General features: G+C 61.1%; 57 protein-coding genes, 1 rRNA gene and 1 pseudogene (2 of these 59 cut by a window edge). 41 read left to right on the top strand and 18 right to left on the bottom strand.

The genetic code is table 11. The features are described from left to right. The 6 genes from ACKPCU_RS04165 to urtA all read right to left on the bottom strand — a co-directional run. A 16S ribosomal RNA gene (locus ACKPCU_RS04165) occupies window positions 1-191 on the bottom strand (it extends 1346 nt beyond the left edge of the window). Window positions 192-804: 613 nt separating this feature from the next. After that, the gene (gene urtE, locus ACKPCU_RS04160) at window positions 805-1494 is read right to left on the bottom strand and encodes an urea ABC transporter ATP-binding subunit UrtE (protein WP_321350134.1); all 690 of its coding nucleotides are present in this window, start codon (window positions 1492-1494) and stop codon (window positions 805-807) included. A gap of 18 nt (window positions 1495-1512) precedes the next feature. Beyond that, window positions 1513-2253, bottom strand: a complete 741-nt coding sequence (gene urtD / locus ACKPCU_RS04155) for an urea ABC transporter ATP-binding protein UrtD (protein WP_321350132.1) — start codon at window positions 2251-2253, stop codon at window positions 1513-1515. Further along, entirely contained in the window at window positions 2250-3392 is a 1143-nt protein-coding gene (gene urtC, locus ACKPCU_RS04150) for an urea ABC transporter permease subunit UrtC (RefSeq protein WP_321350130.1), read from the bottom strand. The genes urtD and urtC overlap by 4 nt, the downstream gene beginning before the upstream one ends. 27 nt (window positions 3393-3419) lie before the next feature. Further along, window positions 3420-4343 (bottom strand): urea ABC transporter permease subunit UrtB, encoded by a 924-nt coding sequence (urtB, locus tag ACKPCU_RS04145; RefSeq protein WP_104736436.1) that lies wholly within the window; start codon window positions 4341-4343, stop codon window positions 3420-3422. Between the two features lie 66 nt (window positions 4344-4409). Further along, window positions 4410-5570, bottom strand: a complete 1161-nt coding sequence (gene urtA / locus ACKPCU_RS04140) for an urea ABC transporter substrate-binding protein (RefSeq protein WP_321351734.1) — start codon at window positions 5568-5570, stop codon at window positions 4410-4412. 533 nt (window positions 5571-6103) lie between these two features. On the opposite strand from urtA, the gene fmdA reads away from it, so the two are divergent. The 5 genes from fmdA to ACKPCU_RS04115 all read left to right on the top strand — a co-directional run bounded on the left by fmdA (window position 6104) and on the right by ACKPCU_RS04115 (window position 11629). Continuing rightward, window positions 6104-7333, top strand: a complete 1230-nt coding sequence (gene fmdA / locus ACKPCU_RS04135; RefSeq protein ID WP_104736438.1) for a formamidase — start codon at window positions 6104-6106, stop codon at window positions 7331-7333. A gap of 70 nt (window positions 7334-7403) precedes the next feature. Next, window positions 7404-7727, top strand: coding sequence for an FmdB family zinc ribbon protein (locus ACKPCU_RS04130; protein ID WP_104736439.1), 324 nt, complete (start codon window positions 7404-7406; stop codon window positions 7725-7727). A gap of 122 nt (window positions 7728-7849) precedes the next feature. After that, window positions 7850-9445: a sigma-54-dependent Fis family transcriptional regulator gene (locus ACKPCU_RS04125; RefSeq protein ID WP_104736440.1), complete on the top strand. Its 1596-nt coding sequence runs from the start codon at window positions 7850-7852 to the stop codon at window positions 9443-9445. Between the two features lie 31 nt (window positions 9446-9476). Then, complete coding sequence (locus ACKPCU_RS04120) at window positions 9477-10523, top strand: aliphatic amidase (protein ID WP_321350124.1); 1047 nt, start codon at window positions 9477-9479, stop codon at window positions 10521-10523. Window positions 10524-10576: 53 nt separating this feature from the next. Beyond that, complete coding sequence (locus ACKPCU_RS04115) at window positions 10577-11629, top strand: AAA family ATPase (RefSeq protein WP_321350121.1); 1053 nt, start codon at window positions 10577-10579, stop codon at window positions 11627-11629. A 62-nt stretch (window positions 11630-11691) separates the two neighbouring features. Here ACKPCU_RS04115 and ACKPCU_RS04110 read toward each other — a convergent pair whose 3' ends face one another. From ACKPCU_RS04110 to rpmE, 3 genes are all read right to left on the bottom strand, one after another. Continuing rightward, window positions 11692-12954 (bottom strand): malic enzyme-like NAD(P)-binding protein, encoded by a 1263-nt coding sequence (locus tag ACKPCU_RS04110; protein WP_321350119.1) that lies wholly within the window; start codon window positions 12952-12954, stop codon window positions 11692-11694. A 130-nt stretch (window positions 12955-13084) separates the two neighbouring features. After that, a complete protein-coding gene (locus ACKPCU_RS04105) occupies window positions 13085-13762 on the bottom strand; it encodes a thermonuclease family protein (protein ID WP_321350117.1) in 678 nt (225 codons plus the stop codon). Between the two features lie 148 nt (window positions 13763-13910). After that, the gene (rpmE, locus tag ACKPCU_RS04100) at window positions 13911-14123 is read right to left on the bottom strand and encodes a 50S ribosomal protein L31 (RefSeq protein WP_088276158.1); all 213 of its coding nucleotides are present in this window, start codon (window positions 14121-14123) and stop codon (window positions 13911-13913) included. Between the two features lie 221 nt (window positions 14124-14344). Here rpmE and ACKPCU_RS04095 point away from each other — a divergent pair, with 221 nt between their 5' ends. The 10 genes from ACKPCU_RS04095 (at window position 14345) to ACKPCU_RS04050 (ending at window position 26985) form a co-directional block, all read left to right on the top strand. Then, window positions 14345-16561, top strand: a complete 2217-nt coding sequence (locus ACKPCU_RS04095; protein ID WP_321350115.1) for a primosomal protein N' — start codon at window positions 14345-14347, stop codon at window positions 16559-16561. 527 nt (window positions 16562-17088) lie between these two features. Beyond that, complete coding sequence (gene argS, locus ACKPCU_RS04090) at window positions 17089-18834, top strand: arginine--tRNA ligase (RefSeq protein ID WP_321350113.1); 1746 nt, start codon at window positions 17089-17091, stop codon at window positions 18832-18834. Window positions 18835-18838: 4 nt separating this feature from the next. Beyond that, the gene (locus ACKPCU_RS04085) at window positions 18839-19417 is read left to right on the top strand and encodes an SPOR domain-containing protein (RefSeq protein WP_104736447.1); all 579 of its coding nucleotides are present in this window, start codon (window positions 18839-18841) and stop codon (window positions 19415-19417) included. Window positions 19418-19542: 125 nt separating this feature from the next. Continuing rightward, window positions 19543-20073, top strand: a complete 531-nt coding sequence (gene hslV, locus ACKPCU_RS04080; protein ID WP_088276135.1) for an ATP-dependent protease subunit HslV — start codon at window positions 19543-19545, stop codon at window positions 20071-20073. Between the two features lie 19 nt (window positions 20074-20092). Then, window positions 20093-21433, top strand: coding sequence for an ATP-dependent protease ATPase subunit HslU (gene hslU / locus ACKPCU_RS04075; RefSeq protein ID WP_321350109.1), 1341 nt, complete (start codon window positions 20093-20095; stop codon window positions 21431-21433). Window positions 21434-21527: 94 nt separating this feature from the next. Beyond that, on the top strand, window positions 21528-21908 hold the full coding sequence (locus ACKPCU_RS04070) for a gamma-butyrobetaine hydroxylase family protein (RefSeq protein ID WP_321350107.1): 381 nt from the start codon (window positions 21528-21530) through the stop codon (window positions 21906-21908). A 185-nt stretch (window positions 21909-22093) separates the two neighbouring features. After that, complete coding sequence (gene phaC, locus ACKPCU_RS04065; protein WP_321350105.1) at window positions 22094-23776, top strand: class II poly(R)-hydroxyalkanoic acid synthase; 1683 nt, start codon at window positions 22094-22096, stop codon at window positions 23774-23776. A gap of 24 nt (window positions 23777-23800) precedes the next feature. Next, entirely contained in the window at window positions 23801-24667 is an 867-nt protein-coding gene (gene phaZ, locus ACKPCU_RS04060) for a poly(3-hydroxyalkanoate) depolymerase (RefSeq protein WP_104736808.1), read from the top strand. 70 nt (window positions 24668-24737) lie between these two features. Next, window positions 24738-26363, top strand: a complete 1626-nt coding sequence (locus tag ACKPCU_RS04055; RefSeq protein ID WP_321350103.1) for a PHA/PHB synthase family protein — start codon at window positions 24738-24740, stop codon at window positions 26361-26363. Between the two features lie 7 nt (window positions 26364-26370). Then, on the top strand, window positions 26371-26985 hold the full coding sequence (locus ACKPCU_RS04050; RefSeq protein ID WP_104736452.1) for a TetR/AcrR family transcriptional regulator: 615 nt from the start codon (window positions 26371-26373) through the stop codon (window positions 26983-26985). Window positions 26986-27352: 367 nt separating this feature from the next. Here the strand turns inward: ACKPCU_RS04050 and ACKPCU_RS04045 are convergent. The 3 genes and pseudogenes from ACKPCU_RS04045 to ACKPCU_RS04035 form a co-directional block, all read right to left on the bottom strand. Beyond that, window positions 27353-28051: pseudogene (locus tag ACKPCU_RS04045) on the bottom strand (phasin family protein); the annotation flags it as partial. A gap of 20 nt (window positions 28052-28071) precedes the next feature. Continuing rightward, the gene (locus ACKPCU_RS04040; RefSeq protein WP_104736454.1) at window positions 28072-28482 is read right to left on the bottom strand and encodes a phasin family protein; all 411 of its coding nucleotides are present in this window, start codon (window positions 28480-28482) and stop codon (window positions 28072-28074) included. A gap of 195 nt (window positions 28483-28677) precedes the next feature. Continuing rightward, entirely contained in the window at window positions 28678-28953 is a 276-nt protein-coding gene (locus tag ACKPCU_RS04035) for a polyhydroxyalkanoic acid system family protein (protein WP_104736455.1), read from the bottom strand. 185 nt (window positions 28954-29138) lie between these two features. Here ACKPCU_RS04035 and ubiE point away from each other — a divergent pair, with 185 nt between their 5' ends. From ubiE to ACKPCU_RS03980, 11 genes are all read left to right on the top strand, one after another. After that, window positions 29139-29900 (top strand): bifunctional demethylmenaquinone methyltransferase/2-methoxy-6-polyprenyl-1,4-benzoquinol methylase UbiE, encoded by a 762-nt coding sequence (ubiE, locus tag ACKPCU_RS04030; protein ID WP_104736456.1) that lies wholly within the window; start codon window positions 29139-29141, stop codon window positions 29898-29900. After that, entirely contained in the window at window positions 29900-30523 is a 624-nt protein-coding gene (locus ACKPCU_RS04025; protein ID WP_104736457.1) for a ubiquinone biosynthesis accessory factor UbiJ, read from the top strand. The genes ubiE and ACKPCU_RS04025 overlap by 1 nt, the downstream gene beginning before the upstream one ends. Continuing rightward, a complete protein-coding gene (gene ubiB, locus ACKPCU_RS04020) occupies window positions 30520-32118 on the top strand; it encodes a ubiquinone biosynthesis regulatory protein kinase UbiB (protein WP_321350097.1) in 1599 nt (532 codons plus the stop codon). Before ACKPCU_RS04025 ends, ubiB begins: the two co-directional genes overlap by 4 nt. A gap of 54 nt (window positions 32119-32172) precedes the next feature. Then, window positions 32173-32589, top strand: coding sequence for a phosphoribosyl-AMP cyclohydrolase (hisI, locus tag ACKPCU_RS04015; RefSeq protein WP_104736459.1), 417 nt, complete (start codon window positions 32173-32175; stop codon window positions 32587-32589). Continuing rightward, window positions 32582-32911: a phosphoribosyl-ATP diphosphatase gene (locus ACKPCU_RS04010; RefSeq protein WP_118131922.1), complete on the top strand. Its 330-nt coding sequence runs from the start codon at window positions 32582-32584 to the stop codon at window positions 32909-32911. Before hisI ends, ACKPCU_RS04010 begins: the two co-directional genes overlap by 8 nt. A gap of 27 nt (window positions 32912-32938) precedes the next feature. Continuing rightward, window positions 32939-33169, top strand: a complete 231-nt coding sequence (gene tatA / locus ACKPCU_RS04005) for a Sec-independent protein translocase subunit TatA (protein WP_104736461.1) — start codon at window positions 32939-32941, stop codon at window positions 33167-33169. A gap of 21 nt (window positions 33170-33190) precedes the next feature. Next, window positions 33191-33565, top strand: a complete 375-nt coding sequence (tatB, locus tag ACKPCU_RS04000) for a Sec-independent protein translocase protein TatB (RefSeq protein ID WP_104736462.1) — start codon at window positions 33191-33193, stop codon at window positions 33563-33565. Next, on the top strand, window positions 33552-34328 hold the full coding sequence (tatC, locus tag ACKPCU_RS03995) for a twin-arginine translocase subunit TatC (RefSeq protein ID WP_195826126.1): 777 nt from the start codon (window positions 33552-33554) through the stop codon (window positions 34326-34328). The genes tatB and tatC overlap by 14 nt, the downstream gene beginning before the upstream one ends. Further along, a complete protein-coding gene (locus tag ACKPCU_RS03990; RefSeq protein WP_321350094.1) occupies window positions 34325-35032 on the top strand; it encodes a 16S rRNA (uracil(1498)-N(3))-methyltransferase in 708 nt (235 codons plus the stop codon). The genes tatC and ACKPCU_RS03990 overlap by 4 nt, the downstream gene beginning before the upstream one ends. Window positions 35033-35073: 41 nt before the next feature. Continuing rightward, window positions 35074-35253 carry a hypothetical protein gene (locus ACKPCU_RS03985; protein WP_321350092.1) on the top strand — a complete coding sequence of 60 codons (180 nt, stop codon included), beginning with the start codon at window positions 35074-35076 and terminating at the stop codon, window positions 35251-35253. 587 nt (window positions 35254-35840) lie between these two features. Then, window positions 35841-36359 (top strand): hypothetical protein, encoded by a 519-nt coding sequence (locus tag ACKPCU_RS03980; protein WP_321350090.1) that lies wholly within the window; start codon window positions 35841-35843, stop codon window positions 36357-36359. A 530-nt stretch (window positions 36360-36889) separates the two neighbouring features. Here the strand turns inward: ACKPCU_RS03980 and ACKPCU_RS03975 are convergent. After that, window positions 36890-38044 carry a helix-turn-helix transcriptional regulator gene (locus ACKPCU_RS03975; RefSeq protein WP_321350089.1) on the bottom strand — a complete coding sequence of 385 codons (1155 nt, stop codon included), beginning with the start codon at window positions 38042-38044 and terminating at the stop codon, window positions 36890-36892. 38 nt (window positions 38045-38082) lie between these two features. Further along, entirely contained in the window at window positions 38083-38430 is a 348-nt protein-coding gene (locus ACKPCU_RS03970) for a hypothetical protein (protein ID WP_321350088.1), read from the bottom strand. Window positions 38431-38659: 229 nt separating this feature from the next. Between ACKPCU_RS03970 and ACKPCU_RS03965 the strand changes: the two genes are divergently transcribed. The 10 genes from ACKPCU_RS03965 to ACKPCU_RS03920 all read left to right on the top strand — a co-directional run bounded on the left by ACKPCU_RS03965 (window position 38660) and on the right by ACKPCU_RS03920 (window position 44640). Continuing rightward, on the top strand, window positions 38660-39583 hold the full coding sequence (locus ACKPCU_RS03965) for a hypothetical protein (protein WP_321350086.1): 924 nt from the start codon (window positions 38660-38662) through the stop codon (window positions 39581-39583). A gap of 105 nt (window positions 39584-39688) precedes the next feature. Further along, window positions 39689-39991: a DUF2845 domain-containing protein gene (locus ACKPCU_RS03960; protein WP_321350084.1), complete on the top strand. Its 303-nt coding sequence runs from the start codon at window positions 39689-39691 to the stop codon at window positions 39989-39991. 76 nt (window positions 39992-40067) lie between these two features. After that, window positions 40068-40697 (top strand): SDR family oxidoreductase, encoded by a 630-nt coding sequence (locus ACKPCU_RS03955; protein WP_321350082.1) that lies wholly within the window; start codon window positions 40068-40070, stop codon window positions 40695-40697. Between the two features lie 175 nt (window positions 40698-40872). Then, complete coding sequence (locus tag ACKPCU_RS03950; RefSeq protein ID WP_104736470.1) at window positions 40873-41235, top strand: hypothetical protein; 363 nt, start codon at window positions 40873-40875, stop codon at window positions 41233-41235. Further along, window positions 41232-42362, top strand: a complete 1131-nt coding sequence (locus ACKPCU_RS03945) for a saccharopine dehydrogenase family protein (protein WP_321350080.1) — start codon at window positions 41232-41234, stop codon at window positions 42360-42362. Before ACKPCU_RS03950 ends, ACKPCU_RS03945 begins: the two co-directional genes overlap by 4 nt. Continuing rightward, window positions 42355-42828 carry a DUF2269 family protein gene (locus ACKPCU_RS03940; RefSeq protein WP_104736472.1) on the top strand — a complete coding sequence of 158 codons (474 nt, stop codon included), beginning with the start codon at window positions 42355-42357 and terminating at the stop codon, window positions 42826-42828. The genes ACKPCU_RS03945 and ACKPCU_RS03940 overlap by 8 nt, the downstream gene beginning before the upstream one ends. 4 nt (window positions 42829-42832) lie before the next feature. Then, entirely contained in the window at window positions 42833-43216 is a 384-nt protein-coding gene (locus ACKPCU_RS03935; protein ID WP_321350077.1) for a DoxX-like family protein, read from the top strand. A gap of 33 nt (window positions 43217-43249) precedes the next feature. Then, window positions 43250-43672 (top strand): GFA family protein, encoded by a 423-nt coding sequence (locus ACKPCU_RS03930; RefSeq protein WP_321350075.1) that lies wholly within the window; start codon window positions 43250-43252, stop codon window positions 43670-43672. A 122-nt stretch (window positions 43673-43794) separates the two neighbouring features. Further along, window positions 43795-44175 carry a VOC family protein gene (locus tag ACKPCU_RS03925; RefSeq protein ID WP_321350073.1) on the top strand — a complete coding sequence of 127 codons (381 nt, stop codon included), beginning with the start codon at window positions 43795-43797 and terminating at the stop codon, window positions 44173-44175. 132 nt (window positions 44176-44307) lie between these two features. Next, on the top strand, window positions 44308-44640 hold the full coding sequence (locus tag ACKPCU_RS03920; RefSeq protein WP_321350070.1) for a DMT family transporter: 333 nt from the start codon (window positions 44308-44310) through the stop codon (window positions 44638-44640). A 10-nt stretch (window positions 44641-44650) separates the two neighbouring features. On the opposite strand, the gene ACKPCU_RS03915 is transcribed toward ACKPCU_RS03920, so the two are convergent. Beyond that, window positions 44651-45130 (bottom strand): winged helix-turn-helix transcriptional regulator, encoded by a 480-nt coding sequence (locus tag ACKPCU_RS03915; protein ID WP_321350068.1) that lies wholly within the window; start codon window positions 45128-45130, stop codon window positions 44651-44653. Window positions 45131-45237: 107 nt separating this feature from the next. Between ACKPCU_RS03915 and ACKPCU_RS03910 the strand changes: the two genes are divergently transcribed. The 3 genes from ACKPCU_RS03910 to ACKPCU_RS03900 all read left to right on the top strand — a co-directional run bounded on the left by ACKPCU_RS03910 (window position 45238) and on the right by ACKPCU_RS03900 (window position 47098). Beyond that, window positions 45238-45969: an SDR family oxidoreductase gene (locus tag ACKPCU_RS03910; protein WP_104736478.1), complete on the top strand. Its 732-nt coding sequence runs from the start codon at window positions 45238-45240 to the stop codon at window positions 45967-45969. A 19-nt stretch (window positions 45970-45988) separates the two neighbouring features. Beyond that, window positions 45989-46576, top strand: coding sequence for a 2-hydroxychromene-2-carboxylate isomerase (locus tag ACKPCU_RS03905; protein ID WP_321350066.1), 588 nt, complete (start codon window positions 45989-45991; stop codon window positions 46574-46576). A gap of 177 nt (window positions 46577-46753) precedes the next feature. After that, complete coding sequence (locus ACKPCU_RS03900) at window positions 46754-47098, top strand: GlpM family protein (RefSeq protein WP_211287046.1); 345 nt, start codon at window positions 46754-46756, stop codon at window positions 47096-47098. Between the two features lie 10 nt (window positions 47099-47108). Here the strand turns inward: ACKPCU_RS03900 and dtd are convergent, their stop codons facing one another. Beyond that, window positions 47109-47546, bottom strand: coding sequence for a D-aminoacyl-tRNA deacylase (gene dtd, locus ACKPCU_RS03895; RefSeq protein ID WP_321350064.1), 438 nt, complete (start codon window positions 47544-47546; stop codon window positions 47109-47111). 1 nt (window position 47547) lies between these two features. Further along, window positions 47548-48519 (bottom strand): prolyl aminopeptidase, encoded by a 972-nt coding sequence (gene pip / locus ACKPCU_RS03890; RefSeq protein WP_321350062.1) that lies wholly within the window; start codon window positions 48517-48519, stop codon window positions 47548-47550. Window positions 48520-48604: 85 nt separating this feature from the next. Here pip and ACKPCU_RS03885 point away from each other — a divergent pair, with 85 nt between their 5' ends. Together ACKPCU_RS03885 and ACKPCU_RS03880 are read left to right on the top strand one after the other, a co-directional pair. Then, on the top strand, window positions 48605-49033 hold the full coding sequence (locus ACKPCU_RS03885) for a hypothetical protein (protein ID WP_321350060.1): 429 nt from the start codon (window positions 48605-48607) through the stop codon (window positions 49031-49033). 1 nt (window position 49034) lies between these two features. Beyond that, entirely contained in the window at window positions 49035-50027 is a 993-nt protein-coding gene (locus ACKPCU_RS03880; protein ID WP_321350058.1) for a DUF2891 domain-containing protein, read from the top strand. A gap of 9 nt (window positions 50028-50036) precedes the next feature. Here the strand turns inward: ACKPCU_RS03880 and ACKPCU_RS03875 are convergent, their stop codons facing one another. Then, window positions 50037-50564 carry the final stretch of an FMN-binding glutamate synthase family protein gene (locus ACKPCU_RS03875; protein ID WP_104736485.1) on the bottom strand. 1119 nt of this gene lie beyond the right edge of the window, so only the last 528 of its 1647 coding nucleotides appear in the window; the start codon falls outside the window, past its right edge; the stop codon is at window positions 50037-50039.

Genomic DNA, 50564 nt, shown 5'->3' with positions numbered 1-50564 from the left:
TTTCTCCCGTAGGACGTATGCGGTATTAGCGACCCTTTCGAGTCGTTGTCCCCCACTACCAGGCAGATTCCTAGGCTTTACTCACCCGTCCGCCGCTAACTCCAGGAGCAAGCTCCCTTCATCCGCTCGACTTGCATGTGTTAGGCCTGCCGCCAGCGTTCAATCTGAGCCATGATCAAACTCTTCAGTTAAATACTGATTGGGTTTTGAGAAAACCCTAAACTTGGCTCAGCTTTACAAAAAACTCTAGAATTCACAGAGTAACTTGCTTGGCTGATAATCTTTCTGATCATCGAGCACATTCAGCAAGCACCCACACGAATTACTTGATTCAAATTGTTAAAGAGCGATTCGGTCAGCGTTTCCGCCTAACCAAGGCCGCGCATTCTACGCTAACCTCATGTTCTGTCAAGCTTTTATTTGAAGTTTTTAACCGCCTCAAAACCCGCTTGAACAACCCAAAACAGCTTCCGCTTTCCGGGTCAGGGAGGCGCATTCTACAGGATCAAACCCCGCTGTCAACACCTTCCAAACAACCTGATGAGAACTTCTCATCGCACTCGAATTGGCGTCTTTCGAACACCCCTTCCGAGGCGGCGCATTCTACGCCATCTCGCCGAACTGTCAAGCTTCATTTTCAAGCTAACTCATTGATTAATAAGCGCTTTAGGCGAAGCATCCTGCCCGACGAGGAGGCGAATTATAGGCCCGTCAGATTTTCCGTCAAGCCCTATTTTCGCGCAGGCATGAAAAAACCCGGCTCCCTTACGGAAAGCCGGGTTTTGCCCTGCGAGACGCAGGTGTTCAGACCGACAGATAACGACTGATATGGTCCTTGTCGATTTGCTCACCTACCGCCTCATGGACAATCTTGCCCTTGTCGATCACCAGCATCCGGTCTGCTACTGCCAGCGCGAAGCTCAGCACCTGCTCCGACACGACGATGCTGATCTTGCGCAACTGCTTGATCTCGTTAAGCGTGGTTGCCAATTGCTTGATGATCGATGGCTGAATCCCCTCGGTTGGCTCATCCAGCAGCAGAATCTTGGGGTCGGCCGCCAGTGCTCGACCGATCGCCAGCTGCTGCTGCTGACCACCTGACAAGTTGCCGGCCTTGCGATGGCGCATTTCCAGCAATACCGGAAACAACTCATAGATGTCATCCGGCACCTTGCGCCGCCCGGTAACTTCCAGCCCGGCCATGATGTTTTCCTCTACAGTCAGGGTCGGAAACACCATCCGGCCTTGAGGAACATACGCTACACCGCTGGCCACCCGCTGGTAAGACTGCAGCCTGGACAGCTCCTTGCTATTAAAAGTGATCTCCCCGCCGCTGCAGGGAATCATGCCGATCAGCGACTTGAACAGCGTGGTCTTGCCCATGCCGTTGCGGCCCATGATCGCTACCGTCTCATTCTCACCCACGTCCAGGTCGATGCCGTGGATGACCTCACTCATGCCATAACTGACCCGCAGATCACGTACGTTCAGCATGCTCATGCTCCTTTGCAGTTAGTGGCCGAGGTAAACCTCGATGACCTTTTCGTTCGCCTGCACTTCGTCCATCTTGCCTTCAGCCAGCAACTTGCCCTGATGGAGAACGGTCACCCGGTGGGCGATGTCCTTGACGAAGTCCATGTCGTGCTCGATCACAATCACCGAGCGGTTTTTGCTGATCCGCCCGAGCAGTTCGGCGGTCGCCTCGCGCTCGGACACACTCATCCCGGCGACCGGCTCATCCAGCATCAACAGCTCCGGGTCCTGAATCAGCAGCATACCAATCTCCAGCCACTGCTTTTGGCCGTGGCTGAGCAGGCCGGCGCTGGTATCCAGGCGGTCGCTGAGAAATATCTCTCCGGCGACCTCCATAACCCGTGCATTGACCTGTTCGGTGACTTTGAAAAACAAGCTGCCGAACACGTTGCGCCCCTTCGGATACGACAACTCCAGATTTTCCCGCACCGTGAGGTTTTCGTAGATCGACGGGGTCTGAAACTTGCGCCCTACCCCGGCCTTGACGATGTCGTGTTCGACCAGTTTGGTCAGCTCGGTGTCTTTGAATTTGATCGAGCCCGCCGAAGCTTTGGTCTTACCGCAGATCAAATCCAGCAGCGTGGTCTTGCCGGCGCCATTCGGCCCGATCACCACCCGCACTTCGTTGCGCTCAACGTATAGGTTCAAACCGTCGACCGCCTTGAAGCCATCAAAGGACACGGTCAGATCTTCGATGGCCAGCAGAATGGGAGAACTCATGAGCGCGCCTCCTGGGCAACCGACTTGTCTTCTTGACTCACCGCCGCCCGCTTGCGCGAGAACAGCTTGGCGACCTGCGGACGCACGTAGTCTTCATAGATACCGGCCAGCCCCTGCGGGAACAGCAGCACGACTCCGATGAACAGCGCACCCATGAACACGATCCACAGTTGCGGAAAGCTCTCCGACAGCAGGGTCTTGGCCAGATTCACCAGCAGCGCCCCATACACCGCACCGATCAGCGACAGGCGCCCGCCGACCGCACAGAAGATCACCATTTCAATCGAGGCCACGGTGCCGACGAACGACGGCGACATAAAGCCAACCTGCAGTGCGAACATCGCTCCACCCAACGCCGAGAACACGCCGGCCAGGGCAAACACGAAGATCTTGATATTGGCGACGTCGTACCCGGAGAAACGCACCCGGTCTTCCTGGTCGCGCATGGCGATCAGCAATTTGCCGTAGCGACTGTTGAGTACAAACTGGCCAACCAGCAAGCAGGCGATCAACAGAATGCAGCAGAGGAAATAGAGCAGATACTTAGCACTGTCTGGGCGGATGTCCCACCCCAGCATGGTGCGCAGGTCGGTAATGCCGTTGATGCCACCGGTATAGCCCTGCTGACCGATGATCAGAATGGTGGCGATGGAGGCAATCGCCTGGGTAATGATCGCGAAGTACACCCCGCCGACCCGGCGCTTGAACATGGCCGCACCAATCAGAAAGGCAACCAGCGCCGGCACCGTCAGGATCAGCAGCACAGTCAGCGTCAGGCTGTGAAACGGCATCCACCCCAACGGCAGCTCAGTGATCTGGTTCCAGTCCATAAAGTCCGGAATACCCGGGGTACTTTGAATCGCGGTGTTTTCCGGGCTGGATGCTTCCAGCTTGAGGAACATCGCCATGCAATAACCGCCAATACCGAAGAACACCCCCTGCCCGAGACTGAGAATCCCGCCGTAACCCCAGCAGAGCACCAGCCCTACGGCGACAAACGCATAGGTCAGGTACTTACCGACCAGATTCAGACGGAAGATGTCCAGCGTCAGCGGCAGGATCACCATCAGCAGGACGGCCAGCGCAAGCAACTGCAGCAAGCGTTGCCGCCCCCCGAATGCTGCTATCCATTTATCCATTTCAATAACCTCCAGCGCAGGCGTCGCTTAGCGACGCACCTTGCTTGCAAAGAGCCCCTGGGGACGGAACATCAGAATCGCGACCACAGTCAGCAAGGTGATCACCTTGGCCATGGAGCCACTGAGGAAGAATTCGAGAATCGACTGCGACTGGGCGATGCCGAAGGCCGACACCACAGTGCCGAACAGGCTGGCAGCACCACCGAACACCACCACGAGGAAGGTGTCGACGATATACAGGGAGCCGGTTGTCGGGCCGGTCGAAGCGATGGTGGTAAAGGCCGCCCCCGCCACCCCGGCGATACCGCAGCCAAGCGCGAAGGTGAAGCGGTCTACCCGTTGGGTATTGATACCCGCAGCGTTGGCCATCATCCGATTCTGGGTCGTCGCACGCACCTTGATGCCCCAGCGCGAGCGGTACAGCAGAATCACCACCAGCACCGTCATCAGCGCGGTGATACCCATGACGAACAGGCCGTTGAGCGGGATATCGATAATGTCGGTCGGCGCCCAGGAGCCCATCAGCCAGTCCGGCATAACGACGCTGACTTCACGCGGACCAAAGGTCGAACGGTAAATCTGCTGCAGGATCAGCCCCAGCCCCCAGGTCGCCAGCAGCGTATCGAGCGGACGGGCATACAGCCGCCGGATCAATAACATTTCGACCAGATAGCCAAGTATGAAGGTACCGAGAAATGCCAGCACTACGGCCAGCGGGAAGTAAAACTGCTGCATCCAGGGCCAGGTTTCGGTGGCCAGCTTGGATACCATCCAGGTGATGTAGGCGCCCAGCGTAAGAAATTCACCATGGGCCATGTTGATGACGCCCATCTGCCCGAAGATGATCGCCAGCCCGAGGGCCATCAGCAGAAAGACGCAGAACAGACTCAGGCCACTGAATCCTTGCATCACAAAAATGGCCACGAGTTCCTGACTTGAATATCCGCCCATAATTACTCTCCTAGACGGGTGCGGCCACCTGGACCGCACCCTGTTGCATCACTTCAAACGGACGTCTTACTGGTAGCCTTCCGGGAAGGGATTCGGTTCGATCAGGTCGGACTCGTAAACTACGGTGGCCTGACCGTCAGCACCCCATTGACCAACCCGCAGCTTGCTCCACAGGTGGTGGTTCGGGTGAACGCGGACGTAGCCTTCAGGCGCGGTAGTCAGCTCAATATCAGCGGAGGCTGCAGCCACAGCATCAACGTCAAAGCTGCCGGCCTTCTCAACCGCCGCTTTCCACAGCCAAGGGCCGAGGTAGGCGGCTTGAGTTACGTCGCCGATCACGCTGTCTTCACCCCAGCGTGCCTTGAACGCGTCGACGAAGGCCTGGTTGTTTTCGTTGTCCAGCGACTGGAAGTACTTCATCGCGGAGTAGAAACCTTCCATGTTCTCACCACCGATACCCAGTACTTCATCCTCGGTTACCGAAATGGTCATGATGGTTTGACGGTCAGACGTGATACCGGCGGCCTTGAGCTGCTTCCACCAGGCGACGTTGGAACCGCCAACGATGCTGGAATAAACAACATCAGGTTTCTTCAGGCGGATCTTGTTGATCAGCGAGCCGAAGTTGGTATTGCCCAGCGGGTAATACTCCTCGCCAACCACTTCGCCACCCAGCACGTCTTCGATGTGCTTGCGGGCAATCTTGTTGGAGGTGCGCGGCCAGATGTAGTCGGAGCCGACCAGGTAGAAGGTCTTGGCGTCCTTCTCTTCGGCGATCCAGTCAAGACCAGCGATGATCTGCTGAGTGGCTTCCTGGCCGGTGTAAATCACGTTCTTGGATTGCTCCAGCCCCTCATAGAAGGTCGGGTAGTAGAGCATGCCGTTCTCGTTCTCGAAGACCGGTAATACCGCCTTGCGAGAGGCGGAGGTCCAGCAGCCGAAAACCGAGGCAACGCGGTCCTGAACCAGCAGCTTGCGGGCCTTCTCGGCAAAGGTCGGCCAGTCACTGGCGCCGTCTTCCTGGATGATTTCGATCTGGCGACCCAGCACACCGCCCATGGCGTTGATCTGCTCGATGGCCAGCATTTCTGCCTCAACCGAACCGGTTTCGCTGATCGCCATGGTGCCGGTAATGGAGTGGAGAATACCGACTTTGACGGTGTCGTCGGTCACGGCCAGCCCAGTGGTATTGACCTCAGCCGTCGGCATATCTGCCGCACCCGCCATGCTGGCCAGGCCCAGACCTGTGCCCAGCGCCAGACCGATCAGGCCACGCTTCCAGGCTGGCTTGCTGCGTTTTGAGTCTTGCATAGGGTGAATCTCCTTGATGTGGGTAGAACCGGCTGGCAGACCTCTCTCCCCGGCCTGCCTTGCCTGTCATCAAGGCCTACAGCAACCACTGTGCCAGCGCGCCAGAGTGCGCACTGTCAAACCACCATGACGGCCAAAAATCCTTTGCAGATCAATTGACTGCATAGCTGTATCAAAATCTTCCAGGCGCTCGACTGCGGCCAATGTCAAGCAACGGCCAGGGGAAATGACAATCTGCACCTGACATTGTCATGACAATGTCCAAAATCGCTTAGTGACATTGTTAAGCCCGCCCGTCTCAGCGCCTGACAATGCGCTGAACAATTCATTTAAGGCACTGATATATAAGAAATAATAAAAACAAAACAAAGCTGGCACGGCTTCTGCTCAGGGAAAAGCACGGTCCATACACGGGCCCGACTCATCACCCAAGCAGAGGATTCGCTGTCATGGCAGAAACACTGATCAAGATCGATCTGAGCAAGAGCCCTCAGGAGCACGACAACATTCACAACCGCTGGCACCCGGACGTCCCGATGGTCGCCACGGTCAAGCCCGGCTCTGACTTCATCGTCGAATGCATGGATTGGACTGGCGGCCAGATCGGCAACAACGACAGTGCCGAAGACGTGCGCGACGTCGACCTGAGCAAGGTGCACTACCTCAGCGGCCCGATTGCAGTCGAGGGCGCCGAGCCGGGCGACCTGCTGGTCGTCGACATTCTCGACATCGGAGCCTTTGCCGATCAGATGTGGGGGTTCAACGGCGTGTTCGCCAAAGAGAACGGCGGCGGCTTCCTGACCGAACACTACCCGGAAGCGCGCAAGACCATCTGGGACTTTAACGGCATCTATACCAAGTCTCGCCATATTCCGGGCGTGGAATTCATCGGCCTGATGCACCCCGGCCTGATCGGCTGTCTGCCGTCGCAGGACCTACTGGATGAATGGAACAGCCGCGAGCAGGCGCTGATTGATACCGACCCGGATCGCGTTCCAGCTCTGGCCAACCCGCCCTACGCCCCGACCGCGCATGTCGGCCGTGCCACCGGTGACGCTGCCGCCAAGGTCGCTGCCGAAGGTGCGCGCACCGTGCCGCCGCGCGAACACGGTGGTAACTGTGACATCAAGGATCTGACCAAGGGCTCACGGGTGTTCTTCCCGGTATATGTGAAGGGCGGCGGCCTGTCGATGGGCGACCTGCACTTCTCCCAGGGCGACGGCGAAATTACCTTCTGCGGCGCCATCGAGATGGCTGGCTGGATTCATATTCGCGTCAACGTCATCAAGGATGGCTGCAAGAAGTACGGCGTGAAGAACCCGATCTTCCAGCCCAGCGATATGGCGCCAAGCTACAAGAAACACCTGATTTTCGAAGGCATCTCGGTCGACGAGAGCGGCAAGCAGCACTATCTGGATGCGCACGTTGCCTACCGTCAGGCCTGCCTGAATGCCATCGAATACCTGAAGAAATTCGGCTACAGCGGCGCCCAGGCGTACTCGCTACTCGGCACAGCACCGGTGCAGGGTCACATCAGCGGTATCGTCGACGTGCCGAACGTCTGCGCCACCATCTGGATTCCAACCGAGATATTCGACTTCGACATCATGCCGAACGCCGAAGGCCCGACCATCGCGGTAAGCAGTCCGGAAGTGCCAACAGCCCTCTGGAAAGGCTGATAGCACAGCAGTGGCCCGCACCAGCATGGGCGGGCCACATCTTCCAAGTCGCACGTTTGCGGAGCAGATAATGCCTTTATACGATTTTGAATGTACCGACTGCGGCCCCTTCGAAGCGCTGCTGCCGAGCAGTGAGCGGAACCTGCCACGGGCCTGCCCAATCTGCTCGCAGCCCATGCAGCGCCGCATCAGCGCACCGCGCCTGCAGACCCTCAGCGCCCATCAGCGCAAGGCACACGAGACCAACGAGCGCAGCGCTCACGCCCCCAAGGTCAGCCACGGGCACAGTTGTTGCAGCTCCGGTAGTTGCCAGCACACCAAGCGCAAGGAGGGAGAACCTCCTGCCCTCAAACAACAGTCTGGACCACGACGACCCTGGATGATCAGTCACTAGATCAGACGCGGTGCAGACCGCTTACCCAGTCAGCAGTGCAGGGATGACAGGTCGCGTGGATATCAGCCAACGCGGAGGATCTGTTCATCTTGAATGCCATACAGAAACGGACAGCCCAACAGATGATGAAGCGCGAACTCGTCGTCATTCTGGAGATGGCCAAGCTCCTCGAGAAACCACTGGATGCCCCACGCACCATTCAGGGCATCCTGCGTTTGCTGTCTCAGCTCTATGGACTGAACTGTGGACGCGTCAGCCTGCCGGAAGCGAACTCCCAGTCGCTACAGGTGAAGTACTCCTACGGCTTGTCAGTTGATGATCTCAAGGCCGGCCGCTTCAACGTCGACATCAATCAGGGCGTGACCGGCTATGTGATGCGCACCGGATCGATCGGTCTGGTGCCGGACGTCAACGACGAGCCACTGTTTGTGCGCCGCATTACCGAACTGTCGCACCACAGCGGCGGCCGCATGGCTTTTATCGCTGTGCCGATTCTCGAATCCGGCACCCCGATTGGCGTGCTCTCGGTGCAGCGCGAAGGCATGCACGAACGCCCCTTCGACGAAGACATCAGCCTGCTGCGCGTGGCCGCCGCGATGATCGGACAGGTGCTGCGCATCCACCAGTTTGTGGTGGACCAGACCGAGCATCTGGTCAAGGAAAACCAGAGCCTGCGCCACAGCATCGCGGTCGAAGGCATGCTCAAGCAAAGCCTCGCCCACGGTATCCTCGGCAGCAGCCCGGCCTTGATGGACGCGGTGCGCTCGACCATTCAGGTCGCCCACAGCGATGCCCCGGTGATGCTGCTCGGCGAGTCCGGCACCGGCAAGGAAAAATTTGCGCGGATGATCCACCAGCAGAGCGACCGCCGCGAGAAGCCGTTCATCTGCATCAACTGTGCGGCGATTCCGGCAGACCTGCTTGAATCCGAACTGTTCGGCCACACCAAGGGCGCCTTCACCGGCGCGTCACAGAACAAGCAAGGCAAGATCGTCCAGGCCGACGGCGGCACGCTGTTTCTCGACGAAATCGGCGACATGCCGCTGTCACTGCAGGCCAAGCTGCTGCGCGTACTGCAGGAGAAGAAGGTCGACCCGATCGGCAGTCACGACTCCGTCGCCGTGGACTTTCGGGTGATTACCGCCACCCACGTCAACCTGCAGGCCTCGGTCAACCAGGGCGCCTTCCGCCTTGACCTGTTCTATCGCCTGCACGTGGTGCCGGTACACCTGCCGCCGCTACGCGAGCGCCAGGAAGACATCCGTCAGCTGGCCCTGCACTTTCTCAACGAACTCAACCACCACTACGAACGCAACTGGAGCCTGGCAGCCGACGCCTTTGCGGTACTCGAAGGCTTCGACTGGCCCGGCAATATCCGGCAGTTGCAGAACGTACTGGAGCGGGCCTCACTGACCAGCGATCAGGAGCTGATTGATGCCGACAAGCTGCGTCAGGCACTGGCCTCGGAAAGCTCGATAGCAATCCCCGGCAACCGCCAGCCACAGGCCACCGCCGAGGTCGCCGCCCCTGGACCCAGCGACAACGCACCCCGCCAGTACGGGCGCTCCTACAACTGGGTGCAGGAAGACGAGGCCGACCGTATCCGCGCGATGCTCTCGCAAACCAATAACAACCAGTCTGAAGCCGCACGCCGCCTGAACATCAGCCTGCGGCAACTGCGCTATCGGGTCGACAAACTCGGCATCGGGCGCAACTGACTGCAACTCAACCGCAACGAAGGAGTTACCCATGCGTCACGGAGATATTTCCAGCAGTCCTGATACCGTTGGCGTGGCTGTCGTCAACTACAAGATGCCGCGCCTGCACACCCGCGAAGAGGTACTCGACAACGCGCGCAAGATCGCCGATATGATCATCGGCATGAAACAAGGTCTGCCGGGCATGGACCTGGTGGTGTTTCCGGAATACAGCACCATGGGCATCATGTACGACGGCGACGAGATGATGGCGACCGCCACCACGGTACCCGGCGACGAAACCCGGATCTTCAGCGAGGCCTGCAAGCAGGCCAACACCTGGGGCATCTTCTCGCTCACCGGCGAGCGTCACGAAGAACACCCGCACAAGGCGCCCTACAACACTCTGGTACTGATCAACGATCAGGGCGAAATCGTACAGAAGTACCGCAAGTGCATTCCCTGGTGCCCCATCGAAGGCTGGTACCCGGGCGATCGCACCTACGTATCCGAAGGCCCCAAGGGCATGAAGATCAGCCTGATCATCTGCGACGACGGTAACTACCCGGAAATCTGGCGCGATTGCGCGATGAAGGGCGCCGAGCTGATCGTCCGCTGCCAGGGTTACATGTACCCGGCCAAGGACCAGCAGGTGATGATGGCCAAGACCATGGCCTGGGCCAACAACTGCTACGTTGCCGTCGCCAACGCCACCGGCTTTGACGGCGTCTACAGCTACTTCGGTCATTCCGCGATCATCGGCTTCGACGGCCGTACGCTGGGCGAATGTGGCGAAGAGGACATGGGCGTGCAGTACGCGCAACTGTCAGTGTCGCAGATTCGTGATGCGCGTGCCAACGACCAGTCGCAGAACCACCTGTTCAAGCTGCTGCATCGTGGCTACACCGGCATGTACAACTCCGGCGACGGTGACCGAGGCGTGGCAGACTGCCCATTCGAGTTTTATCGCACCTGGGTCATGGACGCGGAGAAGGCGCGCGACAATGTCGAGGCCATGACCCGCAAAACCATCGGCGTCGCCGACTGCCCGGTCGGCGAGCTGCCCCACTCCGGCAAGGAACGCGAAGCCGGACTCTGACCACACCGGGGCGCCCGCACGGCGCCCCGCCCGGAGCGATACGGCCCAACACCATGCCCTTTATCAACGACCTGCTGGCCGAGAACCAGCAACACAACGAGCAGCAAGCGCCGCGCACCCGCGCCCACGCCAGCCGCTTCCTGTTTGAGCCCTTGCGCGTCATGCAGCTGCTGCAGCAGCGCATCATCGGTCAGGACGATGCCCTCGCAGAAATCAGCGACAGCCTGGCGGTGGTCAAGGCCGAGCTGGGCGATCCACGCAAACCACTCGGCGTGTTCCTTTTGCTCGGCCCTACCGGCGTCGGCAAAACCGAAACCGTGCGACTGCTGGCCGAGGCGATTCACGGTCGGGCCGATGCCCTGTGCCGGATCGACATGAACACCCTGGCACAGGAGCACTACGCTGCCTCCCTGACTGGCGCACCACCCGGCTACGTCGGCAGCAAGGAAGGCACCACCCTGTTCGACCGCGAGGCCATCGAAGGCAGCTTCGGCAGACCCGGCCTCGTGCTGTTTGACGAGCTGGAGAAAGCTAGCGACCCGGTCATTCGCGCGCTGATGAATATCTTCGACAACGGCCAACTGCGCCTCAGCGCCGGCAACAGCACATTGGACTTTCGCAACAGCCTGATTTTTTTGACCAGCAACCTCGGCGCCAGCAGCGTGCAACAACTGGAGCAGGGCTGGGCGCGACTGTTGCCACCCCGCTGGCGCAGCAGCCTACAGCAACGGGTACAGCGGCGTGCACTGCAACAGCGTTTTGATCCCGAGTTTCTCAACCGACTGGATCACCGCATTCGCTACCGCTCACTGCACAGCAGCCAGTTGCAGCATCTGGTCGAACTGGCGTTGGCACAGCTCAATCAACGACTGGCCCGGCATCAGGTTCAGCTCGCGCTGGATGCCGAGCTGCGTGACTGGCTTGCAGCCCGCGGCCACGACCACCGCTTCGGCGCGCGCGCCATGGCCCGCAGCTTTCGCCATCACCTTGAACCCGTGGTTGCCAGAGCCTTGCTTAACGCCGAGGTGCCCCCTGTGGGCAGCCTGCTGCGCGCCAGCCTGAACGCGGGGGAGGTGCAGGTCCGGATTGAACCACCACCAGTCTGACAGCAAACAACAGGCACAAAAAAACCCGCCGAGGCGGGTTTTTTCGTTCAACGCAATGCCGTTCAGATGCAGTCTTCAACCGACTTGAGCGGGTAGTGCGCCGGATAGGGCAGCGTGGCAACGCCAGAATCGATGGCAGCCTGGGCAACAGCGGCCGGCACCTTCTCGATCAGACGGACGTCCATCGGCTTCGGAATGATGTACTCACGACCGAACTCCAGGTCGACCCCACCGTAGGCCTGGGAAACGTATTCCGGTACCGGCTCCTTAGCCAGTTCGCGGATGGCGTGAACCGCAGCGATCTTCATTTCTTCGTTGATGCGGGTCGCACGAACGTCCAGCGCACCACGGAAGATGAAGGGGAAGCCCAGAACGTTGTTGACCTGGTTCGGGTAGTCGGAACGACCGGTAGCCATGATCACGTCAGGACGCGAAGCGTGGGCCAGCGCGGGGTCGATTTCCGGATCCGGGTTCGAGCAGGCGAACACAATCGGGTTCTCGGCCATCAGTTTCAGCTCAGCCGGTTGCAGCAGGTTCGGACCGGACAGACCAACGAACACGTCAGCACCTTTCATGGCATCAGCCAGGGTGCGCTTGTCGGTCTCGGTGGCGAAGATGGCCTTGTATTCGTTCAGGTCATCGCGGCCAGCGTGGATCACGCCCTTGCGGTCGAGCATGTAGATGTTTTCGGTCTTGGCGCCCAGGCTGACCAGCAGCTTCATGCAGGCGATGGCAGCCGCACCGGCACCCAGGCAGACGATTTTGGCGTTTTCGATGGTCTTGTCGGCCAGCTCCAGCGCGTTGATCATCGCCGCAGCGGTAACGATAGCGGTGCCGTGTTGGTCATCGTGGAATACCGGGATGTCGCACTGCTCGATCAGAGCGCGCTCGATCTCAAAGCACTCGGGGGCTTTGATGTCTTCCAGGTTGATACCACCAAAGGTGCAGGAGATACGCTTGACGGTATCGATGAAGGCCTGCGGGCTCTCGGCTTCAACTTCGATGTCGAAAACATCAACGCCAGCGAAGCGCTTGAACAGGACACCCTTACCTTCCATGACCGGCTTGCTCGCCAGCGGGCCGAGGTTACCCAGGCCCAGAATGGCGGTGCCGTCAGAGATAACGGCAACCAGGTTACCCTTACCGGTGTATTTGTAGGCGTTTTCCAGATCCTTGGCGATTTCACGCACCGGCTCTGCTACACCCGGGCTGTACGCCAGAGCCAGATCGCGGGCAGTCGCGGTCGGCTTGGTCAGTTCAACGCTCAGTTTGCCTGGACGCGGTTCGGCGTGATAGGCGAGTGCATCAGTTCTCAAATCAGACATGGTCACTATTTTCCGGTCAGGTTGCTCATGCGGACGACGGAGAGTACATAAAACGACACCCCCTCGCAAGGTTATTCACGAGATCAATGTCAAGGACATTCTCTTACAACTTTGAGTCATCTTGACGTTGTCAGTGAGTACTGACCGGGTGTATCTGGGCCGGGTGGCGCAGGCTGGTCATAAAGCGCCGAAAGCCATTCTGCTGTTCGCCGCGATCAACTACCCAGCCGCGCACTTCCAGCTCACGACCAACCCAGCTGCTATCCGGCAGCGCCGTAAAGTGTGCCTGATCCCGGCGCTCCAGCCTGAGCGTCAGCGGGCCGTCCAGATCAATCCAGAGCGCCGGACGCGTCTGGGTAACAGCAACCACCCGGCCGCGCAGCAGTTGAAAACCGCCGTTCTGGAGCCGCCCCACCGACTGCACCGGATCAGACTGCCAGAGCCCTCGCCGGGACTGACGCGCGTCGGCCTCAGCCGCCAGATAGCACTCGGCCAGCGCATCATTGGGCGGAATGACGATCGCATAACCGAGACCGGCCTGCAGCAGCTGCGCCTCAACGCTACGGCCGTGGCTGTCGAACAGATAGCCCAACGTACGGCCGTAATGATCGCGCGGATCAGCCCCGACCTTGAGCTGTAACGGCTCATCGTCGACCAGCGCCAGCAGCTCCCGCCGAGCCGCCTGCGCCCAGGGCTCCGACGCCTTGCCGTCACGCCCGATCTCGGGGGTATTGATACCCGCCAGCCGCAGCCGGCGGCCGTCTGCCAGACGCAGGGTATCGCCGTCGGTGACACTTCGGCTGTACACCGTTTCAACCCCTGCAGGCACTGCACAGGATGCTACCGGCGGCTCAGCCTGAACGCAGCCAGCCAGTAAACTGCAGACAAGAAAAAAGGCGCCCACGAGGGACGCCTTCTTTTCGTTCGCCAGAGCCACAAGGGCCTGCATGACGAACTTACTTGCTGCTGACCGCGCCAAAGCGAGCCTTGAAGCGCTCGATACGGCCGCCGGTGTCCAGAACCTTCTGCTTACCGGTGTAGAACGGGTGGCACTCGGAGCAGACGTCCAGGTGGATCGGAGCGCACAGGGTGGAACGGGTCTTGATCACCGCGCCGCAACTGCAGGTCGCTTCGATTTCTTCGTACTTCGGATGCAAATCAGCTTTCATGGTATGTCCTCGGTTGGTTTGTGCCGCCACCGGATCAACCTGATCGGGCACCGCACTCTGAATCTGTTCTACCAGCCAAGTGACTGTATGCCACAAGCGGCGCATACAGAGTGACCGGAAAATAGGCCGGCGATGATAACAGAATCCGTCCCCGACGCAAGCACCATTGTTTTCCGCCCGTCGGTGGTACCATCTGCTGCACGCCCCATGGAGTGATCTGCGTGACCGGACCCATCTTGCAAGTTGCCCTGCCCTCACCGCTGAGACGCCTGTTCGACTACCGCGCGCCGCGGGGAGTCAGTGCAGCCGATCTGCAGGTGGGCCAGCGGGTGCGGGTGCCGTTCGGCAATCGCGCCATGGTTGGCATGATTGCCGGCATCAGTGACCACACCGAGGTGCCGGCCAATCGACTCAAGCCCGCCGAGGCGCTGCTCGATCTGACGCCAGTGCTGCCCAACAGCCTCTGGCGCCTGTGTCTGTGGACCGCACGTTACTATCAGCACGGCCTCGGCGATACTCTCAGCGTCGCCCTGCCGGTCCTGCTGCGCCAGGGCGAACCGGCGCTGGCCCGCCAGGACCAGCTCTGGCAGCTGCAGCCCGGCGCCTACCCCGAGCACCCGGCGGTGCAACGTGCGCCAAAGCAAAAGCAGGCGGTACAAATCCTCGCCCAGCATCCGCATGGCCTGTCCCACGCGCTGATCGGCCAATGGGGGCTGAGCCGCGACACGCTGGTCACCCTTGAGGGCAAGGGCCTAGTCCAGCGCATCGAGCGCTCACCGCACCATGTCGCCGAACCGCTGCCTTTATTAAGGGAGGCGCACCTCACCGCCAACGCCGAACAGCAGGCGGCACTGGACGCGATTCTCGGTGCCGAGGGTTTTCATACCTGGCTGCTGGAAGGCGTAACCGGCAGCGGCAAAACCGAGGTTTACCTGCAAGCGATTGAGCGCTGCCTGCTCAGCGGCCACCAGGCGCTGGTACTGATCCCGGAGATCGGCCTGACCCCTCAGACCCTGAGCCGCTTTCAGCAGCGCTTCAGCGCACCGGTGGTGATTCTCCATTCCGGCTTGAATGACCGCGAACGGCTGGATGCCTGGATCGCTGCCCGCGACGGCGACGCATCCATTGTTATTGGTACCCGCTCGGCGATCTTCACCCCGCTGGCGCGGCCCGGCCTGATCATCGTCGATGAGGAGCACGACCTCTCCTATAAACAGCAGGACGGTCTGCGCTACAACGCGCGCGATCTGGCGGTCTACCGTGGCCACCTGGAACAGGTGCCGGTGATCCTCGGCTCGGCGACGCCGTCGTTCGAGAGCCTGCACAACGTGCAACAGGGCCGCTACCGGCACCTGCGCCTGACCCTTCGCGCCGGCAACGCCAAGGCACCGACCTTCCAGTGCCTGGACATTCGCAGTCGACCGCTGGAAGGCGGCCTCTCCCGCCCGTTGACCGAGCTGGTCGGCGAGCACCTCAAGCGTGGCAATCAGGTACTGGTATTCATCAACCGCCGCGGCTTTGCCCCGACCCTGATGTGCCACGACTGCGGCTGGATTGCCGAGTGCCGGCGCTGCGATGCACGCATGACCGTGCACCAGTCGCCGCCGCACCTGCATTGCCATCACTGCAACAGCCAGCGCCCGCTCGATCGCCACTGCCCCAAATGCCAGAGCGAAGACCTGCGCCCGCTGGGTGCCGGCACCGAGCGCACCGAGGAGTTTCTCAAGGAACGCTTTCCGCACACCGACGTACTGCGCATCGACCGCGAGAGCATGAGCCGCAAGCGCGCCATGCAGGACATGATGGAGACCATCCAGAGCGCCAAGCCGTGCATTCTGGTCGGCACCCAGATGCTCGCCAAGGGACACCACTTCCCCAACGTCACCCTGGTCGCCATTCTGGACGCCGACGGCGGGCTGTTCTCCGCCGACTTCCGCGGCCCCGAGCGCATGGCACAGATGATTACCCAGGTCGCCGGACGCGCCGGACGCGCCGAAAAACCGGGGCAGGTCATCATTCAGACCCACATGGCCGAGCACCCGTTGCTGATCGAACTGACCGAGCGCGGCTACCCGGCGATTGCCGAGCGCGAACTGGCCGAGCGCGAAATAGCTCAGCTGCCGCCCTATCGATTCATGGCGCTGCTGCGCGCCGAAGCCAATCAGGCCAGCGCCGCCGAGGACTTTCTCGATGCCGCGCTGGAGCAGGCCGAGGTACTGATCGGTCAGCACAACCTGGCGGACATCGACCTGCTCGGCCCGGTACCCTCACCAATGGAACGTCGCGCCGGCCGCCACCGCGCCCAACTGCTGCTGCAAGCCGCCCAGCGCTCGGCCCTGCATCAGCTGGTGCACATGCTGCTGCCTTTGCTGGAACAGCACCCGCAGGCGCGCAAGGTGCGCTGGTCGATTGATATTGATCCGCTGGATATGTTTTAGCCGTACAGTAATGGCTTCCACGCTCCACCAGACCGGACGCAACGCGTCCTTGCAGGCATTCCACGCAGAGCGAGGGACGATCAGCGAAAAACCAGCGCCCAGTATCGGCATCGCGCAGCGGTTAAGTCAGCCTTTCGCCTTTTACGGCGAGCCAAGGGGGGCTGCTTGCCCAGCCCCCCTTAGCAATCCCCCGGGGCACCCGGCTACGCGGCCCTTCGGGTTCGCTGCGTTGCTCGATTTATCGGGGAAGCCTCGCCGGCCGCGCGAAAACTCGTCGCTACGCTCCTCAGACAGCCTACGCTTCTTTTCCCGATAAATCTGCGCTACTCGCCCGCGTAAACGGGACGAACCCGGGTGCACACTCCACTATCCGAGCTTTCTGTAAACAACCTTAGATGGCTCCCACGCTCCACGTGGGAGCCATCAGCCCGCGCAAACCACCACAACCGACCACAGGGTTTGGCAAGCCGCCCCATAAAACGGATAATGTCAGGTTTTCACTGGGCACCTGCCGGATACTCCATTAAATGAAGAACCTGATCAGCCAACTGCTTGCCGACGCTGTAGACCGCCTCAAGGCCGACGGCGTGCTGCCGACCGACCTTTCGCCCTCCATTCAGGTCGAGAATGCCCGCGACAAGGCGCACGGCGACTTCGCCAGCAACCTGGCGATGATGCTGGCCAAGCCGGCCGGCATGAAGCCGCGCGATCTGGCCGAGAAGCTGATTGCCGCCCTGCCCGCCCACCAGGCCGTTGCGTCGGTCAACATCGCCGGCCCCGGTTTCATCAACTTCTTCCAGGATGCCGGCTGGCTGGCCGGTCAGCTTGAAACCGCACTGACCGACCCGCAGCTGAGCGTGCGCGCCGAGATTCCAGCCCAGCGCGTGGTGGTCGATTACTCCTCGCCGAACCTAGCCAAGGAAATGCACGTTGGCCACCTGCGCTCCTCGATCATCGGTGACGCCGTTGCCCGCATCCTCGAATTCCTCGGCCACACCGTGATCCGCCAGAACCACGTGGGCGACTGGGGCACCCAGTTCGGCATGCTGCTGGCCTACATGGAAGAACACAGCGTCGACGCCGAAGCCAAGCTGGGCGACCTGGAGAATTTCTACCGCCAGGCCAAGAAGCGCTTCGACGAAAGCGAAGACTTCGCCGCCCGCGCCCGCCAGCGCGTGGTCGACCTGCAGGCTGGCGAACCGTCCTGCCTGGCCCTGTGGGAACGCTTCAACAGCATCTCCCTCGGTCACTGCCAGGCCGTCTACGACCGCCTTGGCGTCAGCCTGACGCCGGCTGACGTACGCGGCGAAAGCGCCTACAACGCCGATCTGCCGGGCATCGTTGCCGATCTGCGCAGCGCCGGCCTGCTGACCGAAAGCGAAGGTGCCCAGTGTGTTTTTCTTGAGCAGTTCAAGAACGCCGACGGCAACCCGCTGCCGGTGATCGTACAAAAGGCCGGCGGCGGCTACCTGTATGCCACCACCGACCTGGCCGCCATGCGCTACCGCCATGCCGAGCTGCACGCCAATCGCGTGCTGTACTTTGTTGACCAGCGTCAGGCGCTGCACTTCCAGCAGGTATTTGCCGTGGCCCGGGCAGCAGGCTTTGTTCCCGCCGACATGCAACTTGAACACATGGGCTTCGGCACCATGAATGGCGCCGACGGCAAGCCGTTCAAGACCCGCGACGGCGGCACCGTCAAGCTGGTCGATCTACTCGACGAGGCAGAGCAGCGTGCTCTGCGCCTGGTCAAAGAGAAAAACCCGGAGCTGCCGGCCGACGAGCTGCGCGCCATCGGCGCCGCCGTGGGGATTGGCGCGGTCAAGTACGCCGACCTCTCCAAGCACCGCAGTAGCGACTACAGCTTCAACTTCGACCTGATGCTGAGCTTCGAGGGCAACACCGCGCCCTACATGATGTATGCCTACACCCGTGTTGCCAGCGTATTCCGTAGGCTGGAGCGCAGCATGGACTCGGTCGCCAATCTGGCACCTCTGGCGCTGATCGAGCCGGCCGAAACCGAACTGGGTGCGCATCTGGCGCAGTTCAACGCCACGCTGAATTACGTTGCTCGTGAAGGTACCCCACACGTACTCTGCACCTATCTGTACGAGCTGGCCGGTCGCTTCTCCAGCTTCTATGAACAGTGTCCGATCCTCGCAGCGGACAGTGAGACCCAGCGCGACAGCCGTCTGCGCCTGGCAGCACTGACCGGCCGCACTCTCAAGCAGGGTTTGAACCTGCTGGGCATCAACACTCTGGAGCGTATGTAAGGGCATGGCAAAAGGACGCAAAGCCCCCCGCCGCGGCGCCAGCCGCGCGCAATCTGCGCCAAAGCGCAAAGGCATTCCCGGCTGGTTGTGGCTGGTCAGCGGACTGGTTATTGGTGTGTTCGTTACTTTCCTGCTGCAACTCGAGCCAGGGCGTGAGGAGGTAAGGCGCGCCCCCGAGCCGCCCAAGCCTGCCAACACCCCAGCGGCACAGCCCAGCACGCCAAAGCCGCAATACGACTTTTACACCCTGCTGCCGGAGTCGGACGTCAATGTCCCCCAGCAGCCTGCCCAGCCTGCTCCGGCGCCGACACCTGTACCTGCGCCCGAGGCCAGCAAGCCGGCCGCCAATGGCCCGTCCTACTATCTGCAGGCCGGTTCCTTTCGTCAGCGCTCCGACGCGGATCAACTGAGGGCGCAGATCCTGCTGCTTGGCCTGGACGTCAAGCTGGAGAACGCCACCATCAACGGAAATCAGTGGTACCGCGTTCAAGTTGGCCCATTCAGCAACAAAGACAGCATGACCCAAGCCCAGCGTACTCTCGGTGGTAACGGCTTCAGCAACCTCCTGCCACAGCAGCGTTGAGCCTTGCGCGCCCGTTTCTCGGGCGCGCTCTTCCTTTGCCTTGAAATCCTGATCAGCGCCCCCAGATCAGGAAGCAAGGCAGCGATCCTGCCGCTTTTTCCCCCACAGCCAACCAGGAGTTGCGCGTGACTACAATCGTATCCGTACGCCGCCACGGCAAGGTCGTGATCGGAGGTGACGGCCAGGTATCCCTCGGCAACACCGTCATGAAGGGCAATGCCCGCAAGGTACGCCGCCTCTACAAGGATCAGGTCATTGCCGGGTTTGCCGGTGGCACCGCCGATGCCTTTACCCTGTTCGAACGCTTTGAAGCCCAACTGGAAAAACACCAGGGCAACCTCGTCCGCGCCGCCGTCGAGCTGGCCAAGGACTGGCGCACCGACCGCGCCCTGCGCAAGCTGGAAGCCCTGCTTGCCGTCGCCAACAAGGACGCCTCGCTGATCATCACCGGCAACGGCGATGTCATCGAGCCTGAAGAAGGGTTGATCGCCATCGGTTCCGGTGGCCCCTACGCGCAATCCGCCGCGCGCGCCCTGCTGATGCACACCGAGCTGTCTGCTCGTGAGATCGTCGAAACCAGCCTCAACATTGCCGGCGACATCTGCATCTATACCAACCGCAACCTGACTATCGAGGAGCTGGACGCCAACACCTGAGGCGACCGGATTCAACCCCATGTCCATGACACCCCGTGAGATCGTGCACGAGCTGGACCGACACATCATCGGTCAGCAGGATGCCAAACGCGCCGTCGCCATCGCCCTGCGCAACCGCTGGCGCCGCCAGCAGTTGCCCGAGGCACTGCGCAACGAAGTCACTCCGAAGAACATCCTGATGATCGGCCCGACCGGTGTCGGCAAGACCGAGATCGCTCGTCGTCTGGCCAAATTGGCCCAGGCACCGTTCATCAAGGTCGAAGCCACCAAGTTCACCGAGGTGGGTTACGTCGGTCGCGACGTCGAATCCATCATCCGTGATCTGGTCGATGCCGCCATCAAGCTGCTGCGCGAACAGGAGATGACCAAGGTTCGCTACCGCGCCGAAGACGCTGCCGAAGAGCGCATCCTCGACGCCCTGCTGCCAGGCGCCCGCCCTGCCACTGGCGACCAGCCGGAGCGCAGCGACAGCAGCACCCGACAGCTGTTCCGCAAGCGCCTGCGCGAAGGCGAACTGGACGACAAGGACATCGATATCGAGGTTGCAGACGCACCTGCCGGCATCGAAATCATGACCCCGCCGGGCATGGAAGAGATGACCAACCAGTTGCGCGACATGTTCTCCAACCTGGGCAAGGGCAAGAAGAAAACCCGCACCCTCAAGGTCCGCGACGCGCTCAAGCTGGTGCGCGACGAAGAGGCAGCACGCCTAGTCAATGAAGACGACCTGAAGACCCGCGCGATCAGCGCCGTCGAGCAGAACGGCATTGTCTTCCTTGATGAGATCGACAAGGTCAGCAAGCGAGCCGATAGCGGCGGCGGTGCTGACGTTTCCCGCGAAGGGGTACAGCGCGACCTGCTGCCATTGATCGAGGGCTGCACGGTGAACACCAAGTTCGGCATGGTCAAGACTGACCACATCCTGTTTATTGCGTCCGGCGCCTTCCACCTGACCAAACCGTCAGACCTGATTCCGGAGCTGCAAGGCCGCCTGCCGATTCGCGTTGAACTGCAATCACTGACGCCGAGCGACTTCGAGCGCATCCTGACCGAACCGGATGCCTCGCTGACCGAGCAGTATCGTGCTCTGATGGCAACCGAAAACCTGAAGATCGAGTTCGCCTCCGACGCCGTCAGCCGCCTCGCGGAAATCGCCTGGCAGGTCAACGAGAAGACCGAGAACATCGGTGCCCGCCGCCTGCACACAGTGCTTGAGCGCCTGCTGGAAGAAGTTTCGTTCAGTGCCGCGGACCTGGCAGCCAAGCACGATGAGCAACCGCTGGTCATCGACGCAGCCTATGTCGACAGTCACCTCGGTGAGCTGGCCGTCAACGAAGATCTGTCGCGTTACATCCTTTAACCCAAGCCGCAAGCTTCAAGCGGCAAGCGAACAGCAGATCGTGCGCGCCATGCGATCTGCTTGAAGCTTGAAGCTTGAAGCTCAGGACTCTGCCATGCCCGCACCTATCCCGACCCGCATCAAGTTGCACAAGGCCTCGCGCACGCTGGAGCTGGGGTATGCCGACGGCAGCAGCTATCACCTGCCTGCTGAATACCTGCGGGTCATGTCGCCCTCGGCCGAGGTGCGCGGCCATGGAAACCCCATCCTCCAGACCGGCAAGGTCAACGTTGCGTTAACCGGCATCGAGCCCGCTGGCCGCTACGCGCTCAAGCTGGTTTTTGACGACGGACACGACAGCGGCCTCTACAGCTGGGACTACCTCTACCACCTCGCCACCGAGCAGGTACAGCGCTGGCAGTCGTACCTCGACGAACTGCACCAAAATGACGCATCGCGCGACCCCGACGTCAGCGCTATCCGCTTCATCCCCTGACAAATTCCCGCCTCAACACCTGTCTGACACATAGATCTGGTTAAGTCGACCCAGTCAAAAAAAGGCGTTAACAGCACACAAGCTGCGTGCTAACGTGTCTCATGAGTGCGACACCAGGAAGCTGGTTCAATTCTTGCTGGACTGCATTCAGAGCGGCTTCCCTGCCTCAGATTGGAGCGTTGAAAATGGGCGACAAAACCAATAACGAAAATCTGGCCAACAAGGCCAGCGAACATATTCTCGGTCCCAACCCAGTGGTTGGTGTACCAGCGCGCGACCTTATCAGCACTGCCCGGATGGTGTTACGGCAAACGGTCAAACAACCCGTCCACAGCCTGCGTCATATCGGCCGCCTGGGCCTGGCATTTACCGACGTGATGCTGGGCCGCTCACAACTTGCCCCCAGCGCCGACGACCGCCGCTTCGTCGATCCGACCTGGAGCCAGAATCCGCTCTACCGTCGCTATATGCAGACCTACCTCGCCTGGCGCAAGGAGCTCAACAGCTGGATTACCAGCTCGGACCTGTCAGCACAGGACATCAGCCGTGCGCAGTTTGTCATCGCCCTGATGACCGAGGCCATGTCACCGACCAATACCGCACTCAACCCAGCCGCCCTCAAACGTTTCTTTGAAACCGGTGGCAAGAGCATCATGGATGGCCTCACCCACATGGCCAAGGACATCGCCCACAACGGCGGCATGCCAAGCCAGGTGAACATGAATGCCTTTGAGGTCGGCGGCAACCTGGCCACCACTCGCGGCTCGGTCATCTTCCGCAATGAGGTGCTGGAACTGATCCAGTACAAGCCGCTGACCGAGGAGGTCTACGAGCGTCCGGTGCTGGTAGTACCGCCGCAGATCAACAAGTTCTACGTCTTCGACCTGTCGCCGGACAAGAGCCTGGCGCGCTACCTGGTCAGCAACCACATGCAGGGCTTCGTCGTCAGCTGGCGCAACCCGACCAAGAGCCACCGCGAGTGGGGGCTTAGCACCTATATCGACGCGCTCAAGGAAGCGGTCGACGTGGTGCTGGACGTGACCGGCAGCAAAGACCTGAGCATGCTCGGTGCCTGCTCGGGCGGCATCACCACCGTCTCCCTGCTTGGCCACTATGCCGCCCTGAAAGAGAAGAAGGTCCACTCCTACACCCTGCTGGTCAGCGTGCTCGATACCGAACTCAAGACCCAGGTTGCGCTGTTTGCGGACGAACGTTCGATCGAAGCAGCACGGCGCATGTCGTATCAAAGCGGTGTGCTCGAAGGCCGCGATATGGCAAGGATCTTTGCCTGGATGCGGCCCAACGACCTGATCTGGAACTACTGGGTTAACAACTACCTGCTGGGCAACGAGCCGCCGGTGTTCGACATCCTGTTCTGGAATAACGACACCACCCGCCTGCCCGCTGCGCTGCATGGCGAGTTCTTGGAAATGTTCAAGACCAACCCGCTCACCCGCCCTGGCGCGCTGGAGGTCAGCGGCACCCCGATTGATCTCAAGCAGGTGAAGAGTGACCTATTCGTCATCGCCGGCCTGAACGATCACATTACCCCCTGGGAAGCTTGTTACAAGTCGGCCAAGCTGATGGGCGGCAAGTGCGAGTTCGTGCTGTCCTCAAGCGGTCATATCCAGAGTATCCTGAACCCGCCGGGTAACCCGAAAGCCCGCTTCTTTACCGGCGGCGATCTCAGCGGCGACGCCAAGCAGTGGCTGGAAACCGCAACCAAACAGTCTGACTCCTGGTGGCAATACTGGCGCGACTGGCTGCATACCCGCGGCGGCAAACGCAAACCGGCTCCGACGGTCCTTGGCAATGAGAACTATCCGGCGCTGGAACCAGCACCGGGTACCTACGTTCACGAGCGCTGAGTGGCGCCCAACAGAGAGCTGTCCATGCCGCAGTCCATTGTCTTTCGCACCATTGAGCTGGACGGTCAGTACCTGCGTACTGCCGTCCGCCCCGGCTCCAGCTCCCTGCCACCGCTGCTGATCTTCAATGGCATCGGCGCCAACCTGGAGCTGGTCTTTCCGTTTATCGAAGCGCTGGACCCTGATCTGGAGGTCATCGCCTTCGATGTGCCCGGTGTCGGCGGCTCGTCGACACCCATGACGCCGTTCCGGTTTCCGGGCCTGGCCAAGCTGGCCGCACGGATGCTGGATTACCTCGACTACTCGCAGGTCAACGTCATTGGCGTGTCCTGGGGCGGGGCGCTGGCACAGCAGTTTGCCTACAGTCACCCCGAGCGCTGCAAGAAGCTGATTCTCGCGGCCACCTCGGCTGGCGCTGTAATGGTCCCGGGTCGGCCGGCGGTACTGATGAAGATGGCCAGCCCACGGCGCTACATTCAGCCATCGCATGGGGTCAGCATCGCCCCCGATATCTACGGCGGGGCATTCCGCCGCGACCCGCATCTGGCAGAAAAGCACGCTTCCAAGGTCCGCTCCTCAGGCAAGCTGGGCTACTACTGGCAACTGTTCGCCGGGCTTGGCTGGACCAGCGTGCACTGGCTGCACAAGATCCGGCAGCCAACGCTGATTCTGGCCGGTGACGACGACCCCATCATTCCGTTGATCAACATGAAGTTGCTGGCCTGGCGCATTCCCAACTCAGAGCTGCACGTAATCGACGACGGCCACCTGTTTCTGGTGACTCGAGCGCAGAGTGTTGCGCCGATGATCATGGCCTTCCTTTCCGAAGAGAAGCAACCCGCCGTGATTCGCCACACAATCCCGGGAAAGCAAACGCCACACCATGGCTGATCGTCTGGCAACACGGGCACGGAAGCCGTAGGCTAGACCCCAAGATACGTATCTGGATCAGGAAAGCTGGATGCCCGACCACCCCCATGGACGATTACCCACCACCACCATTGGGGCTGATGTTTCGAGCAGCCTGCTGGCGCTGCTACGCAGCCTGATACGCCAGCCGTGTCACCACGCCGACTACCTGCGCCGCAGTTTGAGCAAGGTGCTTCAGGCCCTGCAGGGGCGGCTCGATCTCAGCACGCTGAACGACGACCCGCGTTTTACCCATCCCGGCTGGCAGGCAGCCTTGCCTCAGCGGGCACTGCAGCTATGGCAGGCCTGGCAGCTGCCGCTGGCCGACTGGCTCGACGGACTTGAAGTTGCCGAGCACGAGCGTGCGCAACTTCGCTGGCTGTTGGTGCAACTGGCTGCAGCAGCATCACCCAGCAACAGCCTGCTCAATCCCGAGGTTGCCGAAGCGGCCCGCCAAAGCCGCGGCCAGAGCCTGTGCCGGGGAGGACACAACCTGTGGAGCGACCTGGCCAGCGGCCGCCCCTTCGCCCAACCCAATCTGGATACCAGCCATCTGCTGGGGCGAGACATTGCCTGCAGTCCGGGCCGGGTTATCGCTCGCCACGCCGAGTTCGAACTAATCTGCTATCAGCCGTTGACCAATCAGGTACACGATAAACCGCTGCTGATCGTGCCGCCGCCGATAAATCGCTTCTACCTGCTCGACCTGACCCCGGACACCAGCCTGATCCGCTACGCCCTGCAACAGGGTCTGCAGGTGTATCTGATCAGTTGGCGCAACCCCAACCCCAGCCACTGCAATTGGGGACTAGGTCGCTACGTCAGCGCCAGCCAGCGCGCACTCAACGAATGTCTGCTGCATAGCGCCAGCGCGCAGGCGACACTCACCGGGATCTGCAGCGGCGGCCTGATTGCCGCCCTGCTCTGCGCCTGGCAGGCAGCGAGCGACCACACCCGCCAACTCAGCGCGTTCAGCCTGCTGGTGACGCCACTCGACACCCGTCTGCAGACTGACGTCATGCGGCTCAGCGGACCGGCAACCCGACAGCGTCTACGCCAACGGGTCTGGCGCGACGGCTACCTGGACGCCCGCAGCAGCGGTGCCGCCTTCGGCTGGATGCGTCCCGAGCAACTGGTTTGGACGCCCGCCGTTACCCGCTACGCGTTAGGTCAGGAGCTTAAGCAAAGCCCCGTCACCACCTGGGGGCACGATCACACCCGCCTGCCGGCGCAACTGGTAGAAGACCTGTTTGACCTGCTGGATCGCGACCCGCTTGGCCAGCCGGGCAACCTGCAGCTGAACGGCGAGCCCATCGATCTGGGCGCCGTCACTCTGCCCAGCTGGCATCTGGCCGCGCGCCGTGACCACATCGTGCCGTGGCAAAACACCTACCCCGGCACCCGTCTGGGGGGCGAGAAAGTCTTCAATCTGTGCCACAGTGGCCATATTCAGGGGCTGCTGTGCCCACCCGGTCACCCACGAGCCCACTTTCAGCATGGCAACGCAAACGCCGTCTCGACGGATGATTGGTTAGCCTCAGCCAGCACCGTGCAGGGCAGTTGGTGGCCTGCATGGAGCACCTGGCTGAAGCAACACAGCGGCGAGCTGGTTGATGCACCGGTTCATACCGATGGTGGCCACGGCCCTGCGCCCGGCCTTTACGTCCAACAGCAATGAGCAACCGATGAAAACCCGCGACCGAATCCTGCTCTGCACGCTGGAGCTGTACAACACCCACGGTGAGCCGAACGTCACCACACTGGACATCGCCAACGAGCTGGAGATCAGCCCAGGCAATCTGTACTACCACTTCAAGGGTAAGGAAGCCTTACTGGAGTCGCTGGTCGATGACTTTCTGCTGACCACCCGCGCTCTGCTGGTCAGTGCCGAGGAACCCGACGAGGCAACTCCAGAGGACCTCTGGCTGCTGCTGCATCTGCTGTTCGAAGCGATCGCCACGCACCGTTTCCTGTTTCAGGACCTGTCCAACCTGATGGGCCGCTACCCCTACCTCCGCCAGGCCATGTCCCCCTGGCTGGCAGCACTGCGCGCCCGGCTGGATCAGGTACTGCAGGCCCTACGTGACAGCGGGCACCTGATCTGCGATGCCGATGCAGAACAACGGCTGCTCGACGCGCTGTGCCAGACCACCCTGTTCTGGCTCGACTACCAGCGCGTAGCGGGTAACGGCGAGCTTGATGCCGCCAGCGGCGTGCAGCAAATGCTTGGCTTGCTGCGCCCCTGCCTCGACGAGGAAACTGCCGAGTGGATGCAGCTACTGATTGAACGCTACGACTGATCGCCTTTACCCAGGCGGTAAAACGGTTCATCGCGGATTAGGCGCGTAAACAGCCTCCTTCGGTTTACCATTTCATCCAGCACGGTTGCCGCGTCAGCCTTTCGCCTTTTTCTGCGAGCCAAGGGTGGCTGCTTGCCCTGCCCCCCTTAGCGATCTCCCGCCAAGCCTGCGCTACTCGCCCGCGTAAACGGGAAGAACCCCGGTGCCCACTCAACGATCTGAGCATTCGGTAAATCGTCCCGGCTTAGTAAGCAGTAGCGTCATCCGGGAATTGAGTGAAGAACCAATAAAAAACCCCGCAGTGCCGAAGCAGTGCGGGGTCGGGTACGACTGAGTGCGATCAGGCGTCGGTCGGCTTGTCCGCAGCAGATGCTGCAGGAGCCGGAGCAGGTGCCGCCGAAGCAGGCGCCTTCACAGCCGGAGTTGCCTTTGGCTTGGCCGGGGCTTTCGGCTTCGCCGGCGCCCTGGGCTTGGCTGCAGCAGGCTTCGCAGCCGGCTTGGCAGCAGCCGGTTTCGCCGCTGTTTTAGCTGCGGGCTTGGCTGCAGAAGCAGCCCTAGGCTTGGCAGCCGGTTTTGCTGCCGGTTTGGCAGTGGCTTTGGCCGGGCTGGCCTTGGGCGCAACCTTGGTAGCCGGAGCCTTGCCAGAGGCCATGCCCTGAATCAGCTTGGTCAACTCATCGACCTTGTCATTCAGCACCTTCACTTCATCACGTGAGGGCACCCCAAGGCGGGAAACAGCACTGTTGAGACGCTTGTCGAAGGCTTCTTCCAGCTCGTTCCACTTGCCAGTCAGCTTACCCCGGGCCTTCTCGGCCTTGGACTTCGCGTCATCAAGCGGATTCTTGCTGGCTTTCGCCTTACCCTTAAGGGTATCGACCTGCTTGTCGATCTCGGCCTTGGCTTTCTTCTCGGCCGCCTCACCGTCCTTGATCAGGGTTTCAAAGAGCTTCACGCCCTCCTTCCCGACCTTGGCGTAGGCACCCAGACCTGCCAGCCAGATCTGTCGCGAATAGCTTTCGATATCCGCAACCCAACTTGGATCCTTGTCCTTCTTCTTACCCGCCATGGAGCAACTCCTCTGTGACCTTACTTGCTTTGCAGCGACTTGAGTGCAGCACTCAGATCATCCAGCTTAGCAGACAGCTGATCAATATCTTTCTTGCTCGGAATCCCCATGCGACCCAGGGTCGAGGCAACGCGCTCGTCGAATACTTCTTCGACCTTGCTGAAACGACCGCCGGTCTTTTCCTGCACCTTCTCTTTGAAGCTCTCGATGCGGCTGTTGGCGGCTTCAACCTGGCCGGCAACCAGCTCCTTGCCCTGCTTTTCTACTGCTTCACCTTCGCTTACCAGGGTCTTGAAGTAGTCCGCACCTTCTTTACCCGCCTTGGCGTAGGCACCCAGGCCGGCCAGCCAGATCTGATGGGCGTACTTCTTCACGTCAGCAGCAAAACCAGCGGTGCTTTCTTCAATTTTCTTTGCGGTGTTCTTGGCCATGTTCGTAACTCCAGTTCAGTAGATTGGGATACTGCAATGGACCGGTTACCGATCCTTGGAGACGACATTACGCAGCAAAATTAGAAAACACATACTAAAAACCGGGACCGGGCAGAACAGCCAGTCCGCAAAGGGAGGTGCGCAGGCTCTGGACTGGCGGTTACCGCCCGAGCCTGCGACACGATGGCGCAGCGCTTAGCCCAGGTATTTGTCCAGCGCCTTCTGCACTTCGCTCTTCACCATGCCGGCCATCGGGGTGAGCATCATGCCCAGATTGACCTGGACCCGCACGTCGGCGTCGGAAACGGTGATGCACCCGTCGGCACCGCTGCGCTTGAAGGTCAATTGATCACCCTGCCAGCTGCACTTTACATCCAGCTTCTGAACCAGCTTGTCGGCCAGTTGTTGCGCGCGCTGACGCGCTTCTTCCTTGCCCAGGCTGTGTTCGCGGGTAATGTCTACTGTCGGCATCGGCTGTTCCATCCAGTGTTGTTATCAGGGCCCGTCAGAATGCCGTAAATGCAGCTACACGTCATCACCCCTGCCGCCAGCCGTCGCTCAACATCCGCCAACAGCTGTCCGCGGCAATTGAGCAGCGCTTCCGAGGACAAAAAGTGGTTAGAATGGGAGCGAATTTGCCAGCGCAGACGGAATCCATGAGCGACCGACACGACAGCGAAAAAACTACCCACTTCGGTTACCAGACCGTAGCCGAGTCCGAGAAAGCCCAGCGCGTCGCCGAGGTCTTTCACTCGGTAGCAGCCAAATACGACATCATGAACGACCTGATGTCCGGTGGTATTCACCGCATCTGGAAGCGGTTTACCATCGAACTGTCCGGCGTGCGCACCGGCAACCGGGTACTCGACATTGCCGGCGGCACCGGCGACCTGACCCGCCGCTTCGCCAAGCGCGTCGGCCCGACCGGTGAAGTAGTACTGGCCGATATCAATGCCTCCATGCTCAAGGTCGGCCGCGACCGCCTGCTCGACCTGGGCGTCGCCGGCAACGTGCGCTTCGTCCAGGCCGACGCCGAAGCACTGCCGTTCCCCGACAACTACTTCGACTGCATCACCATCGCCTTTGGGCTGCGCAACGTTACCCACAAGGACACCGCCATCGCCTCGATGCTGCGCGTGCTCAAGCCGGGCGGACGTCTGCTGGTGCTGGAGTTCTCCAAACCCAAGAGCGAGCTGCTGTCCAAGGTCTACGATCAGTACAGCTTCAAGTTCCTTCCCCTGATGGGCAAGCTGGTGGCCAACGATGCCGAAAGCTACCGCTATCTGGCCGAGTCGATTCGCATGCACCCGGATCAGGAAACGCTCAAGGCGATGATGGAAGAAGCAGGTTTTGCCCGGGTGACCTATCACAACATGACCGGCGGCATCGTCGCCCTGCACCGGGGCGTCAAACCCTGATGTTGCCGGCCGCACTGCTCAAGGCCGCAGAGCGCAGCATTGCTGCAGCGCTGGCCCGTGACAGTGTCACGGCCAGACGGCTCGGTGCGCTGCAGGGCAAATGTGTGCTGATCTCGGCCCGCGACCCGGAATGGCAACTCTGGCTGCTACCCGCCGAGGGTGAGATTGCCCTGCGCACCGCCAGCGAACTGCCCGCCGACTGCGAACTACACGCTCCCAGCAGCCTGCTTGCACGCCTGCTGATCAGCAGCGACCGCAAAGCGGTGCTGCAGGATCCGGACGTCGAGCTGGTCGGTGACAGCCAGGTCCTGGTCACGCTGCAGAACATCATGGCCGACTTGCAGCTCGACGGCGAGGCCGAGCTGGCTCGCTGGTTCGGCCCGGTTGCCGGTCACGCCATTGGCAGCGCGCTGCGTCGCAGCCACCAATGGGGCCGCGAAAGCCGTGACAGCCTGCGTCAAACCCTGGCCGAGTACCTGACTGAAGAAAGCCGCCAGCTGGTTGGCCAGGCCGAGGCCCGCGCCCGCGCCGAACAGCTGCACGCACTGCGCCTGCAACTCGACCGACTGGAAGCCCGGGTCGCGCTGCTCACCCCTACTGCACCGGACTCGCCCGACGCATGAGACTGACCGCCTTTTCGCGCCTGCTGCGCATTCTGCATATCTTCGCCCGCTACCGCCTCGATCAGATCCTGCTGGCGTTACCGCTACCCTGGCTGGCGCGCCTGGCCCTGCAACTCGGCCCGTGGCGACTGCGCCCCGCCCCGCGCGACCTGAGCCGCGGCGCACGGCTGCGCAAGGCCTGTGAAGACCTCGGCCCGGTGTTCATCAAGTTCGGCCAGATCCTGTCTACCCGCCGAGACCTGTTACCCGACGACATTGCCCTGGAGCTGGCGCATCTGCAGGACAAGGTGCCGCCATTCCCGGGTCCCAAGGCCAGAGCGCGAATTGAGGAGCAGCTGGGCGAGCGCATTGAGGATGTCTTCGCCGAGTTCAGTGATCAGCCGCTGGCCTCCGCCTCGGTCGCCCAGGTCCACGCCGCACGCCTGAAGGACGGTACCGAAGTGGTGGTCAAGGTGATTCGTCCCGGTATCGGCGAAACCATCGACCAGGACATCCAATGGTTGTTTCTTGCCGCCCGCGCGCTAGAACGGCTATCTACCGAAGGCCGTCGCCTGCGCCCGGTCGAGGTGGTCGAAGACTATGAGCGCACGATCTTCGACGAGCTGGACCTGTACCGTGAAGCCGCCAATGCCTCCCAGCTACGCCGCAACTTCGAAGGCTCGGACCTGCTCTACATTCCGCGCATCTACTGGGACTGGTGCCGCCACAAGGTGCTGGTGATGGAGCGTATCGACGGCATCCCGGTCACAGACTTGGCTACCCTCGCAGACCAGCGCACAGACATGAAGAAGCTGGCCGAGCGCGGCGTCGAGATCTTTTTCACCCAGGTGTTCCGCGACAGTTTTTTCCATGCAGACATGCACCCGGGCAACATTTTTATCTCCCGCAAGCACCCGTGGGAGCCGCAGTACATCGCCATCGACTTCGGCATCGTCGGCAGCCTGACGCCCGAAGACCAGAGCTATCTGGCGCGCAACCTGATGGCCTTCTTCAAGCGTGACTACCGCCGCGTCGCCCAGCTGCATATCGATTCAGGCTGGGTGCCTGCCGACACCCGGGTCAACGAGTTCGAAGCAGCCATTCGCAGTGTCTGCGAACCGATCTTCGAGCGCCCGCTGAAAGACATCTCCTTCGGCCAGCTGCTGCTACGCCTGTTCCAGACCGCGCGCCGCTTCAACATGGAAGTCCAGCCGCAACTGGTGCTGCTGCAAAAAACCCTGCTCAATATCGAAGGCCTGGGGCGTCAGCTCTATCCCGAGCTGGACCTGTGGAACACCGGCCAGCCGTATCTGGAACGCTGGATGCGTGAGCGCATGCTGCCGCAGAACCAGATGAAGAACTGGCAGCAACACCTCGAACGCGTACCCGCACTGATCGACACCGCCCATCAGGCGCTGGATAATCTGGCCAAGGCACCATTGCAGGCCCGAGCGGAGCGGCGTCCACGCTGGCCATTGCAGCTGGCCGGTATCGCCCTGCTGGTGTTTGGTGCCAGCGCCCTGGGTGGCAGCGACCCGGCGCTCTGGATCAACGCCGCGCCGGCCCAATGGGGCCTGATTGCACTCGGCGGCTGGCTTATTCTGCGCCGCGGATAGTCAGCCCCCGTCATAACTGGCACACTTGCGACATTCAACGAAAGACGACCCGCCATGACCGACTCGACCTCCGCCAGCAACTGGCTCGACAGCATCCACTGGGATGCAGACGGACTAATTCCCGCCATCGCCCAGGACGTGCACACCCAGCGCATTCTGATGATGGCTTGGATGAACCGCGAAGCACTCGAGTTGACCGTACAGGAAGGCCGGGGCATTTACTGGTCGCGTTCGCGTCAGCGCCTGTGGCGCAAGGGCGAGGAGTCCGGCAACGTGCAGAAGCTGCACGAACTGCGGCTGGACTGCGATGCCGATGTGATCATTCTGCAGGTCGAACAGATCGGCGGGATCGCCTGTCACACCGGCCGCGAGAGTTGTTTCTACCGGGTTCTGAAGGACGGCCAGTGGCAGACCGTCGACGCCGTCATCAAGGATCCGAAAACGTTATACGAGCACCCAAAACATGTCTGACACCCTGAGCCAACTGGCCGCCGTACTGGAGCAACGCAAGCAGGCGTCTGCCGACACCTCCTACGTTGCCAGCCTGCACGCCAAGGGCCTGAACAAGATTCTCGAAAAGGTTGGTGAAGAGTGCACTGAGACACTGCTAGCCGCCAAGGATTGTCAGCATAGCGAGGACAAGTCCGACCTGGTCTACGAGACCGCTGACCTGTGGTTCCATTCGCTGGTCATGCTCAGTCACCTCGGTCTCGGTCCGGACGACATCCTGAACGAATTGGCACGCCGCTTCGACCTGTCCGGTCTGGAAGAAAAGGCGTCCCGCAGCAAATAAACTGGGCAATAGGCCCCGGAGGCAAAAATGGGTTTTGGTGGCATTAGTCTGTGGCAACTGCTGATCGTACTGGTCATCGTGGTACTGCTGTTTGGTACCAAGCGTCTGAAGAACATCGGCGGTGACCTTGGTGGCGCGATCAAGGGCTTCCGCAAGGCGATGAACGATGAGGACAAGCCCTCGGTCGAAAGCAAGCCGGGAGAAACGCTCGACGCCAAGTCCGAAGAGCACAAGCAGGACTCCCAGTCCAAGCCGTAATCCGCCGACAGGTCTCGTCTCATGTTCGACATCGGCTTCATGGAAATGCTGGTGGTGGCGGTTATCGCCCTGCTGGTACTCGGCCCCGAGCGGCTGCCCGGCGCCATCCGCACCGTCAGCCTGACCGTAGGCCGGATCAAGCGTGGCTTCTCAGAAGTGCGCAGCCAGGTCGAGCGTGAGATCGGCGCGGACGAGATTCGTCAGCAACTGCACAACGAACGCATCCTCGCCGAGCTGGAAAAACAGGGCCTGAACGCTGGCAGCCCAAGCAATCAAACCCCGACCGCCAGCGGTAACAAGCCCGTCACACAGCCGTCGCAAACTGGCCCGACCGCCGATGAACCCAGCGCCGAGCCCGTCAATGAGCAGCAAGACACCCGCCATGAGCAACCCTGAACTGCCACCCGCGAAGCCGGCCGGTGACATGCCGCTGGTCGCGCACCTGACCGAGCTGCGCTCGCGTCTGCTGCGTATCGTCTTGATCTGGCTGCTGATCTTTGCCGGCCTGTTCTACTTCGCCAACGACATCTACGCGTTCATTTCCGAGCCGCTGCGTGCGCTGATGCCGCCCGGCACCAGCATGATCGCAACCGACGTCGCCTCACCGTTTCTGACCCCGTTCAAGCTGACCCTGATTAGCGCGCTGTTCGTCGCCATGCCGTTCGTCCTGCATCAGATCTGGGGCTTTATCGCTCCCGGGCTGTACAAGCACGAAAAGCGCATTGCCATCCCGCTGCTGGTATCGAGCATCTTGCTGTTCTACAGCGGCATGGCGTTTGCCTACTTTGTGGTGTTCCCACTGGTGTTCGGCTTCTTCACCAGCGCTGCGCCGGATGGTGTGGCGGTGATGACCGATATCAACAGCTATCTGGACTTCGTGCTGACCCTGTTCATGGCTTTCGGCCTGTCGTTCGAGATTCCGGTCGCCACCGTGCTGCTGGTACTGGTGGGCATCGTCGACGTGCAGAGCCTGAGCAAGGCCCGCCCCTACGTGGTGGTCGGTTGCTTTACCGTCGGCATGGTGCTGACCCCGCCGGACGTGATCTCCCAGACCCTGCTGGCGCTGCCGATGTGGCTGCTGTATGAAGTCGGCATTCTGTTCAGCCGCTTGGTCCGCCCGCGTACACCGGAAGAGCAGCAGGACAACCCGCAGGGATGAACCTGCTGCTGCTTGAAGAGACTGATTTCATCGACGCGGACCATGTTCGCCTGAACGGTCGCCGCCTGGCCCACATGCTGGAGATCCAGCAGGTCAGCGTTGGCGACACCTTGCGTGTTGGCCGCATCGGCGGTCTGATGGGTCGGGGCACCGTTCTCGAGCTGGACAACGGCAGCGCGCTGCTGGCCGTCGACTTAAGCGAGTCGCCACCAGCCAAGTTGCCGCTAACCCTGCTGCTGGCCATGCCCCGTCCGAAGATGTTCCGCCGTATTCTGCAGCACTGCGCCACCCTCGGCGTGCCCGAGATCATCCTGCTCAACAGCGTGCGCGTGGAAAAGAGCTTCTGGCAGACGCCGTTTCTGCAGCCGGAGGTGGTGCGCGAGAACCTGCTGCTGGGCCTGGAGCAGGCACGCGACACTGTGCTGCCGACGGTGCGTATCGAAAAGCGCTTCAAACCCTTCGTCGAAGACAGCCTGCCCGGCATCATCGGCGACCGACTCGCGCTGGTCGCCCACCCCGGCGACTACCCCGCCTGCCCTCGCGGTATCGACCAGCCTCTGACCCTGGCTATCGGGCCTGAAGGCGGTTGGATTCCCTACGAAGTCGACAAACTGATCGAGGCCGGCATGCAGCCGGTGCAGCTGGGTGAGCGTATCCTGCGGGTTGAAACGGCGGTCACCGCCCTGATCTCCCGCCTGTTCTGAGCTCCGGTGCTGCCACGCGACGTCTATAGAGGAGGCTGTGAATGACTTGCCTGCTCAAGGTGCTGCTTACCGGCGTATTGGTAGTCGCCGTTGCCGAGCAGGCAAAGCGCAACCCGCTCGCCGTCGCAATCCTCGCTTCCATCCCGCAGGAGCCTGTGCCGGCCCTGACAGCTACGCCCGAGTCAGCGTTGCGCGTGATAAGGGAGATCGCTTTGAGTTAACCCACAACAGCAGCTGCAGCCAAAACGTGCACATAAGCTACTGCTACACCCACACCAGCGGCGCGAATTGGAACCGCAGTGAGTCCACCGCTCCCGGCCGCGCGGAGCGAAACGGTTTTCACGCGCGCTCCGGACGGTATCAAGCACCGATTGGGCTGAAGCTTTGGCAACCCACTGATTACCGATTGCTGAGCACCACTTATCAGTAACCAGACGACTAGATAGCTAAGTGAGCCTCGCTGCAAACCAAGGGTGCCACGCATCCATTTCCACAACACCCAAGAGCCGACTGCATCCAAAGGTACTTTACGACCATAGCAAATTGCCGCTATCTTCAGAGCCGGCACGACGCCTATTACCGGGAATCAATGGATGATTAAGACGCTCCCCCGCGCCGCTCACGGCAGCAACCTCTCGCCCGGCACTCACATTTTGCCTGCAGCTGCTGCTCACTCCTGCCGTTTAAACAGGCTCCCTGCAAGACCGCGCGCTTACCCATACTGGTCCGGCTGAGGCCATTGCTCCGTCTGTCACTTAACAGCCGGGCATAAAACCGCCAATTCCAACACTAATAAAAGGATGCTCTCATGAAGTTGAAACTGTTGTTGATTCTGTTTATCGCAGGCATGGCTACCGGCTGCTCAACGCCGCCACTCACGATCAACTACGCTCCTAGCTCAACCATGTCGGTTGAAGGTGCCATGAACGTTGGGGACTTCCGCTACATTCCCGGAGAGCGCCCGGATATCAAGAGCAATCAGATCAGAAACACCGCTATCGGTAACATCTACTTTGAGAAGAACATCAACGAGTACATTGAAACAGCGCTGTTCACCGAAGCGCGATTCGTCGGCATCGATATGAAGCCCGACTCAACACAGGTTACCGGAGAGATCAAAGAGTTCCTTATTGACGACTTGGGTTACAGTGTGGACTGGACACTCGATATCCGGTATCAAATCGCCGGCTGTTATGACAGGTCTCAACGGCTGCACAAGAACACCGAAAAGTTTGCAAACGTATTTGGCACACTTAACGAAGTGATCAAGCTAAACATTGAGAAACTGTTTGCTGACCCCGAGTTCGTTTCCTGCATCCAAGCGTAGGCTGCATCGCGCGCTCTTTGAGAGACACCGAAAAGAGCGCGCGATGGTACCCAATAGGGCCCCAGCGCCCATTGATGCCGCAGAAGGTCACGATGAAACAAGCCACTGTAACCGCTGCACTGGTTTCTCAACTTGCAGTCACGCTGCCGGAGATATGTCTCTGGAAGAACGTTCAACACGCAAGTACCTCCTTACACAAGCGCGCTCATCGACCTCAACGGTGACGGTTTCAACGATGCGTTGATCTATGCCCAGGGGCCTGACTGATGCGGCTCGGCAGGCTGCACGCTATTCGTCTACAAGGGCGGAGCCAAGGGTTTCTCACTGCTATCGAGAAGTACGGTGGTGCAATTACCGTTGGTGGTGTCTGCACAGAGAAGCGCGGGCTGGAACGACCTGATAGTGCACGCCAGAGGGCAGGGGCAAGTGGTGCTCCGAGCCACAGCCGAAGGCTACCCACTCAATCCGTCGCTGCAGCCGTCGGCGTCAGCGCAAGACCTGCAGGACAGCCGGGCTCTGCTCAACTACAACTAGCCCAGCGCCCGAACCAGCATCGATACCAGCTCAGTCTGCTTGCGGTAACCGTTCTTGCCGAGCAGGTTCTTGATGTGCTGGCGGGCAGTATGTATCGAGATAAAGCGCTTTTTGGCGATATCGTTGGCACTCAGCCCCTGCATCAGGTCGCCCGCCACCGCCGCTTCGGCCGGCGTGCAATCAAATAGCTGTTGCAGTCGCTGAAGGTCGGGCGGCTGATGACTGCCAAAGCTGAACAGCTCAACCAGCACACCGTTGTTCTCAGCGCGCTCCGCGATCAGCGGTGTGAGACAAAGCGCAATGCGTTCATCACCAGCGTTGACGAACAGAGTTCGGGTAGCCAGTTTGCTCTGATGGGAGTGAACGATGCAGGTGCTTATTGCCGCGCTCAACTTACGCGCCAGTGCACGGTCACGGCTTTGCAGGCGCTGGTCACCATCAATGTAAAGTACGCCGCTGCGCGCCAGTAGCGTCTCTGCGGCGGCGTTGGCCTGAGCTACGCTGGCCAGCGCGTTGAACACAATCAGCGGCTTGTTGACGTAATCCAGCGCCAGGGCGAGGTTTTCGTTGTTGTTGCTCGACTGGTACAGCTTGAGGTGTAACGCGACGGCGTTTTCAATATGCGGTGCCAGCATGTTCATCTGCATCAGTTCTGCCGCGCTATAGGGCCCGTGATCCCGATGTCGGTTGGCGATAAATACCACCTTACTGTTGGCATCCCGGCAGACCAGCATGCCGGCACTGTCTCCCATACCAACCTGTTCAGCCCAGGCCCGGCTTTGCGGGCCGAGCAGATCGAGAATGCTGCCGTCTGTCTCGCCCCGCATGAAGGACTCGAACTGGCGCGGCGGCAGCTGCACATAACGACTGATCGCCTCATCGCGCTCGGGCAGATCGCTGTTCATGTACCAGTCTTCAAACCCCTCCGGGTAGCCGAAGGTCCAGCCGTAAATCAACCGTTGCGGTGCCTGAGAAACCCCGAGAATACCGCCCTGCAGGGCCTTGAAGTGCTCACGAAATGCAACAAAGAAAGGGGAGAAGCCAGCGCTGTCGTGCAGACAACGGTAGAGAATGCTGACCAGATTGTTATAGGTCTGCAATCCTTCCCCACTAAGCACGGGAGCTGACAGGTCGACACTCTGATTTGGCATACTTCCACCAATCCGCCTTACGTTGCGGTTCGAGCGGGCTACTCCACCCGTACCAGTTTAATGTTGACCAGATCGTTGCCCTGCATCAGCGTATTGTCATCAACGATGGTCCAGACCTCTTCGTTCTCACCGCTCTTGAAGACCAGATAGCGCTTGCCTGCCGACTCGCGCTCGAAGATCTCGTCAAAACGCGTGCGCTTGCCTTCGGATTCGATGTAGTAATCACCGATAACGATGCGGTCGGCGCCGGCCATCTCAGCAAACGCGTTGAGCACGTCATTGCTGGATCCCGCGCGGCTTTCGTAGACACCCTCGAAGTCGTGACCGCCGCAGGCGCTGAGCAGCGCGACTGCAACCAGCAGGGCACTGTATTTGAACCATTTCATGGAATGTTCCTTGTGCAAAAACCGCAGCGGCGGCGTGTTGACCATCATAACCTGACAGGACAGCGACCCATACCCGCACGGTCCTTCTCGGGCCGCCCCTATAACCCCGATGAATAGCGCGCCACAGAGCATTTGCCGGGGTCCGGAGCCGCCGCCTAAACTCGGTCGTTGATCAAGGCACGTGCCCGGCGCCGTGCAGCCATAAACCCCTTGCAGGAAGACAGCCCCCATGAGTTTCGATACCCCCCTCTACCTCTGCGGCCCGCTGCGCGAGCCCAAGCAGATGCTGGCTGACCAGGAATACAGCGGTCACTCTTCGATTCACGACGATGACATGGCCGAGAAGCTGGGCTTCCGTGCCGGCCCGATCGAAGGCCCGACCCACTTCAGCCAGTTCACTCCGCTGCTGGTCGAACTCTGGGGCCAGGCCTGGTTTGAGCGCGGCTGCTTCTCCTCGCACTTCCAGAATATGGTGGTCGAGGGCGAACAGGTACGCGCCTTCGTCGAGCGCCCGGCTCCGGGCCAGACCCGTGTCCGTTGCTGGGCGGAAAAGGCCGACGGCACGCCGGTCCTGGAAGCCAGCGCCAGCATTGGCGCTGCCCCAGGCGAGAGCCTGTTGTACGAACGCATGGCCAAGCTGCGTGCACCGGAGAAGCTGGTCATCCTGTCTGACCTGCGAGTTGGCATGAAAGGCGCCGTCGACGAGAAGGTGCGCATGGACCCGGACCAGTACATGGGCAAACTCTATCCATTCTCGCTGAACCAGAAGCTGGCCGGCATCACCGAGAATTCCCCTTGGTACTCCGATGGCAACAGCACGCCGTGGGGCCGCGCGGTGATTCCGACCGAAATGGTCAGCGTGCTGGCCGAATACACCAACAAGGATGCCGAATTTCCGGTCAAGCAGCCGGTCATCGGCCTGTTTGCCGACCAGGAAATCCGCATGATCGACGGCCCGCTGCTGGTCGGCGAGGACTACCTGATCCGCCGCGAGATTGTCGCCCTGTCCGAGAGCAAGCGCACCGAGTCCTACTGGGTACTGTCGCGCATCTATGATGCCAGCGGCGAGGTGCTGAAGGCCGAAATGCTGCTCAACCATGCCACCCTCAAACACTCCTACGCCAACTACGAAGCGGAAGCCGCCGCGCTCTGAAACAGGCCCCTCTAAAAACCACCTGAATATGCTCCGGTCCTTGCGTTGGGGCCGGAGCCGGTGGGAGTATCAGCGGTAAGAACGCTCACTGACAGGAGGTTAGGGATGTTGATTCGACTACGCCAACGGGCACTGCTAGCTGCGCTGATAGCCATGCTGTTCAGCATGCCAGCACACGCGCTACGCTGCGGAACCAGCATTGTCGAGGAAGGCGACCTCAAGTTCGAGGTGTTGCAAGCCTGTGGTGAGCCGATCTCCCGCGAGGTCATCGGCTACATAGACAGCGCCCGGGTGAACGACCGTATTCGGGTCATGAACATTGAAGAATGGATCTACCAGATTAACGGCAACTACCAGAGCCTGGAATTCGAGGGCAACCAACTGGTACGCATTACCCGCGTCCGCTGACCCGCGTCAGCGCCGCTGCAAAAACAACAAACGCACTCCCGCAGAGGGTGCGACATACCGTTGAGGATGTCTGTTCATGAGCAAGACTCTGGTTATCGGCAGTACCGGTCAAATCGGACTGCAACTAATGCCGCTGCTGCAGCAGGCAGGTCTGAACGTGGTCGCCCTGACCCGCAACCCCGGCAAGCTGGCCGGCATCGACGGCCTGGAGATTATCGAGGGCGACCTGGAGAGTGACTTCGAGCAGGCTTTCGTCGGCTGTGAGCGGGTCATCTTTACCGCCGGCTCAGGAGCCAGTACCGGGGCAGACAAAACCCTGCTGGTCGACCTGTGGGCCGCCCGCAAGGCCGTTGACTACGCCCTCAAGCACCATCTCAAGCACTTTGTCATGGTCAGCTCGCGGGGCGCTGACAATCCCGACCGCGGCAACTCGCCGATCAAACCCTACTTGGTCGCCAAGTGTTTTGCCGACGAGTACCTGCAACGCTCAGGCGTGCCCTACACCATCCTCCGGCCAGGCCGTCTGACCGATGCTGCCGCCACCGGCTGCATCACCACCCGCCGCCCGGAAGAGGCAGAACGCCAGCACATCACTCGCGCCGATACCGCGCGTATCATTGCTCACGTGGTTAAGACCGGGCAAAGCCGCAACACCATCTACGAGTTGTATCAGGGCGACACTCCCTTCGCTGACCTGATCGCCTGAGCTGCGTGACAGCGTGCCGCACGCGACCGTGCGGCGAGGCTCTGGCATACTCGGCAGCACGCAAGCGAAAGTCACGGTGGAGAGGGAGTTCAGCCAGCTTGCCGGACATTTGCGCCCCTCCCCATCCTTCCTGACTTTCTGCCCAACCTGCGTCGTCAATCAGGGGAGGATCAGCATGCAGTGTTTCAACCATCAACAACAGGCCGCCATCGGAGTGTGCAAGTGTTGCAGCCGTGGCCTGTGCGCTGAGTGCGCCAAAGATCTCGGGCACGGCCTGGCCTGCCGCGACCGACACGAGGCGCAGGTCGAGGCGATGAACATGATCATCGAGAAGAACGCCCGCATCTACGCGGCAGCACCCAAAAACATTCTGATCGGCCCGGTCTTTTTCCTACTGCTGGGCCTGCTGTTTGCCGGCTTCGGTTACTTCAGCGCAGGCGGCATCACCGATCTGCCATTCCTAATGGGGCTGGCCTTCATCATTTTTGCTGTTGTGTCCTTCGTTCGCAGCCGAGCGCTGTTTCGTGACGCCCCATGAGCTGCCAGCGCATTCTGGTTCTTGGCGGCTACGGCAACTTTGGCAAGCGCATCACCGAAGGTCTGGCGGCCACCGCCGGTATTACCCTGATCATCGCCGGGCGCCGCAACGCGCCAGCGCGACAGTTACAGGCCCAGTTGCAGGCGACTGCAAGCGCTCAGCTGGAAACCGCGGAACTGGATCTTCACGCTGCCGACTTTGAAGCGCGACTCAGCGCCCTCAAGCCGGACCTGCTGATACATACCGGCGGGCCGTTTCAGGGCCAGGACTACCGCGTACCCAGGGCCTGCATCGCCATCGGCTGTCACTACATCGATCTGGCCGACGACCGCCGTTTTGTCTGCGACATCAGCCAGCTGGACGCCGAGGCACGTGCTGCCGGGGTCCTGATCGTCAGCGGCGCCAGCTCGGTGCCGGGGCTGTCATCCTGCGTTATCGCCCACCATGCCGAGCAATTCAGCCGGCTCGACGACATCGACTTTGCGATTGCCCCGGGCAATCAGGCTGAGCGTGGCGAAGCGACCATACGCGCCATCCTGTCCTATACCGGACACCCAATCACAGTCTGGCAGGACAGTCGCTGGCAGCAGGTCTACGGCTGGATGTCACTGCGGCGTCTGTGGTTTGACGACATCATCGGCCGCCGACCGCTGGCCAACGTCGATATCCCCGATCTGGAACTGCTGCCGGCGGCCTATCCCGAGGTACGCAGCGTACGTTTTCAGGCGGGACTCGAGCTTGGCCTGCTGCATTACGGCATGGGGTTGATGGCTGCGGTTGCGCGTATCGGCCTGGTTCGCAACTGGGCACGCTGGAGCAAGCCGATTGTCCGCGCCAGTGAGTGGTTTATCCGCTGGGGCACCGATATCGGCGGCATGCAGATCAATCTGCGCGGATTGGGCCACCAGCAACAACCGCTGCACCTGAAATGGCTACTAGGCGCCACGGACGGAATCGGCCCGTATATCCCGACCCTGTCGGCGCTTATCCTTACTCGTCAGCTGATCAGCGGTGAACTAGGCGAGTGCGGTGCCAAACCCTGCATGAACCTGTTCCCCTTCGAGGCATTCGAACAGGAAGCGCAGGGGCTGGCAATCTATCACCGGCTGGAAGTCCACCGTGGATAACTACCTGCTGCTCAAGCTGCTGCACATTCTCGGCGCTACCGTACTGGCCGGTACCGGCAGCGGCATTGCCTTTTTCATGTTCATGGCTCACCGCAGCGGCAATGTCCAGGCGCTGGCGGTAACCACTCGCCATGTGGTGCTGGCCGACTGGCTGTTTACCGCACCGGCTGTAGTGTTGCAGCTCGGGACCGGTCTACTGCTTACCCGCCGACTGGGGTTCAGCCTGACCTCGCCCTGGTTCCTCAGCGTGCTTGGTCTGTTCGTGTTCATCGGCCTGTGCTGGCTACCGGTGGTGGCGATCCAATACCGACTGCGCCAACTGGCGAATGAGGCGCTGGATACCGGTGAGCTCTCTGCGGATTTTCACCACCAGATGCGTTGGTGGACAGCGCTGGGCATTCCCGCCTTTGCCGCCATCCTGCTGCTGTTCTGGCTGATGGTCTTCAAGCCGCTGCCGCTGGTGTGAGCCGATGAGCCGAATCGAACACCTGTTTGCGCGCCTCAGCCTGGCTCTGCTCTGGCTGCTAACCGGTGTGGTCTCTCTGACCGCGGGCCAGTCGATTGGCGTTGAGGTGCTAACCGCTGCCGGGGTTGACCGCACCTTGATCGTCCCCTTGATCTGGGCTGGCAGCCTGCTGGACCTGGCGCTTGGCCTGTGGTTGCTGAGCGGCTGGGCGCTGCGGCTGTGTTGCGCGCTGCAGCTAGGGGTGGTGATCAGCTACTCGATACTGCTCAGCCTGCTTGCTCCCGCGTTCTGGTTGCACCCATTCGGTCCCCTGAGCAAGAACCTGCCGATTCTGGTACTGATCTGGCTGCTACTACGCGACCATGACAAGCGCACCGAGCTGACCTAAGGTATCTTCAGAGTCACTACCGGGAGCCAGCTCATGTTGCCGATCAAAACACTCGAAGGCCACTGTCTGTGTGGTGCCGTAACCCTGCGGGCCGCCGTTAACCACGACCAGGTGGGCGCCTGCCACTGCACGACCTGTCGACGCTGGGGTGGCGGCCCGCTGCTCGCCGTCGAAAGCGATCAGCCCGTGGAATGCAGCGGCGAGCAGCACATTGGCGTATACGCCTCGTCAGACTGGGCCGAGCGCGGCTTCTGCAAGGAGTGCGGCACCCACCTGTTTTACCGCCTGCGCGAACAACCGTTCTACGCCATTCCAGTCGGATTGTTTGATGATCAGCGGGACTGGCAGCTGAACCGGGAAGTGTTCATCGACCAAAAACCCGGGTTCTACTGTTTCGCCCAGCGCACCGAGCAACTGACCGGCGAAGAACTGTTCGCACTGCATGCCGACGACTAGCCGATAACCCCTCCTTATGACCCATCAATCTCCCCCGACGGAGGCATTGACGTTGTCACGGCTTGGGCAGACGCTTGAAGCGACGTAACACCAAAACAACACCAACCAGAAGGGATCACCCGATGTTCAGTCACATCATGCTTGGCGCCAATGATCTGGAAAAATCCAAGGCGTTCTATGACGCCACCCTCGGCGTTGTCGGTTGCAAGCCCGGCTTTGCCGACCCCAAGGGTCGCATCTTCTACATGACCCCAAGCGGCGTGTTCGCGCTCACCAAGCCAATCAACGGCGAGCCTGCCTCCTGCGGTAACGGCAGCACCATTGGTTTTGCCATGGAAAGCCCGGAACAGACCGATGCCTGGCACGCCGCCGGCCTGGCGGCTGGCGGCACCGAGTGCGAGGATCCGCCCGGTGTTCGTGAAGGCAACGGCATGAAACTGTATCTGGCCTACCTGCGTGACCCGGCTGGCAACAAGCTGTGCGCCATGTACCGCATGCCCTAAGGCAAGTCCTTCCCTCGAGCAGTTCGGCGGCTTTCGCAGCCGCCGGATTGCGCACAACCCGCCGCAAAAAAAACAGTTTGTTCCTGCGCCAGCAGCCTGCGTAACATCGCCTAACCAACCGAGGCGATACGCATGAACCATTGGGTCTACCTGATCACAGCCATTGTGTCCGAAGTGATTGCCACTTCCGCCCTGAAAGCCAGCACTGGCTTCACCAAACCGCTGCCATCGGTGGTTGTGGTAATTGGCTATTTGGTCTCTTTTTACTTTCTTTCGCTGACACTCAAGACCATTCCGGTGGGCATTGCCTATGCCATCTGGTCTGGAGTGGGCGTGGTGCTCATATCGGTCGTGGCCTGGCTACTGTGCGGCCAGAAGCTCGACCTGCCTGCGCTAATCGGCATGGGGCTGATCATCAGCGGCGTCATGGTCATCAATCTGTTTTCCAAAACCGCCGGGCACTGAAGCCACTCACTCAGCCCGCCAACAACTTCTCCACCTCTTCGCCAAACGCGGCACCCGGGCGCACATCGACATCCCGCGGGCCGACCGGCTCAGCACATTCCGAACAGACCATCACCGGTTTCATGCGCTGACCGCAGCCCTTGTGATAGTGCTCGATGGGCGCACCACGCTCATCCGCCATCCAGGTATCGCCCCAGCTGACCAGCGACAGAATCACCGGATGCAGCGCCAGCCCCTTGTCGGTCAGCCGGTACTCCTCACGCAGGGGTTTTTGCTGATACGGCACCTTGACCAGCACCCCGTGTTCAACCAGCTTCTTCAGACGATCAGCCAGCAGGTGGCGGGTCAGGCCGATGCGCCGCTCGAAGGCATCGAAGCGGCGTACGCCGAGAAAGCAGTCGCGCAGAATCAGCAACGTCCAGCGGTCGCCCACCACCGCCAGCGTGCGAGACATGGAGCAGGGCTGCTCACCCAGTTCTTCCCAGCGCATGTATTAACCCTCCAGTTGATGTGCTCAGAGTAGCTTGACAAGTTCCATAATGAAACCCACCATCAAGTTAGTTCCAAAAAAGAACCATAGATAACAAGGACCATGCCATGACAGCAACTGCACCCGTAGCCGTGGTGATCGGCGCCGGTGACGCCACCGGTGGCGCTATCGCTCGCCGCTTCGCCCGTGAAGGTTTTACCCTCTGCGTGACCCGCCGCAATGCTGACAGCCTGAGCGAGCTGGTTACTCGGATCGAGGCTGACGGCGGCAAGGCCCACGCCTTCGGCTGTGATGCGCGCAATGAAGACGAGATGGTCGGTCTGTTCGAGCACATCGAGCGCGAGATCGGCCCGGTTGAAGTGGCAGTTTTCAACATCGGCGCCAACGTGCGTTTCGGTATTACCGAGACCACTGCCCGGGTCTACCGCAAGGTCTGGGAAATGGCCGGCTTCGCCGGCTTCCTCACCGGCCGGGAAGCCGCCAAGGTGATGTTGCCGCGCGGCAAGGGCACCATTATTTTCACCGGGGCCACGGCCTCGCTGCGTGGCGGTTCGGGCTTCTCAGCCTTTGCCGGCGCCAAGTTTGCGCTGCGTGCACTGGCCCAAAGCATGGCCCGCGAACTGGGCCCGCAGGGCATCCATGTCGCCCACCCGATCATCGACGGTGCCATTGATACGGCTTTTATTCGCGACAACTTCCCCGAGCGCTATGCGCTGAAAGATCGAGACGGCATCCTTAACCCCGAACATATTGCCGACCAATACTGGGCCATTCATACCCAGCCGCGCGACAGCTGGACCCATGAGCTGGACCTGCGCCCCTGGATGGAAACCTTTTAATTCAGCTCTGGAGAGACGCATGAGCAAGACCATCGAGTTCTATTTTGACGTCGGCAGCCCGGCCAGCTATCTGGCCTGGAGCCAACTACCGGCGATTGCCGAGCGCACCGGCGCCAGCCTGGTCTACAAACCGATGCTGCTGGGCGGCGTGTTCATGGCCACCGGCAACAGCTCCCCGGCGACGGTGCCGGCCAAGGGCACCTATTCGCGGATCGACATGCAGCGCTATGCCAACCGCTATGGCGTCACCCTGAACCAGAACCCCTTCTTCCCGATCAACACCCTGCAGCTGATGCGCGCGGTTACCGCTTATCAGGACACACCGAAGTTCGAGCCTCTGCTGACGGCGATCTTCAATGCCATGTGGATCAGCGAGCTGAACATGGGCGAACCCGCGGTCGTCGGCAAGGTGCTGGTCGAGGGCGGGTTTGACCCGGAAGAGGTGATGACCAAAGCCAGTGACCCGGCGGTCAAGGAGCAGCTCAAGCGCACAACCGAAGAAGCCATCGGCCGCGGCATCTTCGGCGCACCGACCTGCTTTGTCGATGGCGAGATGTTCTTTGGCCAGGACCGCTTGGACTGGATCGAAGCAGCCGCGCGCCGCTGATCCGACTGACCAGCGGCACCTTCGCCGGTGCCGTTGGTCGGCTGCCGTCAAACCCCGCTTTGCAGCCAATTGACGGCCATCTCGGCGCGGCATACATTCGCGCCGATGAGCAGCGTTCTGGCGTCCTGCCCCTGCTCAGGGATTCCCTGTCCCTACCTTTGCGGATCTATCCACATGCTGTCCCTTGCCCTCAAGTGCGTCCTGGGTGCGCTCGCAGTGCTGCTGATTGCGCTGCTGGCGAAGACAAAGAGTTTCTACATTGCCGGCCTGGTGCCGCTGTTTCCGACCTTTGCGATCATTGCCCACTACATCGTCGGCAGCGAGCGGCTGGCCAGCGACCTGCGCAGCACCGCGATTTTCGGCCTGTGGTCGCTGCTGCCCTATGCGGCGTACCTGCTTTCGATTGTCGTGCTGAGCGAGCGCTTCACGCTGGCTGCCACCCTGACTCTGGGGGCACTGGCCTGGACACTGACGGCAGCCATGCTATTGACCGTCTGGACACGGGTTTACCCGATTGCCTGAATACCGGCGCTCAAACCTCCAGCATGAAGGTTACCGGCCCGTCGTTGACCAGGTGAACCTGCATGTCGGCACCAAAGCGACCGGTCGCAACCTGCGGGTGCCGTGTCTGCGCCTGAGCAACCAGATAGTTGAACAGCGCTTCAGCACGGTCGGGCGGCGCAGCGGTGGAGAAGCCGGGGCGGCGACCCTTGCGGGTGTCGGCGGCCAGGGTGAACTGTGATACCAGCAGCAGCCCGCCCTGCACGTCGGTCAGCGAGTCATTCATGCGACCGTCGGCATCGGTGAATACCCGGTATTCGAGCAGTCGCTTGAGCAGTTTGTCGGCGCTGGCCTCATCGTCCTGCGGTTCGATGCCAACCAGCACCAGCAGCCCCTGATCAATCGCCCCGACAATCTCGCCGTCTACCTCGACCCGGGCCTGACGCACCCGTTGCAGCAATCCCTTCATATCACTCGGCCTGCGGCGTCAGGTCGAGCAGGCTACGGGCCATATCACCGGTAGCACGCACCAGCGCGTCGGCAATCCCGGGCTCGGAGGCGGCGTGACCAGCATCGCGAATGATGTTCAGCTCGCTGCCCGGCCAGCGCTGATGCAGCGCGTGGGCGTTGTCCAGCGGGCAGACCATGTCGTAGCGGCCATGCACGATGATGCCCGGGATATGGGCAACCCGGTCCATGTTGTCGAGCAGTTGGTTGGGGGCAAGGAAGGTTTTGTTGGCGAAGTAGTGACACTCGATACGGGCAATCGCATAGGCGCGACGGGCGTCGCTGAAGCGCTCGATCACCTGCGGGCTGGGCCTGAGCGTGGCGCAGCGCCCCTCCCACACCGACCACGCCTTGGCCGCGTGCATGCGACAGATCTCGTCGTCACCAGTCAGCCGACGGTAGTAGGCGGCGACCATGTCGGCGCGCTCTTCCTCAGGAATCAGGCTCAGATAGTCTTCCCAGTAATCGGGGAACACATGGCTGGCGCCCTCCTGATAGAACCAGTGGATATCCTGCTCTCGGCACAGGAAGATGCCGCGCAACACCATGCCCATCACCCGGTCAGGGTGCGCCTGGGCGTAGGCCAGCGCCAGCGTCGAGCCCCAGGAGCCACCGAACAACACCCACTTGTCGATGCCCAGGTGCTCGCGCAGGGTTTCCATGTCGGCGATCAGATCGGCAGTGGTATTGTTGTCGAGACTACCGTGCGGCGTGGAGCGGCCACAGCCACGTTGGTCAAAGGTAACGATGCGATAGACGGACGGGTCGAAGAAGCGGCGGCTTAGCGCATCACACCCGGCCCCCGGGCCGCCATGGATGAATACCACCGGCAGGCCATCAGGCTGCCCGCTTTCATCGGCATAAAGTACATGGGGAGGAGTGACCGCCAGTTCGTGGCGGGCGTAGGGTTTGATCTCCGGATACAACAGCTGCATGATGGCTCCCTGAACCGGCGCGAATGCGCCGTGCTCCTTACGTTGGAAGCCCCAACATTACTGACCCGCGAGGCTGCTGTCACCTATGCGTTTTCTGCTTGCCGCCCTCCTTGCGCTGAGCCTCCTCGGCTGCGGAGCCTCCAGCCCTGACGAACGCCTGAATAAGGCCATCGACCAGCTGCAGAGCGGGATCGAAGAGCGTGACCGCGGTGCCGTCCTTGACCTGCTGCACCCCGAGTTCATCGCCCAGAGTCAATACGATCAGGACTGGGCCGACCGCACCTTGCGGCTGATGTTCTTGCGCAATCAGCGCATCAACGTGCTGGTCACCCAGCAGCGCACCGAGATCGACCCGGGCTACGAACAACGTGCCGAAAGCGAGGCCCGCGTCACCCTGACCGGGGCTGAGCGGCTGATCCCCAACAGTGCCGGCCAGTACGATATTCGTCTGCTCTGGGAGGATGTCGACGGCCGCTGGCTACTGCGCGACATCAACTGGCAACCGGTACGCTGAGATGTCAGCCGGGCCGGACCACGCTGCTCTGGCACGTATCGCCCTTGGTCATATCACCCGGGTCTATCCGCACAGCGGCCCACAGTGGCTGAACCGTGCAGCCGACTGGCAACCGCCCGAGCAGGCCCATCCGCTGTTCTGCGGCAGCTACGACTGGCATTCCTGCGTACACAGCCACTGGCTGTTGGTGAGGGTGCTGAACTGTGCTCCCGAGCTACCCGAAGCCGCCGCCATTCGCCAGCGTCTTGAACAGATCACTGACGACGCAGTCACCGCCGAAATAGCCACCTTCGAGCGTCAGGGTGCGAGCTTTGAGCGTCCCTACGGCTGGGCCTGGCTGCTGATGCTGCAGGCCGAACTGCTGCGCAGCAGCGAGCCACTGGCGCGGTGTGCCGCAGCAACACTGCAGCCGCTGGCAGCCCTGCTAGCTGAACGCTTGCAGGATTACCTGCCACGCCTGCCCTATCCAATCCGCAGTGGCCAGCACAACAACACCGCCTTCGCCCTGCTGCTCTGTCTCGAATACGCCAGAACGGCGCAGGACCAGCAACTGGAGCGCCTGCTTCGCGAGCGCAGCCTGGCGTGGTTTGCCAACGACAGCGACTGCCCGGCCTGGGGCGAGCCGAGTGGCGAGGACTTTCTCTCACCCACACTGCAGCAGGCAGTGCTGATGCAACAGGTAATGGACGGAAGCGCTTTTGCCGCCTGGCTGGATGCCTTTCTGCCAGAGCTGGCCGCACAGCAGCCGGCCACCCTGTTCCGGCCGGTTAACGTCAGTGAACGCAGCGACGGCAAGCTCGCCCATCTCGATGGCCTCAACCTCAGCCGCGCCTGGTGCTGGTTTCGGCTATCAGCCACACGGCCCGCGCTGCTGGCCATGGCCGAAGCCCATCTCACCGCAGCGCTCGGCCACCTTGAGGACGACTACATGGGCAGCCACTGGCTCGCTACCTTCGCCCTGCTGGCACAGCAGGCGGCCAGTGAACACGCGTGACGCAAACGCTCAGCGCAGCTTGGTCTCCCGCAGCTTGAGCATGTAGTCCGGCGGCGCAAAGCTGTCGGCGCGGGCCTGGGCCCAGTACTTCTTGAACAAATGCAGTTCCGCACGGCCATCCAACAGCACGCCCGGTTCAAGAAACTCGAACAACTCGCTGTACGACCGCACCTCGTACCGCGACACCCGCCGAATCACATGTTCAGGGCCTAACTCGCTCGGATGTTTCAGCCCGGCCGCCTCCAGCATATGCGCCAGCGCCAGCACCGTATTGCGGTGGAAGTGGTAGACCCGCTCGCTCTTGTCCGCCACGTCCAGCCGGGCGCTGCGGCTCGGGTCCTGGGTGGCAACACCGCTGGGACACTTGCCGCTGTGGCAACTCAGGCTCTGGATACAGCCCAAGGCAAACATGTAGCCACGGGCGGCATTGCACCAGTCGGCACCGATCGCCAGAGTACGGGCAATGTTGAAGGCCGAGGTGATCTTACCCGCCGCGCCGAGGTGGATCTTTTCCCGCAGATTGGCGCCCACCAGCGT

The organism is Halopseudomonas oceani (assembly GCF_963677335.1).
GTDB classification, from domain to species: Bacteria; Pseudomonadota; Gammaproteobacteria; order Pseudomonadales; family Pseudomonadaceae; genus Halopseudomonas; species Halopseudomonas oceani.
The sequence above is the reverse complement of the archived record's forward strand: the minus strand, read 5'-3'. Positions and strand labels throughout refer to the sequence as shown.

Bases quoted from the DNA above. Each gene is read 5' to 3' on its own strand.
- ACKPCU_RS03880 (WP_321350058.1), top strand. From the start codon at position 49,035: ATGTCAGCCGGGCCGGACCACGCTGCTCTGGCACGTATCGCCCTTGGT.
- ACKPCU_RS04025 (WP_104736457.1), top strand. From the start codon at position 29,900: ATGTTGCCGGCCGCACTGCTCAAGGCCGCAGAGCGCAGCATTGCTGCA.
- fmdA (WP_104736438.1), top strand. From the start codon at position 6,104: ATGGCAGAAACACTGATCAAGATCGATCTGAGCAAGAGCCCTCAGGAG.
- tatB (WP_104736462.1), top strand. From the start codon at position 33,191: ATGTTCGACATCGGCTTCATGGAAATGCTGGTGGTGGCGGTTATCGCC.
- ACKPCU_RS03910 (WP_104736478.1), top strand. From the start codon at position 45,238: ATGACAGCAACTGCACCCGTAGCCGTGGTGATCGGCGCCGGTGACGCC.
- ACKPCU_RS03905 (WP_321350066.1), top strand. From the start codon at position 45,989: ATGAGCAAGACCATCGAGTTCTATTTTGACGTCGGCAGCCCGGCCAGC.
- ACKPCU_RS03950 (WP_104736470.1), top strand. From the start codon at position 40,873: ATGCAGTGTTTCAACCATCAACAACAGGCCGCCATCGGAGTGTGCAAG.
- ACKPCU_RS04050 (WP_104736452.1), top strand. From the start codon at position 26,371: ATGAAAACCCGCGACCGAATCCTGCTCTGCACGCTGGAGCTGTACAAC.
- ACKPCU_RS03985 (WP_321350092.1), top strand. From the start codon at position 35,074: ATGACTTGCCTGCTCAAGGTGCTGCTTACCGGCGTATTGGTAGTCGCC.
- argS (WP_321350113.1), top strand. From the start codon at position 17,089: ATGAAGAACCTGATCAGCCAACTGCTTGCCGACGCTGTAGACCGCCTC.
- phaC (WP_321350105.1), top strand. From the start codon at position 22,094: ATGGGCGACAAAACCAATAACGAAAATCTGGCCAACAAGGCCAGCGAA.
- ACKPCU_RS03955 (WP_321350082.1), top strand. From the start codon at position 40,068: ATGAGCAAGACTCTGGTTATCGGCAGTACCGGTCAAATCGGACTGCAA.
- ACKPCU_RS04040 (WP_104736454.1), bottom strand. From the start codon at position 28,482: ATGGCCAAGAACACCGCAAAGAAAATTGAAGAAAGCACCGCTGGTTTT.
- ACKPCU_RS04070 (WP_321350107.1), top strand. From the start codon at position 21,528: ATGCCCGCACCTATCCCGACCCGCATCAAGTTGCACAAGGCCTCGCGC.
- ACKPCU_RS03920 (WP_321350070.1), top strand. From the start codon at position 44,308: ATGAACCATTGGGTCTACCTGATCACAGCCATTGTGTCCGAAGTGATT.
- urtB (WP_104736436.1), bottom strand. From the start codon at position 4,343: ATGGGCGGATATTCAAGTCAGGAACTCGTGGCCATTTTTGTGATGCAA.
- ACKPCU_RS03975 (WP_321350089.1), bottom strand. From the start codon at position 38,044: ATGCCAAATCAGAGTGTCGACCTGTCAGCTCCCGTGCTTAGTGGGGAA.
- tatA (WP_104736461.1), top strand. From the start codon at position 32,939: ATGGGTTTTGGTGGCATTAGTCTGTGGCAACTGCTGATCGTACTGGTC.
- urtA (WP_321351734.1), bottom strand. From the start codon at position 5,570: ATGGCGGGTGCGGCAGATATGCCGACGGCTGAGGTCAATACCACTGGG.
- ACKPCU_RS03945 (WP_321350080.1), top strand. From the start codon at position 41,232: ATGAGCTGCCAGCGCATTCTGGTTCTTGGCGGCTACGGCAACTTTGGC.
- ACKPCU_RS03885 (WP_321350060.1), top strand. From the start codon at position 48,605: ATGCGTTTTCTGCTTGCCGCCCTCCTTGCGCTGAGCCTCCTCGGCTGC.
- dtd (WP_321350064.1), bottom strand. From the start codon at position 47,546: ATGAAGGGATTGCTGCAACGGGTGCGTCAGGCCCGGGTCGAGGTAGAC.
- ACKPCU_RS03915 (WP_321350068.1), bottom strand. From the start codon at position 45,130: ATGCGCTGGGAAGAACTGGGTGAGCAGCCCTGCTCCATGTCTCGCACG.
- ACKPCU_RS03960 (WP_321350084.1), top strand. From the start codon at position 39,689: ATGTTGATTCGACTACGCCAACGGGCACTGCTAGCTGCGCTGATAGCC.
- ACKPCU_RS04125 (WP_104736440.1), top strand. From the start codon at position 7,850: ATGATGAAGCGCGAACTCGTCGTCATTCTGGAGATGGCCAAGCTCCTC.
- ACKPCU_RS04035 (WP_104736455.1), bottom strand. From the start codon at position 28,953: ATGCCGACAGTAGACATTACCCGCGAACACAGCCTGGGCAAGGAAGAA.
- ACKPCU_RS04085 (WP_104736447.1), top strand. From the start codon at position 18,839: ATGGCAAAAGGACGCAAAGCCCCCCGCCGCGGCGCCAGCCGCGCGCAA.
- ACKPCU_RS04130 (WP_104736439.1), top strand. From the start codon at position 7,404: ATGCCTTTATACGATTTTGAATGTACCGACTGCGGCCCCTTCGAAGCG.
- ACKPCU_RS03980 (WP_321350090.1), top strand. From the start codon at position 35,841: ATGAAGTTGAAACTGTTGTTGATTCTGTTTATCGCAGGCATGGCTACC.
- ubiB (WP_321350097.1), top strand. From the start codon at position 30,520: ATGAGACTGACCGCCTTTTCGCGCCTGCTGCGCATTCTGCATATCTTC.
- phaZ (WP_104736808.1), top strand. From the start codon at position 23,801: ATGCCGCAGTCCATTGTCTTTCGCACCATTGAGCTGGACGGTCAGTAC.
- ACKPCU_RS03965 (WP_321350086.1), top strand. From the start codon at position 38,660: ATGAGTTTCGATACCCCCCTCTACCTCTGCGGCCCGCTGCGCGAGCCC.
- hisI (WP_104736459.1), top strand. From the start codon at position 32,173: ATGACCGACTCGACCTCCGCCAGCAACTGGCTCGACAGCATCCACTGG.
- tatC (WP_195826126.1), top strand. From the start codon at position 33,552: ATGAGCAACCCTGAACTGCCACCCGCGAAGCCGGCCGGTGACATGCCG.
- ubiE (WP_104736456.1), top strand. From the start codon at position 29,139: ATGAGCGACCGACACGACAGCGAAAAAACTACCCACTTCGGTTACCAG.
- ACKPCU_RS03930 (WP_321350075.1), top strand. From the start codon at position 43,250: ATGTTGCCGATCAAAACACTCGAAGGCCACTGTCTGTGTGGTGCCGTA.
- ACKPCU_RS04110 (WP_321350119.1), bottom strand. From the start codon at position 12,954: ATGTCTGATTTGAGAACTGATGCACTCGCCTATCACGCCGAACCGCGT.
- urtD (WP_321350132.1), bottom strand. From the start codon at position 2,253: ATGAGTTCTCCCATTCTGCTGGCCATCGAAGATCTGACCGTGTCCTTT.
- ACKPCU_RS04010 (WP_118131922.1), top strand. From the start codon at position 32,582: ATGTCTGACACCCTGAGCCAACTGGCCGCCGTACTGGAGCAACGCAAG.
- hslU (WP_321350109.1), top strand. From the start codon at position 20,093: ATGTCCATGACACCCCGTGAGATCGTGCACGAGCTGGACCGACACATC.
- ACKPCU_RS03990 (WP_321350094.1), top strand. From the start codon at position 34,325: ATGAACCTGCTGCTGCTTGAAGAGACTGATTTCATCGACGCGGACCAT.
- pip (WP_321350062.1), bottom strand. From the start codon at position 48,519: ATGCAGCTGTTGTATCCGGAGATCAAACCCTACGCCCGCCACGAACTG.
- urtC (WP_321350130.1), bottom strand. From the start codon at position 3,392: ATGGATAAATGGATAGCAGCATTCGGGGGGCGGCAACGCTTGCTGCAG.
- ACKPCU_RS04055 (WP_321350103.1), top strand. From the start codon at position 24,738: ATGCCCGACCACCCCCATGGACGATTACCCACCACCACCATTGGGGCT.
- ACKPCU_RS03925 (WP_321350073.1), top strand. From the start codon at position 43,795: ATGTTCAGTCACATCATGCTTGGCGCCAATGATCTGGAAAAATCCAAG.
- urtE (WP_321350134.1), bottom strand. From the start codon at position 1,494: ATGCTGAACGTACGTGATCTGCGGGTCAGTTATGGCATGAGTGAGGTC.
- ACKPCU_RS03970 (WP_321350088.1), bottom strand. From the start codon at position 38,430: ATGAAATGGTTCAAATACAGTGCCCTGCTGGTTGCAGTCGCGCTGCTC.
- rpmE (WP_088276158.1), bottom strand. From the start codon at position 14,123: ATGAAAGCTGATTTGCATCCGAAGTACGAAGAAATCGAAGCGACCTGC.
- ACKPCU_RS04115 (WP_321350121.1), top strand. From the start codon at position 10,577: ATGCCCTTTATCAACGACCTGCTGGCCGAGAACCAGCAACACAACGAG.
- ACKPCU_RS04120 (WP_321350124.1), top strand. From the start codon at position 9,477: ATGCGTCACGGAGATATTTCCAGCAGTCCTGATACCGTTGGCGTGGCT.
- ACKPCU_RS03935 (WP_321350077.1), top strand. From the start codon at position 42,833: ATGAGCCGAATCGAACACCTGTTTGCGCGCCTCAGCCTGGCTCTGCTC.